General features: G+C 72.3%; 36 protein-coding genes and 1 pseudogene. 23 read left to right on the plus strand and 14 right to left on the minus strand.

What is annotated here, in order from left to right; all coding sequences use genetic code 11:
• On the plus strand, window positions 1-313 hold a 313-nt coding region (locus AB0K65_RS28860), incomplete at its 5' end, for a citrate/2-methylcitrate synthase (RefSeq protein WP_365721598.1).
• Window positions 314-739: 426 nt separating this feature from the next.
• Here AB0K65_RS28860 and AB0K65_RS28865 read toward each other — a convergent pair.
• The 3 genes from AB0K65_RS28865 to AB0K65_RS28875 all read right to left on the minus strand — a co-directional run bounded on the left by AB0K65_RS28865 (window position 740) and on the right by AB0K65_RS28875 (window position 4,390).
• Window positions 740-3,016: a heavy metal translocating P-type ATPase gene (locus tag AB0K65_RS28865; protein ID WP_365721600.1), complete on the minus strand. Its 2,277-nt coding sequence runs from the start codon at window positions 3,014-3,016 to the stop codon at window positions 740-742.
• A gap of 248 nt (window positions 3,017-3,264) precedes the next feature.
• Entirely contained in the window at window positions 3,265-3,576 is a 312-nt protein-coding gene (locus tag AB0K65_RS28870) for a heavy-metal-associated domain-containing protein (RefSeq protein WP_365721602.1), read from the minus strand.
• Between the two features lie 121 nt (window positions 3,577-3,697).
• Window positions 3,698-4,390: a TetR/AcrR family transcriptional regulator gene (locus AB0K65_RS28875; RefSeq protein WP_365721604.1), complete on the minus strand. Its 693-nt coding sequence runs from the start codon at window positions 4,388-4,390 to the stop codon at window positions 3,698-3,700.
• A gap of 164 nt (window positions 4,391-4,554) precedes the next feature.
• Here AB0K65_RS28875 and AB0K65_RS28880 point away from each other — a divergent pair, with 164 nt between their 5' ends.
• The gene (locus AB0K65_RS28880) at window positions 4,555-6,831 is read left to right on the plus strand and encodes an MMPL family transporter (RefSeq protein ID WP_365721606.1); all 2,277 of its coding nucleotides are present in this window, start codon (window positions 4,555-4,557) and stop codon (window positions 6,829-6,831) included.
• 95 nt (window positions 6,832-6,926) lie between these two features.
• Here the strand turns inward: AB0K65_RS28880 and AB0K65_RS28885 are convergent, their stop codons facing one another.
• Both AB0K65_RS28885 and AB0K65_RS28890 read right to left on the minus strand, forming a co-directional pair.
• Window positions 6,927-7,124, minus strand: a complete 198-nt coding sequence (locus AB0K65_RS28885) for a MerR family transcriptional regulator (RefSeq protein WP_362477803.1) — start codon at window positions 7,122-7,124, stop codon at window positions 6,927-6,929.
• 257 nt (window positions 7,125-7,381) lie between these two features.
• Window positions 7,382-8,290 carry a sugar phosphate isomerase/epimerase gene (locus tag AB0K65_RS28890; protein ID WP_365721608.1) on the minus strand — a complete coding sequence of 303 codons (909 nt, stop codon included), beginning with the start codon at window positions 8,288-8,290 and terminating at the stop codon, window positions 7,382-7,384.
• Window positions 8,291-8,416: 126 nt separating this feature from the next.
• On the opposite strand from AB0K65_RS28890, the gene iolC reads away from it, so the two are divergent.
• The 5 genes from iolC (at window position 8,417) to AB0K65_RS28915 (ending at window position 14,686) form a co-directional block, all read left to right on the plus strand.
• Entirely contained in the window at window positions 8,417-9,394 is a 978-nt protein-coding gene (iolC, locus tag AB0K65_RS28895; protein ID WP_365721610.1) for a 5-dehydro-2-deoxygluconokinase, read from the plus strand.
• Between the two features lie 311 nt (window positions 9,395-9,705).
• A complete protein-coding gene (gene iolB / locus AB0K65_RS28900; RefSeq protein WP_365721612.1) occupies window positions 9,706-10,521 on the plus strand; it encodes a 5-deoxy-glucuronate isomerase in 816 nt (271 codons plus the stop codon).
• Window positions 10,467-12,398, plus strand: coding sequence for a 3D-(3,5/4)-trihydroxycyclohexane-1,2-dione acylhydrolase (decyclizing) (gene iolD, locus AB0K65_RS28905; RefSeq protein WP_365721614.1), 1,932 nt, complete (start codon window positions 10,467-10,469; stop codon window positions 12,396-12,398). Before iolB ends, iolD begins: the two co-directional genes overlap by 55 nt.
• 22 nt (window positions 12,399-12,420) lie before the next feature.
• The gene (gene mmsA, locus AB0K65_RS28910; protein WP_365721616.1) at window positions 12,421-13,923 is read left to right on the plus strand and encodes a CoA-acylating methylmalonate-semialdehyde dehydrogenase; all 1,503 of its coding nucleotides are present in this window, start codon (window positions 12,421-12,423) and stop codon (window positions 13,921-13,923) included.
• A gap of 142 nt (window positions 13,924-14,065) precedes the next feature.
• Window positions 14,066-14,686 carry a DUF4291 domain-containing protein gene (locus AB0K65_RS28915; protein WP_365721618.1) on the plus strand — a complete coding sequence of 207 codons (621 nt, stop codon included), beginning with the start codon at window positions 14,066-14,068 and terminating at the stop codon, window positions 14,684-14,686.
• Window positions 14,687-14,714: 28 nt separating this feature from the next.
• Here the strand turns inward: AB0K65_RS28915 and AB0K65_RS28920 are convergent, their stop codons facing one another.
• Both AB0K65_RS28920 and AB0K65_RS28925 read right to left on the minus strand, forming a co-directional pair.
• A complete protein-coding gene (locus AB0K65_RS28920; RefSeq protein ID WP_365721620.1) occupies window positions 14,715-15,902 on the minus strand; it encodes a S8 family peptidase in 1,188 nt (395 codons plus the stop codon).
• Between the two features lie 126 nt (window positions 15,903-16,028).
• Window positions 16,029-16,454 carry a GNAT family N-acetyltransferase gene (locus AB0K65_RS28925; protein ID WP_365721622.1) on the minus strand — a complete coding sequence of 142 codons (426 nt, stop codon included), beginning with the start codon at window positions 16,452-16,454 and terminating at the stop codon, window positions 16,029-16,031.
• 136 nt (window positions 16,455-16,590) lie between these two features.
• Here AB0K65_RS28925 and AB0K65_RS28930 point away from each other — a divergent pair, with 136 nt between their 5' ends.
• Both AB0K65_RS28930 and AB0K65_RS28935 read left to right on the plus strand, forming a co-directional pair.
• The gene (locus AB0K65_RS28930; protein ID WP_365721624.1) at window positions 16,591-19,359 is read left to right on the plus strand and encodes an alpha/beta fold hydrolase; all 2,769 of its coding nucleotides are present in this window, start codon (window positions 16,591-16,593) and stop codon (window positions 19,357-19,359) included.
• A complete protein-coding gene (locus AB0K65_RS28935; RefSeq protein ID WP_365721626.1) occupies window positions 19,356-20,222 on the plus strand; it encodes an ABC transporter permease in 867 nt (288 codons plus the stop codon). The genes AB0K65_RS28930 and AB0K65_RS28935 overlap by 4 nt, the downstream gene beginning before the upstream one ends.
• Window positions 20,223-20,252: 30 nt before the next feature.
• On the opposite strand, the gene AB0K65_RS28940 is transcribed toward AB0K65_RS28935, so the two are convergent.
• A complete protein-coding gene (locus AB0K65_RS28940; protein WP_365721628.1) occupies window positions 20,253-20,963 on the minus strand; it encodes a DNA-binding response regulator in 711 nt (236 codons plus the stop codon).
• 217 nt (window positions 20,964-21,180) lie between these two features.
• Here AB0K65_RS28940 and AB0K65_RS28945 point away from each other — a divergent pair, with 217 nt between their 5' ends.
• On the plus strand, window positions 21,181-22,758 hold the full coding sequence (locus tag AB0K65_RS28945) for a von Willebrand factor type A domain-containing protein (RefSeq protein WP_365721630.1): 1,578 nt from the start codon (window positions 21,181-21,183) through the stop codon (window positions 22,756-22,758).
• Window positions 22,759-22,805: 47 nt separating this feature from the next.
• Window positions 22,806-23,273 carry an anthrone oxygenase family protein gene (locus AB0K65_RS28950; RefSeq protein ID WP_365721632.1) on the plus strand — a complete coding sequence of 156 codons (468 nt, stop codon included), beginning with the start codon at window positions 22,806-22,808 and terminating at the stop codon, window positions 23,271-23,273.
• 20 nt (window positions 23,274-23,293) lie between these two features.
• On the opposite strand, the gene AB0K65_RS28955 is transcribed toward AB0K65_RS28950, so the two are convergent.
• A complete protein-coding gene (locus AB0K65_RS28955) occupies window positions 23,294-24,247 on the minus strand; it encodes a ScbA/BarX family gamma-butyrolactone biosynthesis protein (RefSeq protein ID WP_365721634.1) in 954 nt (317 codons plus the stop codon).
• A 395-nt stretch (window positions 24,248-24,642) separates the two neighbouring features.
• Between AB0K65_RS28955 and AB0K65_RS28960 the strand changes: the two genes are divergently transcribed.
• The 4 genes from AB0K65_RS28960 (at window position 24,643) to AB0K65_RS28975 (ending at window position 28,252) form a co-directional block, all read left to right on the plus strand.
• Window positions 24,643-25,338 carry an HAD family phosphatase gene (locus tag AB0K65_RS28960; RefSeq protein ID WP_365721636.1) on the plus strand — a complete coding sequence of 232 codons (696 nt, stop codon included), beginning with the start codon at window positions 24,643-24,645 and terminating at the stop codon, window positions 25,336-25,338.
• A 117-nt stretch (window positions 25,339-25,455) separates the two neighbouring features.
• Window positions 25,456-26,226 carry a glucose 1-dehydrogenase gene (locus AB0K65_RS28965; protein WP_365721638.1) on the plus strand — a complete coding sequence of 257 codons (771 nt, stop codon included), beginning with the start codon at window positions 25,456-25,458 and terminating at the stop codon, window positions 26,224-26,226.
• Window positions 26,227-26,408: 182 nt separating this feature from the next.
• Window positions 26,409-27,059, plus strand: coding sequence for a ScbR family autoregulator-binding transcription factor (locus tag AB0K65_RS28970; protein ID WP_365721640.1), 651 nt, complete (start codon window positions 26,409-26,411; stop codon window positions 27,057-27,059).
• A 329-nt stretch (window positions 27,060-27,388) separates the two neighbouring features.
• On the plus strand, window positions 27,389-28,252 hold the full coding sequence (locus AB0K65_RS28975) for an AfsR/SARP family transcriptional regulator (RefSeq protein WP_365721642.1): 864 nt from the start codon (window positions 27,389-27,391) through the stop codon (window positions 28,250-28,252).
• Window positions 28,253-28,375: 123 nt separating this feature from the next.
• On the opposite strand, the gene wrbA is transcribed toward AB0K65_RS28975, so the two are convergent.
• From wrbA to AB0K65_RS29000, 5 genes are all read right to left on the minus strand, one after another.
• Window positions 28,376-28,993, minus strand: a complete 618-nt coding sequence (gene wrbA / locus AB0K65_RS28980; RefSeq protein ID WP_365721644.1) for an NAD(P)H:quinone oxidoreductase — start codon at window positions 28,991-28,993, stop codon at window positions 28,376-28,378.
• Between the two features lie 130 nt (window positions 28,994-29,123).
• The gene (locus tag AB0K65_RS28985) at window positions 29,124-29,981 is read right to left on the minus strand and encodes an arylamine N-acetyltransferase (protein ID WP_365721646.1); all 858 of its coding nucleotides are present in this window, start codon (window positions 29,979-29,981) and stop codon (window positions 29,124-29,126) included.
• 125 nt (window positions 29,982-30,106) lie between these two features.
• Window positions 30,107-31,036 carry an aquaporin gene (locus AB0K65_RS28990; protein WP_365721648.1) on the minus strand — a complete coding sequence of 310 codons (930 nt, stop codon included), beginning with the start codon at window positions 31,034-31,036 and terminating at the stop codon, window positions 30,107-30,109.
• Between the two features lie 130 nt (window positions 31,037-31,166).
• Window positions 31,167-33,023, minus strand: a complete 1,857-nt coding sequence (gene asnB / locus AB0K65_RS28995; RefSeq protein WP_365721650.1) for an asparagine synthase (glutamine-hydrolyzing) — start codon at window positions 33,021-33,023, stop codon at window positions 31,167-31,169.
• Window positions 33,024-33,071: 48 nt separating this feature from the next.
• Complete coding sequence (locus tag AB0K65_RS29000; protein WP_365721652.1) at window positions 33,072-34,691, minus strand: carboxylesterase family protein; 1,620 nt, start codon at window positions 34,689-34,691, stop codon at window positions 33,072-33,074.
• A 299-nt stretch (window positions 34,692-34,990) separates the two neighbouring features.
• Between AB0K65_RS29000 and AB0K65_RS29005 the strand changes: the two genes are divergently transcribed.
• From AB0K65_RS29005 to AB0K65_RS29040, 8 genes and pseudogenes are all read left to right on the plus strand, one after another.
• Window positions 34,991-35,533, plus strand: coding sequence for an SRPBCC family protein (locus AB0K65_RS29005; RefSeq protein WP_365721654.1), 543 nt, complete (start codon window positions 34,991-34,993; stop codon window positions 35,531-35,533).
• A gap of 507 nt (window positions 35,534-36,040) precedes the next feature.
• Window positions 36,041-37,480, plus strand: coding sequence for a multicopper oxidase domain-containing protein (locus AB0K65_RS29010; protein ID WP_365721656.1), 1,440 nt, complete (start codon window positions 36,041-36,043; stop codon window positions 37,478-37,480).
• A gap of 337 nt (window positions 37,481-37,817) precedes the next feature.
• Window positions 37,818-38,990 carry a 3-deoxy-7-phosphoheptulonate synthase gene (locus tag AB0K65_RS29015; protein ID WP_365721658.1) on the plus strand — a complete coding sequence of 391 codons (1,173 nt, stop codon included), beginning with the start codon at window positions 37,818-37,820 and terminating at the stop codon, window positions 38,988-38,990.
• A 106-nt stretch (window positions 38,991-39,096) separates the two neighbouring features.
• The gene (locus AB0K65_RS29020; RefSeq protein ID WP_365721660.1) at window positions 39,097-39,867 is read left to right on the plus strand and encodes a 2,3-dihydro-2,3-dihydroxybenzoate dehydrogenase; all 771 of its coding nucleotides are present in this window, start codon (window positions 39,097-39,099) and stop codon (window positions 39,865-39,867) included.
• Between the two features lie 152 nt (window positions 39,868-40,019).
• Window positions 40,020-40,643 carry an isochorismatase family protein gene (locus AB0K65_RS29025; protein WP_365721662.1) on the plus strand — a complete coding sequence of 208 codons (624 nt, stop codon included), beginning with the start codon at window positions 40,020-40,022 and terminating at the stop codon, window positions 40,641-40,643.
• Entirely contained in the window at window positions 40,640-42,559 is a 1,920-nt protein-coding gene (locus AB0K65_RS29030) for an anthranilate synthase family protein (RefSeq protein ID WP_365721664.1), read from the plus strand. The genes AB0K65_RS29025 and AB0K65_RS29030 overlap by 4 nt, the downstream gene beginning before the upstream one ends.
• Entirely contained in the window at window positions 42,556-43,146 is a 591-nt protein-coding gene (locus AB0K65_RS29035) for a shikimate kinase (protein ID WP_365721666.1), read from the plus strand. The genes AB0K65_RS29030 and AB0K65_RS29035 overlap by 4 nt, the downstream gene beginning before the upstream one ends.
• A pseudogene (locus AB0K65_RS29040) lies at window positions 43,143-43,515 on the plus strand (3-dehydroquinate synthase); the annotation flags it as partial. The gene AB0K65_RS29035 and the pseudogene AB0K65_RS29040, both read left to right, overlap by 4 nt.

A 43,515-nucleotide genomic window follows, 5' to 3' on the forward strand; every position in this document is an offset into this window, starting at 1 on the left:
CGTCCTCTCGGCCCTCGGCAAGTCCGACGAGCTGCTGGACATCGCGCTCAAGCTGGAGGAGCACGCGCTCTCGGACGACTACTTCGTCTCGCGCAACCTCTACCCCAACGTGGACTTCTACACGGGTCTGATCTACCGCGCGATGGGCTTCCCGACCGAGATGTTCACCGTGCTCTTCGCGCTCGGCCGTCTTCCGGGCTGGATCGCCCAGTGGCACGAGATGATCAAGGAGCCGGGATCCCGCATCGGCCGCCCGCGCCAGATCTACACCGGCGAGGTCCTGCGCGACTTCGTCCCCGTCGAGGGCCGCTGACCTCAGGGACACACCGCCGAGAGGGCCGGGGGCCATCGCCTTCCGGCCCCCGGCCCGGCCTTCGGGCCGCCGAAGGAAAAGCGCCCCGCCACCGATCCCCCCACGGGTCGGTGCGCGGGGCGCTTCCCATATCCCCGGTGCGGATTCCCCCCACGGGATCCGGGCCGGGCGTCTGCCGGTTCGACAGAAGCTACGCGGGTCTGCGCGGTCTGCCGGGGTACGTACGGGAGGGCCGCTCAAAGCTCCCCGGTGCACGTGCCCCGGCCAACGCTTGCCTGGGACGTCCCCCAAGACATCCCATGAACGTCCCCCAAGACGTTCTCGGCATCGCCCACTTAGACTCGCGAACGGCCCGAATGGTTACCCCCAAATATCTGTGATCTAGGTCTCTTTGTGAAGGTCCTGTGCGGTCACGTGTAGGTGAATTCACGTGAACCTTCGGAGTCGGAGGCTGTTGGTGACGACGAAAACGGATGAAAACGCCATCGCGAGGCCGGCGATCATGGGGTTGAGCAGCCCCGCGGCCGCCAGAGGCAGCGCCGCCACGTTGTAGCCGAAGGCCCAGACCAGGTTGCCCCTGATCGTGGCCAGGGTCCGCCGCGCGAGGCGGATGGCGTCCGCCGCGACCCGCAGGTCGCCGCGCACCAGCGTCAGATCGGCGGCCTCGATGGCCGCGTCCGTGCCCGTGCCCAGGGCGAGGCCCAGATCGGCCACGGCGAGCGCGGCGGCGTCGTTCACCCCGTCGCCGACCATCGCGACCGTCCGCCCCTCGCTCTGCAGGCGGCGGATCACGTCGACCTTGTCCTGCGGCAGCACCTCGGCGTGGACCCGGTCCGCCGGGATCCCGACCTCCGCCGCCACCGTCTCGGCCACCGCGAGGCCGTCACCGGTCAGCAGGACCGGTGAGAGGCCCAGGGCGCGCAGCCGCGCCACCGCCTCGGCGCTGGTCGCCTTGACCTCGTCGGCGACGGTCAGGATCCCGCGGGCCCGGCCGTCCCAGGCGACGTGCACCGCCCCGGGAGCCGTGGGTCCGGACACCTCGATCCCCTCCGCCTCCAGGAGGGCGGCGCGGCCCACGAGGACCCGGTGGCCGTCGACCGAGCCGCGCACGCCCAGACCGGGGACGTTCTCGAACGCCTCCGGCACGGGCAGCCCGGCCCCCGACGCCCCCAGCCGCTCGGCTGCGCCTGCCGCGACGGCCCGGGCGACCGGGTGCTCGGAGGCGTGCTCGACGGCGCCCGCGAGGCGCACCAGCTCGGTCTCGTCCTCCCCCTCGTACGCGTACACCTTGCTCAGCGTCATCCGGCCGGTGGTGACCGTCCCGGTCTTGTCCAGGACGACGGTGTCGACGCGGCGGGTGGACTCCAGGACCTCCGGACCCTTGATCAGGATGCCGAGCTGCGCCCCGCGGCCGGTGCCGACCATCAGGGCCGTCGGAGTGGCGAGGCCCAGTGCGCAGGGGCAGGCGATGATCAGGACGGCGACCGCCGCCGTGAAGGCGGCCGTGGTGTCACCGGTCGCCCCCAGCCAACCGGCCAGGGTTCCGACCGCGATGAGCAGCACCACGGGCACGAAGACGGCGGAGATCCGGTCGGCCAGGCGCTGGACCTGCGCCTTGCCGTTCTGCGCGTCCTCCACCAGCTTGGCCATCCGGGCCAGCTGGGTGTCCGCGCCGACCCGCGTGGCCTCGACGACCAGCCGGCCCGAGGTGTTGACGCAGCCGCCGGTCACGGCGTCCCCGGCCGTCACGTCGACCGGCAGCGACTCACCGGTGAGCAGGGAGGCGTCGACGGCGGAGAGGCCGTCGGTGACGGTGCCGTCGGTGGCGATCTTCTCGCCGGGCCGTACGACGAACCGGTCGCCGGGGCGCAGCGCGGCCACCGGGACGCGTACCTCCGCGCCGTCCCGCAGGAGGCTCACGTCCTTGGCGCCCAGCTCCATCAGCGCGCGCAGCGCCGAGCCGGCCTTCCGTTTGGCGCGGGCCTCCAGGTGGCGGCCGAGCAGGATGAACGTCACGACTCCGGCCGCGACCTCCAGATAGATGGTGGCGGCCCCGTCGGTGCGGCCGGCGACGAGGTCGAAGCCGTGGCGCATGCCGGGCATGCCCGCGGTGCCGAGGAAGAGCGCCCAGAGCGACCAGCCGAAGGCGGCGAGCGTGCCGACCGAGACGAGGGTGTCCATCGTGGCGGCGCCGTGGCGGAGGTTGGTCCAGGCGGCCCGGTGGAAGGGGAGACCGCCCCAGACGACGACGGGGGCGGCGAGGGTGAGCGACAGCCACTGCCAGTTGTCGAACTGCAGGGCCGGGACCATCGCGAGCAGGACCACCGGGGCGGCGAGGGCCGCCGAGACGGTCAGACGCGTGCGTGACGCGGAGAGGTCCGGGTCCGTCGCGCGCTCCCGGGGGGACGGCCCGGTCTGCGGGTCCGCCGTCGGCGGCGCCGGCGGCTCGGGCCGCGGCGGCGGGGGCTCCTCGGCGGTGTATCCGGTCTTCACGACCGTCGCGATCAGATCGGCGACGGCCACCTCGGCCGCGTGCTCGATCCGTGCCTTCTCCGTCGCGTAGTTGACGGTCGCGGTGACCCCGTCCATGCGGTTGAGCTTCTTCTCCACGCGGGCCGCGCAGGAGGCGCAGGTCATTCCGCCGATGGTCAGCTCGGTGCTGCGCAGGGCGGCGGTGGACGGACTGGCGGTGCTGGGAGGCATGCGCGTTTCCAAGGGGAGCAGGGCCGTACCGTTCTCACAGTACGGCCCTGCTCGGACATGCGGGGTGGCCGGTGGGGTCCCGGGACCCGGCCCCGGGGGCGTCCCGGTACGGCGGTACGGCGGTGCGGAAGCCGTCGGGAAGCCGTCGGGGGATCCGTACCGGAGTCCGGTGACGCCGGGGTCTCCGAGCGCGCGCCGGGGGTTCGGCCGGCGGCCGGACGCGGCCTTCGCCGGGGGTGGGCCGGCGGTCAGACGCGGCCGAGCAGTTCGTAGCCGGCCTCGTCGACGGCGGCGCGTACGGCGGCCTCGTCGAGCGGGGCCTCGGAGACCACGGTGACCTTGCCGGTCGCGGCGACGGCCGTCACGGAGGAGACGCCGGGGATCTCGGAGATCTCGCCGGAGACCGCGCCTTCGCAGTGGCCGCAGGTCATGCCCTTGACGTCGTAGACGGTGGTGACGGCGCCCGTGGGCACCTCGTCGGCGCCGTCGTGACACGAGCCGGTCGACGAGCAGCAGCCGCTGGTGACCTGGGGGAGTTCGGTCTTCGTCTCGGCGGTCATGGCGTTCTCCTCTGCGAGCGTGGCGGTACTGGGCCGTACACCCGTCCACCATATACCTACCCCTAGGGGGTATCGATTCCGCCTCGCGCCCCGCTGTCGGGGGAAGTGCCGCGAGTACGGGTCAGGAGGTCGGCGCCGCGGTGAGCGGGTCCCGCAGGTTCGCGTCGCCGATGACCGGGTCGAGATAGCGCAGCAGGACCCGCTTCAGCTCGTCGATCACGGCGTCCCGCTCGGGGCCCTCGGGGGCGGCGAGGACCAGGGCGAGGCCGCCCTTGAAGATGGCGAAGGTCATGTCGGCGATCCGGGCGGCCTCCGCGGCCGGCAGGTCCGGGAGGTAGTGGCCGAGCAGGTCCCCGATCCGGGCGAGCAGTGAGGCGTGCAGGGCGTCGTGCTCCTCGGCGATGCGGCCGGGGATCTCCGAACCGTGCATCAGGGCGAGGAAGACCGGGTTCTGGCAGTTGAACTCGATCAGCGGGTCGACGACCGCGTCGAGCAGCTCGGGCAGGGGCAGCTCGAAGTTCTCCGGGGTGAACGCCTGGCCGTGCGCCTCCCGCATCTGGTGCAGCAGGCGGTCGCCCAGCTCGACGGCGATCGCCTCCTTGTTGGGAAAGTACTGGTAGAGCGTGCCCGGCGAGACGCTCGCCTCGCGGGCGATCGCGTTGGTGCTGGTCGCCGTGTAGCCGTTCGCGCAGAAGACGTTCGCGGCGGCCTGGAGGAGCTGTGCGATGCGGCGCTCGCCGCGTGCCTGGCGGCGGCGCGGCCTGGGTTCGCCGGACTCCTCGGACGTGCCGCTTCCCTGCGGGCTCTCGGACATGGCTGTCCCCAGCTTTCGTGGACCTGTTTGACAAACACGAGTGGTCGCTCGCATTCTTGGGAAACGCGAGCGATGACTCGTGTTTGTCAGTCTATGGCAAAGGGCGACCCATGCGGCCTGCCGGGAAGCGAGCGCATGGGTCACGGTGAAGGGGACACCGCGTGATGGCCGAAGTCAAGAAAGCAGCACCCGTCCGAGGCGGGGGGTGGACGCGGTTCGTCACGGCCCGGCCCCGCCTCTCCCTTGTGGCGGCCCTGGTGATCACCGCCCTCGCGGTCTTCGCGGGCAGCGGCGTCGCAGACCGGATGGGCAGCGGCGGCTGGGAGGACCCGGACGCCGAGTCCACGTACGCCACCGAGGTCCTGGAGCGGGAGTTCCCCGCGTCCCAGGCGAACCTGCTGCTGCTCCTCGACGCGGGCGCGGCAGGGGTCGACGCCCCCGGCGTCGCCGCGGAGGCGCGGAGGATGGACGAACGGCTCGACGCCGAGCCGGGCGTGAGCGGCGTCGGTTCCTATTGGAGGACCGGCTCCCCGGCCCTGCGATCCGAGGACGGGCGCCAGGCGGTGATCGTCGCCCGCATCGACGGCGACGAGAAGGCGGCCGGCGAGATCCTCCAGCGGATCGCCCCCGAGTACCGGGGCGAGCGCGGCCCGGTCGAGGTGTCCGTGGGCGGACCCCTGGCCGTGCGGCACGAGATGCAGGCCATCATCCAGGAGGACCTGCTGCGCGCCGAGTTGATCGCGCTGCCGGTGACGCTCGTCCTGCTGGTCATGGTCTTCGGCAGCGCGGTCGCCGCCCTGCTGCCGCTGGGGATCGGGATCGTCGCCATCCTGGGCACCAACGCCGTGCTCCGCGGGATCACCGAACTCACCGACGTGTCCGTCTTCGCCCAGAACCTCACCACCGCGCTCGGCCTCGGGCTCGCCATCGACTACGCCTTGTTCGTGGTCCGCCGGTTCCGCGAGGAACTGGCCAGCGGGGCCGACCCGCGCACCGCCGTGGGCACCACGCTGCGCACCGCCGGGCGCACCGTGCTCTTCTCCGCGCTGACCGTCGCCGTCTCGCTCGCCGCCATGCTCGTCTTCCCGCAGTACTTCCTGCGCTCCTTCGCCTACGCCGGGATCGCGGTGGTGCTGCTCGCCGCCGCGGCGGCGCTGATCCTGCTTCCCGCCGCCCTGATGCTGCTCGGCGAGCGGGTCAACGCCCTGGACCTGCGGCGCCTGTTCCGGCGCGGCGCGGCCGAGCGGGCCGGTGCCGCGGTGCGGACGGACGGGGGTCCGGGCGGGCGGGCCGGCGCCGGGCGCGGCCCCGGGGCGGGGTGGGGCAGGACCGCCGCGCTGGTGATGCGGCGGGCCCCCGTCTTCGCCGTGGTCACCACCGTCGGGCTCCTCCTCCTCGGACTGCCCTTCCTGGGCGTCCGCTTCGGCACGGCCGACGACCGCCAGCTGCCGGCCACCGCCGAGTCCCGCGTCGTCCAGGACCGGCTGCGGGACGGCTTCCCAGGGGACCCCGGCGGCGGTCTCACGGTGCTCGCCGAGGGCCGGGCCACCCCCGCGCAGTACGCCGAGTACCGCCAGCGGATCGGGGCCCTCGACGGTGTCGCACGGGTGGAGGGCCCGGTGACCTCCGGGACCGGGGAGAAGTCCTACGCCGTCTTCACCGTGCTGCCCGAAGGCGAGAACGTCGGCGAGAACGCCCAGCGGGTCGTCGGCGAACTCCGGGAGCGGGAAGCGCCCTTCGACACGTCCGTGACCGGTGCGGCGGCGGTCCTGGTCGATTCCAAGGACGCCATAGCCGACCGTCTCCCGTGGGCCCTCGCGATCATCGTGGTGGTCACGCTGCTCCTGGTCTTCCTGCTCACCGGAAGCGTGCTCATACCCCTCCAGGCCGTCGTCCTCAACGCCCTCAGCCTGACGGCGATGTTCGGAGCGGTGGTCTGGGTCTTCCAGGAGGGGCATCTGTCCGGGCTGCTCGGATTCACCGCCACCGGCGACATAGAGACGACCCTGCCGGTGCTGATGTTCTGCGTCGCCTTCGGACTCTCCATGGACTACGGCGTCTTCCTCCTCTCCCGGATCAAGGAGGAGTACGACGCGACCGGCGACCACGAGCACTCGGTACGGTTCGGCCTGCGGCACACCGGCGGGCTGATCACGGCGGCCGCCGTCATCCTGGCCGTCGTGATGGTCGCCATCGGGACCTCCCGGGTCACCAACACCAAGATGCTGGGCCTCGGTGTCGCCCTCGCCGTTCTCATGGACGCGATGGTCGTGCGCAGCCTCCTGGTCCCGGCGGTCATGAAGCTGACCGGCCGTCTCACCTGGTGGGCCCCGGGGCCGCTGCGCCGCTTCCACGACCGGTTCGGCATCAGTGAGGGCGGCACACCGGCCCCGGGCCCGCGTGCCGAGCCCGAGCGGGCCATGGAGCCCGCCGGGCGGTAGGCCGTGTCCGGGGACTCTCTCCGGACACGCGGACGGCCCCGCATCGGATCGGGGGGGCGGGGCCGTCTCGTTCGGTCGGAAGGGTGCTGCGGGGGTCAGTCCCGGCGGCTCCGGTTGCCGGGGCGGTTGGCGACCCAGGCGCGGATGGTGTCCGCGTACCAGTAGGGCTTTCCCGACTCCACATGGTCGGGTGGCGGCAGCAGACCGTGCTTCCGATAGGAACGGACCGTGTCCGGCTGCACCTTGATGTGCGCCGCGATGTCCTTGTAGGACCAGAGCCTTCTGTCCGTCATGTATGGCACCTCCCTGCGCGCCTCGCAGCGGCGGCGGGGGTGCCGTTCGGGGGAGCTGCGGGGCCGGCGCTGGCGATCACTGAGCCTGTGCCCCTTGAACGACCCCTTCGGACGAGAGGAGAGCGGCTGTCGTGCGGCTGTGACGGAAAGCCCGCGTAATGGAGATATGTGTGACGACAGGGGGACGGATGTGACGTAAGCGGCGCACGGTCACATCGGCGTGGCGGCGGGCTTTCCGCTCGGCTCCGTGAACGCCCTCAGGCCCCGCAGGAGCGCAGGAAGCGCCGGGTGCGGACCGCGATCGGGTAGGGCCTGTCCGGTTCGCACGGGTACATGTCCTGCTCCACGATGGCGAAGAGGTCCACGTCCAGGGCCTGGGCCGCCGTCAGGACCGGTTCCAGGGCCGGCACTCCGGAGGGCGGCTCGCACATCACGCCGCGGGCCACGGCCGGTCCGAAGGGGACCCCGTCCGCGACGACCCCCGCCAGGACCTCCGGGTCGACCTGCTTGAGGTGGAGGTAGCCGATCCGCTCGCCGTAGGTCTCGATCAGCTTGACGCTGTCGCCGCCGCAGTAGGCGTAATGGCCGGTGTCCAGACAGAGCGAGACGAGGTCGGGGTCGGTGGCGTCCAGGAAACGCGCCACGTTCTCCTCGCTGTCGACATGGGTGTCCGCGTGCGGATGGACGACGATCCGCAGGCCGTAGCGTTCCCGGACCTCGTGGCCGAGGCGCTCGGTCAGGCCGGTCAGCTGCCGCCACTGTTCGGCGGTCAGGGTGCGGTCCTCCAGGACCTCGCCGGTCTTGTCGTCCCGCCAGAAGGAGGGGATGACGACCAGGTGCTCCGCTCCCACCGCCTGGGCGAGAGCCGCGTTGTCGGCGACGTGCGCCCAGGTCCTCTCCCAGACGGACGGACCGTGGTGCAGCCCGGTGAAGACGGTCCCGGCGGAGACCTTCAGGCCCCGGCGGCCGGTCTCGTCGGCCAGGATCGCCGGATCGGTGGGCAGGTAGCCGTAGGGCCCCAGCTCGATCCACTCGTAGCCGGCCCCGGCGACCTCGTCGAGGAAGCGGTGCCAGGGCACCTGCCGGGGATCGTCGGGGAACCAGACGCCCCAGGAGTCGGGGGCGGAGCCGATACGGATACGGGACAGTGGCGACGGCTTCGTCATGAACGTCACCTTGGCCGGGTTCGCGAAGACGCGTCAAGACGGTCGTCCGAATGTCAGGACATAGCGTTGACATGGCTCCGGGCAGGCGGCTAGACCTGGGTGCGGGGCCGAGGCGAGAGGTGGCGCATGCGGACGGAGCCGTACGACCTGATCACGATGGGGCGCATCGGCGTGGACCTGTATCCGCTGCAGATCGGGGTGCCGCTCGCCCGCGTGGAGAGGTTCGGCAAGTTCCTGGGCGGCTCACCCTCGAACGTGGCGGTCGCGGCGGCGCGGCTCGGGAGGCGCACGGCGCTCATCACCCGGACGGGCGCCGACCCCTTCGGCGAGTATCTGCACCTCGCGCTAAGGTCGTTCGGCGTCGACGACCGGTGGGTGACCTCCGTCGAGGCGTATCCGACGCCGGTCACCTTCTGCGAGATCTTCCCGCCCGACGACTTCCCCCTCCACTTCTACCGGCAGCCCAAGGCGCCGGACCTGGAGATCCACCCGTCCGAACTGGATCTCGCGGCGATCCGCTCCGCCCGCGCGTTCTGGGTGACGGGGACGGGCCTGAGCGCCGAGCCGAGCCGGGCGTCGACCCTGGGTGCGCTGCGGGAACGGGGCCGCCGGGACGTGACCGTCCTCGACCTGGACTGGCGCCCGGCGCTCTGGAAGGACCCCGACGAGGCGCCCGCCCTCTACCGCGCCGCCCTGTCCACGGCGACGGTCGCCGTCGGCAACCTCGACGAGTGCGAGGTCGCCACCGGGGAGCGCGAGCCCCATGCCGCCGCCCGCGCCCTGCTGGACGCCGGAGTCCGGGTCGCGGTCGTCAAACAGGGCCCCAAGGGCGTCCTCGCGATGACCGCCGACGGTGAGAGCGCCGAGGCGGAGCCGCTGCCGGTCGACGTCGTCAACGGCCTGGGCGCCGGCGACGCGTTCGGCGGGGCGCTCGCCCACGGCCTGCTGGCCGAATGGGACCTGGACCGCGTGCTCCGCTACGCCAACGCCGCCGGGGCGATCGTCGCCGGCCGGCTCGCCTGCTCGTCCGCCATGCCGTACGACGACGAGATCGCCCGCGCCCTCGCCGCCGGCACCGGTTCGATCCCGGAGCGCACTCCATGACGGCGGTACCCGCGGGGGCCGCCCCCACGCGGGCGAACCACCCGACCACCCCTCCCCACCCGCGAGGCCCCCGGACGACCCGAGCGCGGCGCCACCCACGCCCGCCCGCCCCTCGCGGCGCCGCCCGTGCCCGCCCGCGCCGGTCTCGTCCCCGCGTCCCCGGCCCCCGCGTCCCGAGCGCGGCGCGGCGCCGCCCGTGCCCGCCCACGCCCGTGCCCGCCCACGCCCGCTGTCCGTGGCGACTCGCCCCCGCCGGCGGAAGGTGTCGGCGCCGCGGCGAGTCCGCCGGTGGAAGGGGTAGGCACAGGACCATGAACTCCCTGCATCTGCCCGCCGGGACCGCCTCCCGCGGCCCCTACGCCGTCGACATCGACCCCGCACGGGCCGACTGGCGGTATTCCTCCCTGCGCGTTCTCGAACTCCGCCCCGGACAGAGCCATCTCCTGGACACTGGGGACAGTGAATGGATCGTGCTTCCGCTCGCCGGCGGCTGTACGGTGCGGCTCGACGACGAGACCTTCTCGGTGCACGGCCGCGAGAGCGTGTTCGGCGGAGTCTCCGACTTCGTCTACGTGCCCCGCGACACCCGGGCCCAGATCGCCTCCGGCGCGGGAGGCCGCTTCGCTTTGGCAGGAGCGAAGTGCGAGCGACGACTCCCCGCTCGCTACGGCCCCGCGCCGGAGGTTCCCGTCGAGGCCCGCGGAAGCGGCTCCCAGGCCCGTCAGGTGCGCAACTTCGCCGCGGCCGGGGCCTTCCCCTGCGACCGGCTGATCGCCGTCGAGGTGATCACCCCGGGCGGCAACTGGTCCTCCTACCCGCCGCACAAGCACGACGAGCACCGCCCCGGCACGGAGTCCGAGCTGGAGGAGATCTACTACTACGAGATCCGGCGCGGCGGCCTCGGCTACCAGCGCGTCTCCCCCTCCCGCCCCGGCGGCGCCGACCTCCTCGCCGAGGTCGCCGGCGGTGACGCCGTCCTCGTGCCGGACGGCTGGCACGGCCCGTCGATCGCCCAGCCCGGGCACGACATGTACTACCTCAACGTCATGGCGGGACCGGGCGCCGAGCGGGAATGGAAGATCAGCTTCCACCCCGACCACGCGGAGGGATACACGTGCCCGCACTGACCGTCGCCCAGGCGCTGGTGCGCTTCCTCGCCGCCCAGTACACCGAACGCGACGGTGTGCGAAGCCGGTTGGTCTCCGCCACCTGGGGCATCTTCGGCCACGGCAACGTCGCCGGCGTCGGCCAGGCCCTGCTGGAGTACGCCGATGTCATGCCGTACCACCAGGGCCGCAACGAACAGGCGATGGTGCACGCGGCTGTCGGCTACGCCCGCCAGTCCCACCGGCTCTCCGCCCACGCCGTCACCACCTCCATCGGACCCGGCGCCACCAATCTCGTCACCGGCGCCGCCCTCGCCACCGTCAACCACCTGCCGGTGCTGCTGCTGCCCGGGGACGTCTTCGCCACCCGCCCCGCCGACCCCGTCCTCCAGCAGCTCGAAGTCCCCTACGCCGGTGACGTGTCCGTGAACGACTGTCTGCGGCCGGTCTCGAAGTACTTCGACCGGATCACCCGCCCCGAAGCGCTGATCCCGGCCGCGCTCGCCGCCGCGCGGGTCCTCTCCGACCCCGTCGAGACCGGCGCCGTGACGCTCGCGCTCCCGCAGGACGTGCAGGCGGAGGCGTACGACTGGCCGGAGGAGTTCTTCGCCGAACGGATCTGGAGGGTGCGCCGCCCACGCCCCGACGCGGACGAGCTCGACGCGGCGGCGCGGGCGATCCGGGGCGCCTCCCGGCCGCTCGTCGTCGCCGGCGGCGGGGTGAAGCACAGCGGCGCCGAGGACGCGCTGCGCGCCTTCGCCGAACGGGCCCGGATCCCCGTCGCGACCACCCAGGCGGGCAAGGGCGTCCTGGCGTACGACCACCCCTGTGACGTCGGCGGCATCGGTCACACGGGCACCGCCACCGCCGACGAGCTCGCCGCGGCGAGCGACCTCGTCATCGGCGTCGGCACCCGCTACACCGACTTCACCACCGCCTCCTCCACCCTCTTCGCCCGGCCGGGCGTGCAATTCGTGAACCTCAACATCGCCGGGTTCGACGCCCATAAACTCGGCGCCCTGCCGCTCGTCGCCGACGCCCGCGAGGGCCTCACCGCCCTCACCGAGGCACTCGGCCGCCCCGCCCCCGACGACTCCGGTCACGGCGAGCGTCCCGGCGCCGAGGACGCGTGGGCCGCCGCCAAGGCGGCCTGGGAGCGGCGCGTCGACGCCGCCTACGCCGTGCCGGACGAGGACGCCCGCCCCACCCAGGCCCAGGTCCTCGGCGTCCTCGACACTCTGGTCACCGGGGACGACATCCTGATCAACGCGGCCGGCTCGCTCCCCGGCGACCTGCACAAGCTGTGGCGGGCCCGTTCCGCCGACCAGTACCACGTCGAATACGGCTACTCCTGCATGGGGTACGAGATCCCCGCCGCGATCGGCGTCGCGCTCGCCGCTCCCCGGCGGCCCGTCTGGGCCCTCGTCGGCGACGGGACGTATCTGATGAACCCCACCGAAATCGTCACCGCGGTGCAGGAGGGGCTGGCCATCACGGTGGTGATCCTGCAGAACCACGGCTACGCCTCCATCGGCGGGCTCTCCACGGCGGTCGGCGGCGAGGGGTACGGCACCGCCTACCGCCACCGGGCCCCCGACGGGAGCTTCACCGGCGCGCCCCTCCCCGTCGACCTGGCCGCCAACGCGGCCTCCCTCGGCATGCGGGTGCTGCGCGCCCGCACCGTACGTGACCTGCGAGAAGCCCTCGCCGACGCCCGAGCGTCGGCCGTTCCCACATGTGTCTACACGGAGACCGAAACGCCCGACACAGTGTCGGGCCCGCCCCCCGCCCAGGCGTGGTGGGATGTTCCCGTGGCCGAGACCGCGACCCGCTCGTCGGCGGTCCGGGCACGGGAGGAGTACGACCGGCACGTCACCGCCCGCCGCCGCCACCTGTAACAGCCAGAAGGAGCATTCCGTCATGACGAAGACCGTCAACCACTGGATCGGTGGCAAGACCGTCGAGGGCACGTCGGGCAACTGGGGCCCGGTCACCGACCCGGCCACCGGTGCCGTGACCACACAGGTGGCCCTGGCCTCCGTCGAGGAGGTCGACGCGGCCGTCGCCGCCGCGAAGACCGCGTTCGAGAGCTGGGGCACCGCCTCGCTGGCGCAGCGCACCACGATCCTCTTCCGGTTCCGGGCGCTCCTCGACGCCAACCGTGACGCCATCGCCGAGCTGATCGTCGCCGAGCACGGGAAGGTGCACTCCGACGCGCTCGGCGAGGTCGCCCGCGGCCTGGAGATCGTCGACCTGGCCTGCGGCATCACCACGCAGCTGAAGGGCGAGCTGTCCACCCAGGTGTCGAACCGGGTGGACGTGGCCTCGATCCGGCAGCCCGTCGGCGTGGTCGCCGGCATCACCCCGTTCAACTTCCCGGCCATGGTGCCGATGTGGATGTTCCCGATCGCCATCGCGTGCGGCAACACCTTCATCCTCAAGCCGAGCGAGAAGGACCCCTCCCCGTCGCTGAAGATCGCCGAGCTGCTCGCCGAGGCGGGCCTGCCGGAGGGCGTCTTCAACGTCGTGCACGGCGACAAGGTCGCGGTGGACCGGCTCCTGGAGCACCCCGACGTGTCGGCGGTCTCCTTCGTCGGCTCGACGCCGATCGCCCGCCACATCCACACCACCGCCTCGGCCCACGGCAAGCGCGTGCAGGCGCTCGGCGGCGCGAAGAACCACATGCTGGTGCTGCCGGACGCGGACCTCGACGCGGCGGCGGACGCGGCGGTCTCGGCGGCGTACGGCTCCGCCGGCGAGCGCTGCATGGCGATCTCCGCGGTCGTCGCGGTCGGCGCCATCGCGGACGAGCTGGTGGAGAAGATCCGCGAGCGCGCCGAGAAGATCAAGATCGGCCCCGGCGACGACCCGACCTCCGAGATGGGCCCGCTCATCACGGCCGTCCACCGCGACAAGGTCGCCTCCTACGTCCACGGCGCTGCGGCCGAGGGCTGCGAGGTCGTCCTTGACGGCACGGGCCACACGGTCGAGGGGTATGAGAACGGCCACTGGATCGGCCTCTCGCTCCTGGACAAGGTGCCCACGACGGCGAAGGCGTACCAGGACGAGATCTTCGGCCCGGTGCTGTGCGTGCTGCGCACCGAGACGTACGAGGACGGTGTCGCGCTCATCAACGCCTCGCCGTTCGGCAACGGTACGGCCATCTTCACCCGCGACGGCGGCGCCGCCCGCCGCTTCCAGATGGAGATCCAGGCGGGCATGGTCGGCGTGAACGTGCCGATCCCGGTGCCGGTGGGCTACCACTCCTTCGGTGGCTGGAAGGACTCGCTCTTCGGCGACCACCACATCTACGGCAACGACGGCGTGCACTTCTACACCCGCGGCAAGGTCGTCACCACCCGCTGGCCGGACCCGTCCGAGGCCCCGGCGGGCGTGGACCTGGGCTTCCCGCGCAACCACTGAACCGGGCGCCTGTCGCGCACCCTCCGATGAACCGCGCGTGGACCGCGCACCCCGCGGGCCCGTCCGGAGCCTTCTCCGGCCGGGCCCGTGCACCCCGTTAAGAAGTGGCCCCCGGATGTGCCCCCGCGGCATTCTGGGGGCCATGTCCGTGCCGCCGAAATACCAGATCCGCGCCCGGTACACCGACTCCACGGTGACCGTCCATCAGGCGTACGACCCCTCCATCGGGCTCCCGGCCGCCCGTGACGGTCGTTTCCCCGCCGCGTGGAAGCGGGACCGGATGACGTGGATCAAGCCGTCGTTCCTGTGGATGATGTACCGCTGCGGGTGGGGGCTGAAGGAGGGGCAGCAGACCGTCCTCGCGGTCGAGATCACCCGCGAGGGCTTCGAATGGGCGCTGCGGCACGCCTGCCTGTCGCACTTCGTCCGGGAGATCCACTCCGACCATGACGCCTGGAAGCGGGAGCTGCGGCGGTCCCCGGCCCGGGTCCAGTGGGACCCCGAACGGGATCTGCGCCTGACCGCGCTGCCGTACCGCTCCCTCCAGCTGGGGCTCGCGGGGGAGGCGACCCGGCTCTACGCGGACCGGTGGATCGTGGGCGTACGGGACGTCACGCCGCTGGCGCACGAGATCCACGCGCTCGTGCGGGACGGCCGGCTCGACGACGCCAGGACGAAGCTGCCCGAGGAGCGGCCGTACCCGGTGGGTCCGGACCTCCTCGGGCGGCTCGTCGCGGAGGGGCCGAGCCGGAGCGCCGTCTGAGCGTGCGCGGTGCGCGGGTGCGGGCGGGCTAGAACACCGAGTGGAGCAGCTTGTTCGGGGAGCCGGTCCTCGCGTCCTGGACCTTGCCGCTCGTGGCGTTGGCCACCAGCGCGTCACGGACCTGGGCGGGCGTCGCCGTCGGGTGGCCCGAGAGGTAGAGGGCCGCGACACCCGCCGTGTGCGGGGCCGCCATGGAGGTGCCCGAGATCGTGTTCGTCGCCGTGTCGCTGTCCTTCCACGCCGACGTGATGGACACGCCGGGCGCGAACAGGTCGACGCACGTGCCGTAGTTGGAGAAGGAGGCGCGCTTGTCGGCGGAGTCCGTGGCTCCGACGGTGATCGCCTCGGCCACGCGGGCCGGGGAGTAGTTGCACGCCTTCGCCGGCAGGCCGAGGAAGTTGCCGTTGCCCGCCGCGACGGCGTAGCTGACGCCCGAGGCGATGGAACGCCTCACCGCGTCGTCCAGCGAGGTGGCGGCCCCGCCGCCCAGGCTCATGTTGGCGACCGCCGGCTTGACCGCGTTGGCCGTCACCCAGTCCACGCCCGCGATGACCCCGGCGGTCGTGCCGGAGCCGTTGCAGTCCAGCACCCGTACGGCGACCAGCTTCGCGGCCTTGGCGACGCCGTACTTCGCGCCGCCGACGGTGCCCGCCACGTGCGTGCCGTGGCCCTGGCAGTCCTGGCCGTTCTGCCCGCCGCCGACCGTGTCGGTGCCGACCGTGGCCCGGCCGCCGAACTCGCTGTGCGAGGTGCGGATGCCGGTGTCGATGATGTAGGCGGTGACGTTGGGCGCGGTCGTGGCGTAGGTGTACGTCGTCGACAGCGGGAGGTCCCGCTGGTCGATCCGGTCCAGGCCCCAGGTGGCGGCCGTCTGGGTGTCGGCGAGCCGGACGGTCCGGTTCTGCTCGACGTACGCCACCCGCGGGTCGGCGGCCAGGGACGCGGCCCGTGCCCGGGACATCGTCGTCGAGAAGCCCTTGAGGACGGAGCGGTAGACGTGGCGGGAGGTCACGCCCAGGTCGTCGGCGCGGGTCGAGCCGTCCTTGAGGACGACGATCCAGCTGTTCTCGACGGCCAGGGAGGCGGGGGCGAGCCGCAGATCGCCGAGCGGGGCGGTGGGGGCGCCCTGGGCGGTGGGGGAGGCGAGGAACTGGAGGCCGGCCGCGAGCGCGAGGACGGGGACGAGCGCTCCGACGCGGCGGGATATGGAGGTCATGTGGTGGGGCACCTGGACCTTTCGTGAAGGGGATCGCGGCCGCGCACCCGTACGCGGGGTAGGGGTGCGCGTGACGCGAAGGCGTCCCACAGGGTCTCGTGTTGTCATGTGCCGCACAAGAGCCCGTCAGTGGTCCTTCGGTGCGAACTCCCACGTCAACATGGCGAACACGCCGTCGTCCGCCGCGCCCGTCGACCGGTACGTCGCCAGCGCCGGGTCGTTGTCCGTGTCGACCCCGACCCAGGCGTCGTAACAGCCCCGCTCCCGCGCCACCGCCACCAGCGCCCGCGTCAGCGCCCCGCCGATCCCACGCCGCCGGTACCGCTCGTCAACCGACAGCTCGTACAGACACATCTCCGTCCCCTTGTCCGGGTGCAGCATCTCGATCCCGGAGACCAGACCCGCGGGAAACCCGTCCTCCGCGTACGCGATCAGCATCAGGTGCCCGGGCGCGGCCAGGAAGCGCTCAGCCCATTCCGGCCGCGGCGGGCCGTCGTAGAGGTGCTCCGCCGCCAGCAGCTCGGCCACCGTCGTCGCCTGCCGGATCTCCATGCACGGCCCCTTCGGGTCCACGGCGCGCGTACCGCGTCTGGTGTACGGCGACCGTACTGCGTACGACTCGAGGAGGCCGCCGAATTCCGCCTGCGGGCAGCCGAGCCGCCCAGCGGACCCGCCTAGGCTCACCAGCATGAAGCTCCGACTTCCCCGGTGGGCCGCGGTCACCGCGGCCCTCGCCCTGCTCGCGGGCGCCGGCACATGGACGGCCGTCGCCACCGGCGAACCCCCGCCCGTGGGCCGCGCGGACCAGATGCTCGACGTGCCCGGGGCACGCATCGACACCTCCTACTTCACCGCCGGACCCGCCTCGGAACGCCGGCCGGCGGTCCTGCTCGGGCACGGCTTCGGCGGGTCCAAGGACGACGTCCGGTCCCAGGCCGAGAAGCTCGCCCGCGAGGGATACGCCGTCCTCACCTGGTCCGCGCGCGGATTCGGGGCCTCCACCGGGCAGATCGGCCTCAACGACCCCGACCACGAGGTCCAGGACGTCCGGGGGCTCGTCGACTGGCTCGCGAAGCGGCCCGAGGTACGGCTCGACAAGGACGGCGACCCACGCGTCGGGGTCACCGGCGCCTCCTACGGCGGCGCGATCGCCCTCCTCGCCGCCGGACACGACCCGCGGGTCGACGCGATCGCCCCGCAGATCACCTACTGGAACCTGGCCGACGCGCTCTTCCCGGAAGGGGTCTTCAAGAAGCTCTGGGCGGGGATCTTCTTCTCGTCGGGCAATCAGCCGGGCGGCCTCCAGCCGGGCGGCCCGCGGCAGGGCGAGGACCAGGACGACCGGCAGGGCGGGCAGCCGGCAGGCTCCCGGCCCGGCCCCCGCGCCGCGGCCGCCGGGCCCTCCGCCTGCGGGCGCTTCACCCCCGAAGTCTGCGCCCTCTACGAACGCGTCGCCGTCGCAGGGAAGCCCGACGCCGCCGCCCGCGCCCTCCTCGAAGCCCGCAGCCCGTCGGCCGTCGGCGACCGCATCAAGGTGCCCGCCCTGATCGTGCAGGGCCAGTCCGACTCGCTCTTCCCGCTCTCCCACGCCGACGCCATGGCGAAGACGATCGCCGCCAACGGCGCCCCCGTGGCCGTCGACTGGATCGCAGGCGGCCACGACGGCGGCAACCGCGAGGCGGACCGCGTCGAGGCACGGGTCGCCGGCTGGTTCGACCGCCATCTCAAGGGCGACGAGGGCGCCGACACCGGCCCCGCCTTCCGCGTCAGCCGCACCGGCGGGGTCGACTCCACCGACGGCCGGGCGCTGCTGCGCGGTGCGACCGCCGCCGCCTATCCGGGGCTCTCGGCCGGCGCCGCCTCCCTGCCGCTCGACGGCGACGGGCCGCGGACCTTCCGCAACCCGGCGGGAGCCAACCCGCCCGCCATCTCCGCCGTCCCTGGGATCGGCGGCGGCCTGTCCCAGCTGTCCTCGCTCGGCGTCGGTCTCTCCCTCGACTTCCCCGGCCAGTTCGCCGCCTTCGACGCGCCGCCGCGCTCCACACCCCTGCGGATCACCGGATCGCCCACCGTCCGCGTGAAGGTCGCCTCCGACAGCGCCGACGGCTCCGCCGTCCTCTTCGGCAAGGTGTACGACGTCGGGCCCGACGGACGCCGGCAGGTGCTGCCGGCCCAGCTCGTCGCCCCCGTCCGGGTGGACGACGCCCGCCAGGGCAGGAGCGTCACGCTGACCCTTCCCGCGATCGACCACGAGGTGGAGGCCGGCCACCGGCTGCGGCTCGTGCTCGCCGCCACCGACCTCGGCTACGCCTCCCCGGCCGCCCCCGCCACGTACACGGTCGCGGTCGAGAGCGGACTGACCGTGCCGACCGCGCCCGCCGTCGCCACCCAGGCGGCCGGAACGCCCTGGTGGGTCTGGGGCCTTCCGCTCATCGGACTCGCGGTGGCCGCGGCCCTGCTGCTCACCTCCCCCCTGGCGTTCGGCAAGGGCGGCGCCCGTCGTCGCACCACGGCCGCCGCCCCTGAGCCCGCGTCGGCCGCCGTACCGCTCCAGATCACCGGACTGACGAAGAAGTACGCCAAGTCCTCCGACCGGTACGCCGTACGGGACCTGTCCTTCCGGGTCGAGCAGGGCCAGGTCCTCGGACTCCTCGGGCCCAACGGCGCCGGCAAGACCACCACGCTGCGCATGCTCATGGGCCTCATCACGCCCGACGACGGCGAGATCCGGGTCTTCGGGCAGGCCATCAGCCCCGGCGCCCCGGTCCTCTCGAGGGTCGGCGCCTTCGTGGAGGGCGCGGGCTTCCTGCCGCACCTGTCCGGCCGGGACAACCTGGACCTCTACTGGAAGGCCACCGGCCGCCCCGCCGAGGACGCGCACACCGAGGAGGCGCTGCGGATCGCCGGCCTCGGCGACGCGCTCTCCCGCTCCGTCCGGACGTACTCGCAGGGCATGCGACAGCGGCTCGCCATCGCCCAGGCCATGCTCGGGCTGCCGGATCTGCTGATCCTGGACGAGCCGACGAACGGACTCGACCCGCCGCAGATCCGCGAGATGCGGGACGTGATGATCCGGTACGCGGCCGGCGGCCGGACCGTCATCGTCTCCAGCCACCTCCTGTCGGAGGTCGAGCAGTCCTGCACCCATCTCGTGGTCATGGACCGGGGCAGGCTGGTCCAGGCGGGACCGGTCGCCGAGATCATCGGCGCCGGTGACACGCTCCTCGTGAGCCTCGGTGGGCCCGTCGACGCGCCGCTGGTCGACAAGATCGCCGCGCTGCCCGGGATCGACTCCGTGGTCCGGGCCGACGACGGGCTCCTCGTCCGGCTCGACGGTGCCACCGCCACCGAGCTGATCGGCGAACTCGTCCGGCTCGACGTGCCCGTGACCGGTGTGGGACCGCACCGGCGCCTCGAGGACGCGTTCCTCACCCTGATCGGAGGAGGATCCGCATGAGCGGGACCGCGGAACTGGTGGAGACCGCTCCCGGCTACCGGGCGCGCCGCACCCTGCCGCTGCGCGTCGAGGCCGTACGGCAGCTGAAGCGGCGCCGCACCCTCGTCATGGGCGCGGTACTCGCCGCCCTGCCGTTCGTGCTGATCATCGCCTTCGCGATCGGCGGCACCCCGGACGGCAGCGAGAACGGCCGCATCACGCTGATGGACACGGCGACGGCGTCCGCCGCGAACTTCGCGGCGACCTGTCTCTTCGTCTCGGCGGGCTTCCTCCTCGTCATTCCCGTCGCGCTCTTCTGCGGGGACACGGTGGCCTCCGAGGCCGGCTGGTCCTCGCTGCGCTACCTCCTCGCCGCGCCCGTGCCCCGGGCCCGGCTGCTGTGGTCCAAGCTGGCGGTGGCCCTGGGCTTCAGCGCGGCCGCGATGGTCCTGCTGCCGCTCGTCGCCCTGACCGCGGGCACGGTCGCCTACGGCTGGGGGCCCCTGCGTCTGCCCACCGGCGGCTCGCTGCCGGCCGCGGAGACCCTGCCCCGGCTCGCGCTCGCCGTCGCCTTCATCTTCGTCTCCCAACTGGTCACGGCGGGTCTGGCGTTCTGGCTCTCCACGCGCACCGACGCACCGCTGGGAGCGGTCGGCGGCGCGGTCGGTCTGACGATCGTCGGCAACGTCCTGGACGCGGTGACGGCGCTCGGATCCTGGCGCGACTTCCTCCCGGCGCACTGGCAGTTCGCCTGGGCGGACGCCCTGCAGCCCCAGCTGGAGTGGGCCGGGATGGCGAAGGGGGCGGCGGTCTCGGTGACCTACGCGCTGATCCTCTTCGCCCTTGCCTTCCGGGGCTTCTCACGCAAGGACATCGTGTCCTAGCGACAGGTGCGCCGGGGTCGCGCAGACGGGTCACAGCCACCCCCTTCGAGCCGCTTCCGCTCCCGCGCGGAAGCGGCTCGTCGTACCCAGGGCGTGCATCAGCTCGCCCACCCGGCGGCTGTACGTGCGCGGCGACATGCCGAGGCGGGCGGCGGCGGCCTCGTCCGTGAGGCCGGAGAGGAGCGCCTCCAGGACCGGGCGGAGCTGCGGGGTCAGCTCACGCGAGGGGGCGGTCGCGCCGACCAGCTCCTCGCCCGCGTCCCAACTGAGGTGATGGGCGCGCACGAGGGCCTGGACGACGACCGGGTCGCGGATCAGGAGCAGGCCGTTGTGGAGCAGCTCCAGATCGAGAGGGACAGCCGCGACCGTGCGGTCGACGACGATCATCTTGAAGGGGATCGCGTCCGTCAGCCGGGCCTGACCGGGCGTGTCGACCATGCCCGCCACGTGGGCGAGGGCGTGGCGCGGCACGATCCGTCTGACCTCGCGAGCCTGCTCCGCCGCGGCCCGCATGCACGCTCCCGCCAACTCCAGGAACGGCTCGGGGATCGCTCGGCCCGCGGAAGCGGCGGGGTCGTCGAAGGTCAACAGCTCGTGCCGCGCCGAGGCGGCGAGGCCGGCCAGCGCGGCGCTGATCCGGCGCGTCCCGCGCACCGGGCGCCCCGGCGGCCGCTGCGCCTCGGATGCTGCCCGGCTCATCGCCGTCCGGGCGAGCATCAAGGAGCCCGCTGTCTCTGACACCGCTCACCACCCCCGCCCGATCGGTGTGCCACTCCATGTACGCACGCGACTGCACACGGTGACAACCCCTGTTGAAAAGGATGGCGACTCCATGCCATAGGCATCCTCACCCCTTCGCCGTTGCCGCATCGAGATCCATCCGCAACCCCCTCGACTGCTCTTCCCGGCCCTCTCGGACGTCCCATACACAAGTGCCGAGACACAAGGGGGAGATGAGATGCACCGACGACGGATGCGGATCACCGCGGGGATCCTGGCCGCCGGACTGTGGGCGACCGGGTGCGCGGGCGGGTCCGGCTCGGACGGGACGGCCGCCGACAGGGCCGCGGGCGAGCGGGCGCCGGCCGCTCCGGACGCACGGCCCTCGCCGGCCGCGCCCGGCGCGCCCGCCGCACCGGAGGCGGGGGCGGCCGAGGGCGAGCAGCGGTCGCGGCCGCCCGCCCCCGACTGGCTGTCCACCTTCGCGCTGGACGTGGACACCGCCTCGTACGGATACGCCCGCCGCACCCTGTCCGAAGGCCGGCTGCCGGACCCGGCGACCGTACGGCCCGAGGAGTTCGTCAACAGCTTCCGGCCCGACTACCCCCGGCCGAAGGACGACGGGTTCGGCGTGACGGTCGACGGGGCGCGGACCGGCGCGGAGGGGTGGTCGCTCGTCCGGGTCGGTCTCGCCACCCGGGCGGCCGACCGCAAGGGCGAACGCCCGCCCGCCGCCCTCACCTTCGTCGTGGACATCTCCGGCTCGATGGCGGAGCCGGGCCGGCTGGACCTCGTGAAGGAGTCCCTCGGTCTGCTCGCCGGCGAGCTGCGCGACGACGACTCGGTCGCGCTGGTCACCTTCAGCGACCGCGCGGAGACCCGGCTGGGCATGACGCGGGTGGGTGGGAACCGGCAGCGGATCAAGAGCGCCGTGGCCGAGCTCGCCACCTCGTCCTCCACCAACGTCGAGGCCGGTGTGCGCACCGGGTACGACGTCGCCGTCGCGGGCCGCCGCGAGGGCGCCGTCAACCGGGTGGTGCTGCTCTCCGACGCCCTCGCCAACTCCGGCGACACAGAGGCGCGGTCGATCCTGAACCGGGTCGACGAGGAGCGCCGGGAGTACGGGATCACGCTCTTCGGGGTCGGCGTCGGCAGCGACTACGGCGACGCGTTCATGGAGCAGCTCGCCGACAAGGGCGACGGCCACACGACGTACGTCTCCACCCGCGCCCAGGCCCGCAAGGTCTTCGTGGAGCAGCTGCCCGCCCACGTCGAGCTGCGCGCGCGGGACGCCAAGGCGCAGGTCGCCTTCGACCCGACGACGGTGGAGAGCTTCCGGCTGATCGGGTACGAGAACCGGGAGGTCGCCGACGAGGACTTCCGCGACGACCGGGTCGACGGCGGCGAGGTGGGCGCGGGGCACACCGTCACGGCGCTGTACGCGGTCAGGACCCGGCCCGGCCGGACGGGCCGGCTGGCGACGGCGACGGTCCGCTGGCTCGACCCGGCGTCCCGCGCCCCGCGCGAGCGGTCCGGGTCGGTGGCGACGGACGCGCTCACCTCGTCCGTCTGGGCGTCGGGGCACGACAGCCTGCAACTGACGGCCGTGGCGGCGTACTTCGCCGACGCGCTGCGCGGCGGCGATCTGCCGGGCGCGCCGCCGCTCTCCCGGCTCGCGGCCTACGCGGGCGCGATCGCCGAGCGGGGGGACTCCGCGGTGGTCCGGGAGCTGACGGAGTCGATCCGGCAGGCGGACCGCCTCAGGGGCCCCGACGGCGGGGCGCGACCGGAGTCCGGGGATCCGTACGGCGGTTGATCCACAGGGGCTGCGGACCGGCCGTGGGCACCCCCATGATGGAGCCCATGGCCACCCTGCTGCTCGCCCTCGCCGTCGCCGCCACCGGTCTCTACGCCGGTTTCATGCTGATCTTCCGTACGGGGATCATGCCGGCCCTGGCGCGGCTCGACGACGCCGCCTTCGTGGACGCCATGCGACGGATCAACGAGTACGTTCCCCGGCCTCTGTTCCTCGTCGTGTTCCTGGGGGTCGCGGCCTTGCCCGTCGCGGCCCTCCTCGTCCCCGTCGACGGGCGCACGGAGACCCAGAAGTGGCTGGTCCTCGCCGGGGCGGTGTGCGCCGTGCTCAACCACCTGGTCACGATCGGCGGCAACGTCCCGCTCAACACGGCGCTGGCCGCATCGGAGAGCACCGGCGAGAGCCCGGCTGCCGTGCGGGCGACCTTCGAGAAGCGGTGGAACGGCTTCCATCTGATCCGTACGGCCCTGGTCACCGCGGCGTTCGGGCTGCTGACCGCCGCGGCGGCCGGCTGACCGCCGTGCCTTCCGGCGGGTCAGGAGTGCGCGGGCAGGTTCGCGACCGAGGTGATCGCCGTGAAGAGGACCGCGTCGTCCTGGCGCCCGACGACCCGGAGCAGACGTTCGCTGGTGCCGGGGTAGTCCACGGCCGGCTCGGTCTCGATCCAGCAGGGGCTGCCGAACTCCGCGTACCGGTGGAAGGTGGAGTCCATCGCCATCGGCATCACGACCTGGCCCTCGGGGGCGAGCGAGTGCACCGCCTGGCGGGCCGCCTCCAGCAGGACCATGCCGGGTATGTGGTCGCCCGGGTGGTCGAAGAGGACCGGGTGGCGGGTGTCGACGCGCAGCCGCCACCGCTCGGGGCGGTCGGCAGGGGTGAGCACCACGTCGAAGGCGTCGCGGCGGCCGACCACGCGCGGCTCCACGGGCGGGGTGGGCGGCACGGACGCGTCGAGCGTCGCGTCGATGCGGTCGGCGCGCAGCCGGCGGTAGACCTCGGGGCTGGTGCAGGTGTAGCGGGCGTTGCCGGTGGCGAGGGTGCGGCCGTTCTCGCTGATCACGACCTCGTAGGCGAGCCCGGTCAGGCGTCCGGCGCGGCGGCGGATGTCCGAGCAGGTCACGTCGAGGCGCAGGTCGGCGGGCGCGCCGCCGACGGCCATCATGCCGGGCACGACACGGTAGTTGAGCTCCCACATGAGGAACTGGTGGCCGATCGGCACGCCGAAGCCGACGTGGGCGAGCAGGGCACCGACCTGGCGGATCGTCTCCGCGGCCATCATCGGGTCGTAGTGCGTTCCGCCGAGGGGGCCGAAGAAGGAGTGGGCGCGCGGCCACTGGGCGCTCAGGGTGAAGTGCGCCTCGTCCGAGCGGGACCAGTCGGCGGCCAGGAACACCTCCGCGAGCGCGGCCCGGTGGACGTACTCACGGGGAGCCGTCGTGGTGAGCCGGGGCATGGCTTCGGGGTCCACGATGTCGGTCGCAGCGGGCATCTGCAGCATGAGATCCCTCGATTAGGGGCCTATTAAGAAGATTCGGGCGATCAGCAGGCGGAAGTTACGAACTCGTGGGTCGGTTTGGCAACCATGTGGGTACGGTTCTGTCAGGTCGGTGCACGACCGGTATGGAATTCGCGGGGCGTCCGTGGAGCGCGCCGGGGAGGACGTCAGGCGTCAACGCCGCCTGTCAGGGCGGCGGGTGTCCGCCTCGTGAGACCCCAGGGTTCACGAAGGAGGTTGCTTCGGGTATCTTCCAGGCTGCCGGAAATCTGTACCGCCAGGTTTGTTTCTCGGGCCTCCGAGACACCGGTTCGAGTGGGTGCGTCACGATCCGAGCGATTCGCCCCGGTAAGACCGGCTCGCCGATCGGCTGTCCCTGGGAGACCACCGTGGAACCTCTGCGTCAGATACGCCTTGCCGCCGTCAACATCGACGGCGTCCTGCTGAACGACACCTTCAGCCCGGTCATCCACCACTTCGTCACCAGCCGCGGGGGGCGTTACGACGCCGAGGTGGAGCGGGAGATCTTCTCCCAGCCCCAGCTCACCGCGGCCAAGGCCCTCGGCGCCGCCGCCGGACTCGACGCGAGTCCCGAGGCGGTGCTGGCCGCCTACTTCGAGGAGCGCGCCGACCACCTGGCGGCGCACCCGTTGCGGCTGCTCGACGGAGCCGTCGGCCTGCTGCTGCGGCTGCGCGGCGCGGGGCTCCTGACGGTCTGCTACGGCGGACTCGACAAGAGCCACTTCGACCGGCACCTGGGCGAGTGGGCGCACCTCTTCGACGGCCCCGGCTACGTCTGCACCAACGACTTCCGGCCCGGGCTGCACGAGATCACGACGGAGGTCTTCGGACTCCGCCACGACCAGGCCCTGTTCATCGACGACGTCGCGCGCGTCGCGGAGACCGCCAGGGAGCTGGGTGTCCCCTTCATCGGCCACCCCAGCGACTTCGCGCACGGTTTCCAGGGCGAACTGATGCGCGCGGCGGGCGTCCGGCACCTGGTGCGCTCGCTCGACGAGATCGACGAGCCCTTGCTGCGGACCCTCGACGACGAGGCCGCCGCCGGCCGCCTCTGGAACCACTGAGGCCTCCGTGGCGTATGTACACGAAGCCCCCTGGAGGATCGGCGTCCTGCCGACGGCGGGTCCGGCGCCCCGCCGGCAGCCGCCTCCCCTCCACCTGCCGAGGGAGACCACCGTCCCATGACCGCAGACCATCGCCTGCTGACCGACAAAGTCGCTCTGATCACCGGAGCGAGCAGCGGAATCGGAGCGGCCGCCGCCCGGGTCTTCGCCCGTGAGGGCGCCCGGGTCGTGCTCGCCGCCCGCCGCGAGGACCGACTCAAGACCCTGGTGGCCGCGCTGCGCGACGAGGGCGCCGAGGCCGAGTACGTGGTCGCGGACATCACCCGCCGCGAGGACACCCGGGCCGCCGTCGCGCACGCCGTGCGCACCTACGGGCGGCTGGACCTGGCCTTCAACAACGCCGGCTGGGGCACCCCGCGCGAGCCCCTGCACGAGATGGACGACGACCTCTACGACAGCATCATGGACGTCAACGTGCGCGGGACCTGGAACTGCCTGCGGGACGAGATAGCGGCCATGCTGCCCACCGGCGGCGGCGCGATCGTCAACAACAGCAGCGTCGGCGGTCTGCTCGCCACTCCGGTCGCCGCCCCCTACGTCGCCGCCAAGCACGCCGTCGTCGGGCTGACCAAGGCGGCCGCGGCCGAGTACGCGGCCCAGGGCATCCGTGTCAACGCGGTGGCTCCCGGGACGACGCGGACCGAGGTGGTGAGCGCGTGGTTCGACGCCGTGCCGGGCGTCGAGGCGGCCCTGCACGCCGCCACGCCCCAGGCACGCACCGCCGGGCCCGAGGAGATCGCCGAGGCGGCGGCGTGGCTCTGCAGTGACCGAGCGTCGTTCGTCACCGGTGTCACCATGCCGGTGGACGGCGGCTTCACGATGGTGTGACCGTGATGCCGACCCGTGCTCGGACGGGTTCCGCCCGCGGCCGGACGGCCCGCCCGGGACGGCTTGTGCCCCCTGCACGTATCCGTCCATACTTGCTGTTTTCAACTGTGAAGTGCGTGCAGGCACGGAGCGAGCGCGAGCGCCCCGAGGGGCTCCGGGCTATGAGAGGGACGTGAACCCCGATGGCGAAGCAGGATCGCGCGATTCGGACGCGCCAGGCGATCTTGGAAGCGGCCGCCACCGTCTTCGACGAGCGTGGTTACGAGGCCGCGAAGCTCTCCGACATCCTCCAGCTCGCCCAGGTCACCAAGGGTGCGCTGTACTTCCACTTCGACTCCAAGGAAGACCTCGCTCACGCCGTCATCGACGCCCAGGTGTCGGCGGCTCCGATGCCCATGCCCCAGGTGTCCAAGCTGCAGGAGTTCGTCGACATCGGCATGGTGTTCGCCCACCGGCTCACCCATGACGGCCTGTTGCGCGGCAGTGTGCGCCTCACGCTCGACCAGGGCGGCCACGAGCTCAACCGCGGCGGCCCCTACCGGGAGTGGACCGATCTGAACCTGCGGGTGCTCGAGGAGGCCAAGCAGCGCGGAGAACTGCTGCCGCACGCCGATCCGGAGGAGGTCGCCCCGCTCGTCGTGGGCGCCTACGCGGGCCTGAACCTGATGACCCAGGCGCTGGGGAGCGACCGGTCCGTGATGGACCGGTGGGCCTCGGCGCTCTACCGCCACGTGCTGCCCAGCATCGCCGTGCCCGCCGTCCTGGCGATGCTCGACATGGAGCCGGGCCGGGGCGCACGCGCGCTGCGGGCGGCCGAGGCCGCCGCGGGCTAGCGTCACCCACCGTGCGGGTGTGTGGCGTATCTGTGCCAGCAAACCATACCTACGCGCTGGTTTTCTGAGGATGACACGAACTCGTCATCTTCACGTCGTCACAAATCAACCACGGAAAGCGTACCCGTGAGTCCAGATCTTGGACGCGCGGGTACGTTTCTTCGTCTCATTCACGGAATCTTGATGACGTCACATGCCGACAAATCCGGGCATACTTGACGGAATATCGGGTCCGCGTTTCCGTACCCCACGGTTTCTTATTGACATGCCTCCCGGTCTCTTTTCTAATCGTGCAGGGCCTAGCCGCGCACAGACACTGAGGGGGCAAAGTGGACGTCCGGATCCTGGGGGGACTGTCAGTACGCGAGAACGGGGTGTCGATCACTCCGACGGCTGCCGCACCGAGGCAGCTGCTCGCACTGCTGGCGGCCAAGGCCGACCAGGTCGTGCCCGTGACCGTGCTCATGGAGGAACTCTGGCCGTCCGGCGCGCCGCGCGGCGCGCGCGTCGAACTCCAGTCTCATATCCTCGATCTGCGGGCACTCATCACGACCGCCCTGCGCAGCAACGAGCCACCGGAAGCCGGCACCGCCTGGCTGGAACGGCGGACCGCCGAGGCCGTGCTCGTCTCGCTGCCCGGCGGCTACCGCCTCGACACCGGCGGCGGCTCCAACGACGCCTGGCAGTTCGAACGGGCGGCGGGCGCCGGCTACCGCGCCATGGAGGCGGGCGACCTCCAGCGCGCCGCGCGCCGCCTCGGAGACGCCCTCGCCCTCTGGCGCGGGGAACCGTACGCGGGGGTCGCGGCCGGTCCCCACCTGCGTACGGAGATCGAGCGTCTGGAGGCCTCCCGGCTGAGCGCGCTCGACCAGTGGGTCGAGGCGCAGCTCCGGCTCGGCCGGCACTTCGAGATGATCTCCGACCTCGCCGAACTCGTCGCCCAGTACCGCACCAACGAGCCGCTGCACGGCCAGTTCATGGTCGCGCTGCTGCGCTGCGGCCGCCAGGACGAGGCGCTGGAGGTGTACCAGCGGCTCCGCAACGGACTGAAGAAGGAGACCGGCATGGAGCCCTCCGCGCGGCTGCGCAGGCTCCAGCGCTCGATCCTGACCGTACGGGACGTCGCCCGCCCCGCCTTCGGCCGCCAGACGTCCGCCCGACCCCGTCTCGTACCGGCCGGATCGTTCGTCTAGGTCGTGTCCGGAAGGCCTCCGCCCGGATCGCTTCCGGGTGGCCGGCGGCCAGGGCCCGCGGGGCACGCGAAGAGGGGCGGGACGCACGAAGCGTCCCGCCCCTCCCGTATGCGCGCGCGGCCGTCAGACGGCGGCGAAGCCCTTCTTCAGGGCGGCGGCGATCTCCACGGAGCGACGGGTCTGGAACTCGATCGCGGCCAGGTTCTCGCCCACCACGTTGTTGGCCTCGTTCGCCGAGACGCTGCTCGTGCCGTACGGATTTCCGTTGGCGGGGGCGAACTGCACCGGGTCGGCGTAACCGGGCGCCACGACGACCGCGCCCCAGTGGTAGAAGGTGTTGTTCAGCGCCAGCAGCGTCGACTCCTGGCCGCCGTGCGCGGTCGAGGTCGAGGTGAACGCCGAGGCGACCTTGTTGACGAGCTTGCCCTGCGCCCACAGGCCACCGGTGGTGTCGATGAACTGCTTGATCTGGGCGGCGGGCAGGCCGAAGCGGGTCGGCGAGCCGATCAGCACGACGTCGGCCCACTCCAGGTCCTCCGGCGAGGCGATCTCCACGTCACGGGTGGCCTCGACGTGGTCGGCCCACTCCTGCTTCGTCTCGATCACCGACTGCGGGGCCAGCTCCGCCACCTTGCGCAGCCGTACCTCCGCACCGGCCTTCTCCGCGGCACTCGCGGCGGCGACGGCCAGGGCGTGGACGTTGCCGGTGGACGAGTAGTAGATGACTGCGACGTTGGTCATGACAGACCTGCTCCTTGACTTCGGGTGACGGGCACCGGCTGGACGGAAGGGCCCGTTCGCGACCTTCTCCGAACGGTACGGCGACGATCCACGGGCCCGGGGAAAGTCCGTCAAGTCCCGGTCCCGGATGTCACTTTCCGGCGAGGTAGCGCAGCAGGAGGTCCTTGTCCTCGCCGGTCGTACGGATACCGAACAGCTCGTCCAGCGCCGACACCGTCTCCGCCGGGCTCAGCTCGCTCCGCTCGACGCGCCCGTCCGGGTACTGGAACTCGAGCGCCCTGTCCCGCAGCAAACGGCGCTCCTTCTCCGCCTGCTTCTGGACGACGAGATGACCGACGAAGGGCGAGCCGGGCCGGGTGGAGGAGATGTAGTGCGCGGCCTCGAAGTCGATGCGGAACTGCGGCTCCTGACGGAAGCCGAACATGTCGAACCACCCCTGGGGCTGGGGGATGCTCACCACCCAGTCCGGCCCCTCCGAGGCCAGCCGCCAGGTCCAGTCGCCCACCGTCGAGGTCGCGCCGTCCTCCAGCGGCAGCGCCTCCATCAGGTTGCTGTAGCCGTATCCGGCGTCGACCAGCCAGACCCGCTCGTCGGCGCCGACCAGCAGCACCGTGTGCGTACGGAAGCGGCGCCGGGTCTCGCCCTGCCGGATGCGGGCGAGGAGCCGCGTGACCGGGAAGCCGAGCCGGTCGAGCGCCGCGGCGAGCAGGAGGTTGTTCTCGTAGCAGTAGCCCCCGCGCCCCGCCTGGACCAGCTTCTCCTGGACCCGGTCGAGGTCCAGCGAGACCGGCCGGCCGAGCGCGATGTCGAGGTTCTCGAACGCGATCGCGGCCATGTGCCCGCGCTGGACGCGGTGCAAGGTGTCGGCGGTGGGCGTGCGCGGCCCGGTGAAGCCGATCCGCGCGAGGTACGCGTCGAGGTCGAGCAGCTCGCTCTGCCACTCCGGGTCGGTCTCCACCGCCACGGGCAGCCCGTACGTTCCCAGCATGGTTGTCTCCGTCTTCTCGGGATGTCCCGGGATGGCCCGGGAGGTCAGGGTCGGACGCGGTCTCCCGCGCCTCTCGGTCTCGCGGCCGCGCGGTCTCCGGGCCGCGCGGCCGGGCGGTCTCCCGGTCAGATGCGGTGCGGGTCGTCCCGCAGCAGCTCGGGAGGGATGGTGTCGGGGCAGACCGTCCCCTCGGTGGCGCCGACGGTGGTGCAGGCGACGGCGAGAGGGTCGACGGCCATGGCGGGAGGGGCGGGAGGAGTGGCAGGGGCGGGAGGAGCGGCGGGAACGACGGGGGGATCGACCACCGCGGGGAGGAGCGGTGGCCTGAGCGCCGCCGCCAGCCCGGCCGCGAGCGCCGCGCCCAGCACCGGGCCGATCAGATAGGCGGTCAGGAAGCCGAAGTTCCCCGCCCACAGCGCGGGCCCGAACTGCCGCGCCGGATTGACCGACCCGCCCGACATCGGCCCGAGGATCATGATGAAGCCGGTGATGCACAGCCCCACCACTCCTGGTATCAGCCACTCCCAGCGCGGCCGGATCAGCAGCGCCGCCACCGCCGTCATACAGATCAGCTGCGCCACGGTCTCGGCGGTCAGGACGCCCCAGAACCCCCAGTCGGGCTGCGGCGCGACGGCCGCCCAGCCGACCTGCGGCACCCCCACGTCCGCTCCCCACACCAGCCGGGCGAGCCCGACCCCGGCCACGGCGCCGGTCATCTGCGCGACGCAGAAGGGCAGCACGTCCCGGCCGGGGAAGACACGCAGCAGCCAGAGCCCGATGCTCACCGACGGGTTCATGTGCCCCGCCGTCCTGCGGGACATCGAGTAATGGATGATCACCGTGTTGACGACGCCGAAGAAGACGCCGAGCGCGACGAAGGCCGCGCGTCCTCGCAGTACGGAGCCGAGCGGCGCGTCCGGAGCGAAGATCCAGCGGGCCGTGGTGACGATGAGGAAGAGGATCCCCGCCGTGATCAGGAACTCCAGGACGACGGTGCGGACGCGAGGCGAGAGGATCGACCGGCGGGCGGCGCGGTGACGGCTCCTGTTGGTCATGGTGACCAGCTCCCAGCTGTGATGCGGTTGGAACGGGTGGCGCGCGTGGTGCGGGGCGTACACATGCGTCCGCGGCGCCGCCCACGGCCGGCAGGCCGTGCACGACGCCGCAGCAGGGCGAAAGAGCAGGTCAGAGCTCGATACGGACCTCGTAGGCGAGCGCCCAGGCGTTGAACTCGACCAGCCGCTCCATCACCGCCCGGGTTCCCCAGAGCCCACCGAGCGCCGCGTACTCCTCCAGCGGCTTGTCCAGGAGCTTCTGGATCCCCTCGCGCGGGACCAGCCGCAGCACCGGCGATCCGTCCGCCAGCAGCTCCTCGACCTTGGCGCGCAGAGCGGTGACGTACTCGACGTCCTGCGTGGAGGGGTAGGGGCTCTTCTTGCGCTCCAGCACCGACTGGGGCAGCACGTGCGCGGACGCGGCGCGCAGCAGGCTCTTCTCCCGGCCGTCGAAGTTCTTCATCTCCCACGGCACGTTGTAGACGTACTCGACGAGCCGGTGGTCGGTGAACGGGACGCGGACCTCCAGGCTGGTGGACATCGAGATCCGGTCCTTGCGGTCCAGCAGGAACTTCTCCCAGTGCGTGATGTTGAGCCAGGTCAGCTCCTTCATCCGCTCCTCGTGCCGGGAGTCGCCGGCCAGCCGCGGCACCGCCTCCAGGGACTCGGCGTACCGCCGCTTGACGTACTCCTCCAGGGAGAGCCGGTCCCAGAGGCCGATCTCCTTGATCGTGTCGAGGCCGCCGAGCCGCCGCCAGGCGTCGTACCAGGGGAACGTGTCGCCGTTGACGGCCTCCTCGTCGAAGAACCAGTTGTAACCGCCGAAGATCTCGTCGGCCGCCTCTCCCGAGAGCGCCACCGTGACGCGCTTCTTGAGCGCCTTGCACAGGTGGTAGAGGGAGTGCTCCATGTCGCCGGTCGACACCGGCAGGTCCTGGGCGCGCAGCACCGCGGCCCGGACGCCCTCGTCGAGGATGTCGGTGTTCTCCAGCTCGACGATGACGTGGTCGGCGCCGGAGTGCTCGGCCACGTCGACGGCGTAGGGAGTGTCCGGGTCCATCCAGATGCCGTTGTCGCGGAAGGTCTTGCCGTGGTCCTTGAAGTCGATCGAGAAGGCGGTGATCCGCTCGTCGGAGCCCTGGTCGCGCAGCACCTTGGCGGCGATCGCGGTCACCGCGCTGGAGTCCAGACCGCCGGAGAGCAGGGTGCCGACCTTCACGTCGGCGATCAGCTGCCGCTCGATGATGTCCTCGAGCAGCTCGCGGACCTTCGCGATGGTGGCGTCGAGGTCGTCGGTGTGGGGACGGGCCTGGAGCGTCCAGTACGTACGCGTGGTCGAGCCCGTGCGGGAGAAGCGGACGACGGTGCCGGGGACGACCTCGTGCATGCCCTTGAAGACGGCGTGGCCGGGAGTGTTGATGATGGCGAAGATCTCCGCCAGACCCTCGGCGTCGACCACCGCCTCCGCCTCGGGGTGGGCGAGGATCGCCTTGGGCTCGGAGCCGAAGAGGACGCCGTCGGCGGTGGGGTAGTAGTAGAGCGGCTTGACGCCCATCCGGTCGCGGACCAGGAGGAGCTCCTCGGTGCGCGGGTCCCAGATGGCCAGCGCGTACATGCCGTTGAGGCGCTCGGCGAACTCCTCGCCCCACTCCAGGTACGCGCGCAGCACCACCTCGGTGTCCGAGGAGGTGCGGAACTCGTGACCGAGGCCGGCGAGTTCCTCCTTCAGCTCGCGGAAGTTGTAGACCTCACCGGTGTAGATGAGGACGGGCCGGCTGTCGTCTCCGGGAACGGCGTGCATGGGCTGGCGGCCGTTCTCCAGGTCGATGATGGAGAGACGGCGGTGCCCCAGGGCGGCGTGGCGGGAGAGCCAGACGCCCCCGTCGTCCGGGCCCCGGCACTCCAGGGTCCGGGTCATGGCCTCGGCGGTGTCGCCGCCGAGCGTCAGGTCGCGGTCGTAGGCGACCCAGCCGGTGAGTCCGCACATGGCGCCTCAGGTCCTTTCCTCGAAAAACGGTGAGCGGGATGTACGGAGTCAGGTGCGGGCGGGGCGGGCCGGCGAAGGGACCGGGACCCAGCCCGCGGTGTCCCAGTGGGCCAGCTGGCGCAGCGCGGAGCGCTCGCCGATCTCGGCGACCCGCTCGCCGCCCAGGATCAGCGTGCTGGGCCGGTCCGGGGAGAACACCGGGACGGCGGGCGCGTGCGGGCTGCTCGGCGCCCCGCCGCGGGCGAAGGAGGAGAGCAGGTCGATGAAGGTGTCCGAGACCCGGCGCTCCAGCGGGCCGTCGCCGTAGTCCGGGGCGTTGACCGCCGAGGCGTAGCTGCCGAAGAGGAACTTGGAGGTGGCCTCGTGCGGGGTGCCGGTCAGCGGCGGCGCCACCGGGTGGGCGAACTCCATCAGATAGCTGGGCACCGAGGGCCGCTCCCGGGCCTGGCGCTCGGCGAGCCGGGTGATCTGGAAGCGGAAGAGGCTGTCGCCCCAGATCGCTCCCCAGATCGAGACCGGGTCCTGGGGCAGTCCGTCGATGGACGCGGCCCGGCGGTAGGCGGAGACGACCGCGTCGACCTCGGTGTCGGCGACGTGGACGGCGCCCTTGTGGAGGATGGCCCGGATCGCCGTCCGCAGGCTCTCGTCGTCGGTGGGGTGCGGGCCGGGGAAGGGGTAGCCGGGGCCGGTGGTGAAGAAGGTCCCCTCGGTGCGGCCGTAGATCGCCAGGGTCGGCAGGTCGGGGGTGGGCAGCTCGTAGTCGTGGCCGAGCATCCACCGGCCGTCGACGACGGGCCCCTGGTACTCGCGCCAGGTGGATATCTCCCGCACGGTGGGGTCGCCGGAGAAGATCTGCTCCCAGGTGTCCTTGAGCCGCTCGGCAGGTACCGCGCGCAGGCCCCGCACGGTGGTGCCCAGCTTGCGGGCGACCAGCTCGAAGACCCGGACGGAGTCCTCCGGGCTCATCGAACTGGCGGGCTCCCAGACGTGCTTGGCGCTGATCGGGACGATCCGCTTGATGATGCCGCGCAGCTCCGGAAGAAGGGCGAGCTGCCAGGTCGAGGAGCCGCCCGCGGAGGTGCCGGCGAGGGTGATGTTGTCCGGGTCGCCGCCGAAGGCCGCCGCGTTGCGCCGCACCCAGTGCACCAGCGCCACCTGGTCCTGGAGGCCCCAGTTGGAGCAGCCGCCGGTGCGGGCGTCCGCGAGGTCGGGGTGCAGGCCCCAGCCCAGCGCCCCCAGGCGGTAGTTGAAGGTCACCACGACCATGTCGCCCCGAGCGGCGGGCCGGGCGCCGTCGTAGTCGGGCTCGCTGCCCGCGCCCAGGAACCAGCCGCCGCCGTGGATGTAGACCACGACCGGCCGGGAACCCCGGGTGTCGGGGGTCCAGACGTTGGCGTACAGGCTGTCCTCGCTGGAGCCCGGAAGGTACGACTGGTACGAGACGGGGGCGAACGCGGTCGCGTCCCGCACCCCGCTCCACGGGTCGACCGGCCGCGGCGAGCGGTAGCGCAGCGCGCCGACCGGGGGAGCGGCGTAGGGGACACCGCGGAAGACGGACAGGCCGCCGGACCGCTCGCCCCTGATCAGCCCACCGCCGACCCGGGTGACGACGTCCGTGCTCTGCGCGGCGGACGCGGTGCCGGCCGTGGCGGCGCCCGTCACGGTCATCGCGGTCGCCATTGCTGCGGCGCCCGCGACGACCGTACGTCTGCGCGGACTGTATGGCGGCTCATGTCCAACTCCCGACCGGTCCATAAACAAAACTCCTCGGGTATGCGAATGCCGAAAGACGGCACGTCGAAGAGTGACGACGGTGCGAGGGTGCCGTACGCTCCTGCCTCGGCCAATCGGCGTCGGCGTACTCAGTCAGGTCAGTCGGAGCGCTGCCGCCTGCCGATGTCACGGTGACCTGACGGATTCACTCCCGAAGCTTTGAGCACACTCGTCGGGGTCGGCAGGATCGAGGTATGACAACGTCGATTCTGGACTCGCGCCCCCTTTTCGACCTGGGTGCCGACATTCACATCGCGGCTACCGCCGACAAGATCTACTCGATCGTCAGTGACATGAAGCGGCATTCCGAGTGGAGCTCGGAACTCCAGGACGGAAAGTGGCTGTCCGGGGAGCCGGGTCAGGTCGGTTCGATCTTCGAGGGAGAGAACTTCCGAAGCGACGACATCGTGTCCTGGGCGCCGCTCATCCGCGGAATCTGGCACACGAAGTCGGAAGTCGTGGAGACCACTCCGGGTCGTGCGTTCCGCTGGAAGATCCACTCGAAGACCGGTGCTCCGCAGGAACTCACCTGGTCCTTCCTCATCGAGCCCGACGAGAACGGCGCCACGCTCACCCAGACATTCCGTATGGGATACGCGTCGCCCGGAATCCACGAGATCACCAAGGACATGGACGAGAGCGAGAAGCGGAAGTTCATCGCCGACTGGACCGAGAAGATGACCCGGGACGTCACCGAGACGCTGGGCAGGATCAAGGTCGTCGTCGAGAAGGACTGACGCTCCCGCTCCCTTCCGGAAACGACGCGGTGACGGGCCGGCCCGCCTGGGCCGGCCCCTCGCACGCCCGGGCCCTCGGCCCGGGCCGTCCCGAACCACCGGTCCCGTCCGACCGGTGTCCCGAACCTCCGGTCCCGTCCGACCGGTGTCCCGAACCACCGGTCCCGTCCGACCGGTGTCCCGCCCTCGGCCCCGTCCGGCCGCGGGCGTTCCCCCGGGCCCGTCCGCCCGGGGGCCAAGAACTCGGCCCCGCCTGACCACCGGGGCCGGCAGCCCCGACCCGTGTGACCGCGGGCCGGGAAGTCCCGGCCCCGCCTGACCACCGGGGCCGGCAGCCCCGGCCCGTGTGACCGCCGGCCGAGGGCCTCGGCGCCGGCCGAGGAACCGGCCCCGCACCGCCGGGGCCGTGAACCCCCACACCCCCACGCCCCCCCCACGTCCCCCCACGCCCACAGCACGGAGATACGGGCGCGCGACGGACGCGCGTCCATGACGAGGGGAATCCCCATGCTTTCCAGACGACGGTTCATCGGTACCGCTCTCGCCGCGGGCGGGACGGTGGCCACCGGCGCAGCCCTGACCCCGCTGCTCGGCTCCGCGCCGGCCTCCGCGGCCGGCTCGACATCCGTCGCGTTCTTCACCCAGCCGATGCCCCTGCCGCAGGTCATCGCGCCCAGCTCCACCGCCAACGGCGTGGACACCTACAACATCTCGATCAAGCGGACCAGCAAGGAGATCCTGCCCGGCAAGTTCACCGAGGTCTTCACCTTCAACGGCGGCTTCCCCGGGCTCATCCGGGCCACGTCCGGCCGCCCGGTCGTCATCAACCAGTACAACAAGCTGACCATGCCGGCCTCGATCCACCTGCACGGCGGTCACGTGGCCCCGGAGCACGACGGCGACCCGATGGCGACCATCGCGCCCGGCGGCGTCCGCACGTACCACTACCCCAACCGGCAGGCGCACGCGCCGCTCTGGCTGCACGACCACGCCCACCACATGGAGTCCGAGCACGTCTACCGCGGCCTGTCCGCGTTCTACCTGCTCACGGACGCCGAGGAGAAGGCGCTTCCGCTGCCCTCCGGTCCGTACGACGTGCCGATCATGCTCCGCGAGGGCCACTTCGACGACAAGGGGCAGCTCGTCTACACGATGGACGACTTCCGCAGTCGCTCCACCATCATCGCCAACGGCAAGGCGTGGCCGTACTTCCAGGTCACCGCCCGGAAGTACCGCTTCCGGCTGCTCAACTCCACCAACCTGCGGTTCTTCACGCTCCGGCTCGCGGACGGCTCGCCGTTCATCCAGATAGGCTCCGACGGCGGCCTCCTGGAGAAACCTTTCTCTACCGACGCCGTCGCCCTCTCGCCGGGCGAGCGCGCCGACGTCGTCATCGACTTCTCCCGCTATCCCGTCGGCACCCGGCTGGTCCTGGAGAACACCGAGGGTCCCGGGCCCGCCGAGCTGACGGGCAAGGTGCTCCGCTTCGACGTGGTGAAGACCACGACGGACGCCAGCTCCGTCCCCGCCACCCTGCGCACGCTGCCCCCGCTGCCGGCCGTCACCGGCCACCGGACCGTCGTCATGAGCATGGACGAGGACGGGCGTCCCCAGCCTCAGGGCTATATGGACGGAAAGGTCTACGACCACGACCGCATCGACAACACCGTCCCGTTCGGCAGCTCGGAGATCTGGACGGTGACCAACAGCAACCAGGCCATTCCGCACAACTTCCATATTCACCTCGTGCAGTTCCGCGTATTGGAGCGGAACGGAAATCCGCCCGGTCCGGCCGAGGCGGGACTCAAGGACACGATCCGGGTCATGCCAGGCGAGACGGTGAAGTTCCAGGCGACTTTCGACAGCTATCGCGGAAAGTATCTGTACCACTGCCACATGCTCGACCACGCGGCCATGGGAATGATGGCCCAGATGGAAATCGTGTGAACGGAGCACGAACCGGAACGCGAAACGCCTCCTCACGCTGTGCAGGTGGCCTCGCACACCCGCGAACCGGAACTCCATCGGACCTGATGGATCCTCGGCCCACTTGACGGAGTGCGGTGGCCGGCATTGGCCGCGCCACCGCGCCCGGCACATGATTCGAACGAATTCCGGGCCGGTCGGCCCTGCTTCGGACACCGGTTCGGTGTCCCGCCGGCCGGCCCTTCGCCCGCCCCGCGCGCTCTGCTCGTGCCATGCCCCGCGCCCTTCCCGCCGAGCGGATCTCCGCCACGAAGAATGCCGCCGCACCGTCGCCCTGTCGTCTTAGGAGAGACCCCCAGTGGACAACACTCTGCTCGACATCCGGCAAAGGCCGGCTCTGCAACAGCCCGTCTGGGAAGACGAGTCGCAGGTCGAACGCGTACGGGAGGAGCTGAGCGTCCGGCCCGCGCTGGTCAGCCCGCAGGACGTGCACACCCTGCGCACGCTCCTCGCCCGCGTCGCCGCCGGCGAGGCAGTGATCGTCCAGTCCGGGGACTGCTCCGAGGACCCCGACGAGTCCACCGCCCAGCACGTCGCCCGCAAGGCCGCCGTCCTCGACCTGCTCGCCGGCGCCATGAAGATGATCACCCACAAGCCGGTGATCCGCGTGGGCCGCATGGCGGGCCAGTTCGGCAAGCCGCGCTCCAACAACACCGAGAAGATCGGTGAACTCGAACTCCCCGTCTACCGCGGGCACATGGTGAACGGCCCCGAGCCCGACCCGGAGTCCCGCCGTCCCGACCCGCTGCGTCTGCTCACCGGCTACATGGCCGCCAACGACATCATGGGCCACCTCGGCTGGCGCAAGCCCGTCGGCCGCCCGGTCATCGACCCGCCCGTGTGGACCAGCCACGAGGCGCTCCTCCTCGACTACGAGGTGCCGATGCTCCGCCGCGACGACGAGGGCCGGCTGCTGCTCGCCTCCACCCACTTCCCGTGGATCGGCGAGCGCACCCGCCGGACGGACGGCGCCCATGTCGCCCTCCTCGCCGAGGTCGTCAACCCGGTCGCCTGCAAGGTCGGCCCCAGCATGTCCACCGACGAGCTGCTCACCCTCTGCGAGATCCTCGACCCCGCCCGCGAGCCCGGCAGGCTCACCCTCATCGCCCGGATGGGCGCCGAGAACGTCGCCCGGAAGCTGCCGCCGCTCGTCGAGGCCGTCCGCGCCGCCGGCCACCCGGTCATCTGGCTCACCGACCCGATGCACGGCAACACCGTCAACGCCCCCGGCGGTCTGAAGACCCGCTACACCACGACCATCGAGCGGGAGATCTCCGAGTTCCAGCTCGCCGTGCGCTCCTCCGGAGGCATCGCGGGCGGCGTCCACCTGGAGACCACCCCCGACGACGTCACCGAGTGCGTGCTCGGCGAGCAGTGGGCGGGCCGCTGCGGCGAGTACTACACCAGCTTCTGCGACCCCCGGCTGAACCCCGGCCAGGCCGTCACGGTCCTGTCCGCCTGGCGCGCCTGACGTCCCGCGGCCGGCGGCCCGCGCACGGCGCCCCGCCGTCGCCGCCCACGACCCACGCCACGACCCACGCCACGACCCACGTCCACGACCTACCGGAGGAACCGTCATGCAGGACAAGATCGCCCTTGTCACCGGCGCCGCGGGGGGCATCGGCGCCGCGGTGGTCCACGCACTGGCCGACCGGGGTGTCACGGTCGCCGCCGTCGACCGCGACGAGACCACCCTGAAGCAGCGGGTCGCCGCGTACACCGCCGAAGGGCTGGCCGTCGAGGCGTTCCCCGCCGACGTCACGGACAGCGCCCAGGTCAACGCCCTCGTGGACGAGGTCGAGCGGCGCCTCGGCCCCATCGACTACCTCGTGAACTCGGCCGGCGTCCTGCGACTGGGGCCCGTGCGCACCTTCACCGACGAGGACTGGGCCGCCACCTTCGCCGTCAACGCCACCGGCGTCTTCCAGGTCTCCCGGGCCGTCGTCGACCGCATGATCCCGCGCGGCTCCGGGGCGCTGGTGACGGTCGCCTCCAACGCCGCCAACACCCCGCGCAGCGAGATGGCCGCCTACGCCGCCTCCAAGGCCGCCGCCTCCCTCTTCACCAAGTCGCTGGGTCTCGAGGTCGCGCGGTACGGCATCCGCTGCAACCTGGTCGCGCCCGGCTCCACCGACACCCCGATGCTCTCCTCCATGTGGCACGACGAGTCCGGTCCCAAGGGCACCATCGAGGGCCGCCCGGAGGCGTTCAGGGTCGGCATCCCGCTGAAGAAGCTGGCGCTGCCCACCGACATCGCCGACGCGGTCGTCTTCCTCCTGTCCGACCAGGCGTCCCACATCACGCTCCACGACCTCACGGTCGACGGCGGGGCGTCCCTCGGCGCGTAGACACCTCCGGCGCCGGCCCTCCGGGGCCCGTGCCCGAGACGCCGAGGCCCGGGCGCCAGGTCCCGGGAACCCGTGGCCCCGCGCCGCGCGGCCGGCCGGCCGCGCGGCCGGTGGCGTCACCCCTCATCCGCTCACGTACCGAGAGGACGGTCATGGCCGGGATACCGCCCATCGAGGCCTATCCGTTGCCGACGGCCGGCTCACTGCCGCCCGCCACCCCGCACTGGACCGTGGACCCGGACCGCGCGGTCCTGCTCGTCCACGACATGCAGCGCTACTTCCTGGCGCCGTTCCCCTCGCCGCTGCGCGAGGAGATCATCGCCAACGCAGCGCTGCTCCGCGACCGCTGCGCCGCACACGGCGTCCCGGTGGCGTACACCGCCCAGCCCGGCGGCATGACCCCCGAACAGCGCGGCCTGCTGGCCGACTTCTGGGGGCCCGGCATGCGCGTCGACCCCGTGGACCGCGAGGTCGTGGAGCCCCTCGCGCCGACGTCCGGCGACTGGCTGCTCACCAAGTGGCGCTACAGCGCCTTCTTCAAGACCGACCTGCTGGAGCGGATGCGGGCCCAGGGGCGCGACCAGCTGATCATCTGCGGTGTGTACGCCCATGTCGGCGTCCTCGCCAGCGCCGTCGAGGCGTTCACGAACGACATCGAGACCTTCCTGGTCGCCGACGCGCTGGGCGACTTCACCGAGGACGAGCACCGCCTGGCCCTCACCTACGCGGCCAAGCGCTGCGCCGTCGTCACCACAACGAAGGAGGTGCTGGGATGAGCGCGCCCGTCCCGCAGGATCTGCTCGGCCGCATCCTCGGCCCCAACCCGCCCGCCTTCGCGCTCCTGTACCGGCCCGAGACCACCGGCCCCGGAGCCGTCGACCTGCTCACGGGCGGCATCTCGCTGCCCGCGACCCTGGCCGACATCCCCGTGCGGGAGGACACCGGCGCCGGGCGCCACGACGTGCTCGCCGTCGTCCCGTACCGCCAGATCGGCGAGCGCGGCTACGACCACGCCGACGACGACGCGCCGCTCATCGCCATGACCGTCGACGAGCAGGCCACCCTGCCGCTCGCCACCGTCCTGGCCGCGCTCCCCGACGTCCCGATCACCCTCGGCGACGGCGGCTTCGACGTCGACGACGACGCCTACGCGGAGATCGTGCGCCGCATCGTCGCCGACGAGATCGGCACGGGCGAGGGCGCGAACTTCGTCATCCGCCGCTCCTTCACCGCCGAGATCACCGACTACGGCCCCGGCAGCGCCCTCACCTTCTTCCGCCGCCTGCTCCAGCGCGAGACCGGCGCGTACTGGACCTTCGTCATCCACACCGGCGAGCGCACCTTCGTCGGCGCCTCACCGGAGCGGCACGTCAGCCTCGCCGACGGCACCGCCGTCATGAACCCCATCAGCGGCACGTACCGCTATCCGGCGTCCGGGCCCACCCTCCCCGGCGTGCTCGACTTCCTCGCCGACCGCAAGGAGGTCGACGAGCTGTACATGGTCGTCGACGAGGAACTGAAGATGATGGCCCGGATCTGCGAGGACGGCGGCCGGGTCGTCGGCCCGTACCTCAAGGAGATGGCCCGCCTCGCCCACACCGAGTACTTCATCGAGGGGCAGACCGACCGCGACCCGCGCGAGATCCTGCGCGAGACGCTGTTCGCGCCGACGGTGACCGGCTCGCCGCTGGAGAGCGCGGCCCGCGTCATCGCCAAGTACGAGCCGCACGGCCGGGGTTACTACAGCGGCATCGTCGCCCTCATCGGCCGCGACGCCCTCGGCGGCCGCGCCATGGACTCCGCCATCCTCATCCGTACCGCCGACATCGACGCGGCCGGCCGCGTCTCCATCGGCGTCGGCGCCACCCTGGTGCGCCACTCCGACCCCGAGTCGGAGGTCGCCGAGACCCGCGCCAAGGCCGCCGGGCTGCTCTCCGCCCTCCAGGAGGACGGCGTCGCGCGCTTCCGCGCGCATCCGCGGGTGCGCGAGGCCCTGGAGCAGCGCAACGCGACCATCGCCGGCTTCTGGCTGGCGGGCGAGGCGGGCCGCGGGAACCCGGACCCGGTGCTCGCCGGACAGCGCGTCCTGATCGTCGACGCCGAGGACACCTTCACCTCGATGATCGGGCAGCAGGTGCGGGCCCTGGGACCGGAGGTGACGGTCCGACGCTTCGACGAGGAGTACGCCTTCGACGGCTACGACCTCGTCATCATGGGCCCCGGCCCCGGCGACCCGCGCGAGGCAGGACACCCCAAGATCGCCCACCTGCGGGAGGCGGTCTCCACCCTGCTGCGCGAACGCCGGCCGTTCCTCGCGGTCTGCCTCAGCCACCAGGTCCTCAGCCTGCGCCTCGGCCTGGACCTCGCCCGCCGTGACGTGCCCAACCAGGGCGTCCAGAAGGAGATCGACCTCTTCGGCAGCCGCGAGCGGGTCGGCTTCTACAACACCTTCGCCGCCCGCAGCGACACCGACCGGTTCCACAGCGCGGGCGTCGGGGACATCGAGGTCAGCCGGGACCCGGACACCGGGGAGGTGCACGCCCTGCGCGGACCGCACTTCGCGTCCATGCAGTTCCACGCCGAGTCCGTGCTCACCCAGCGCGGCCCGCGGATCGTCGCCGCCATGCTCGGCGGCCTCGTGAAGAACGCCGCGGTCGGCGGTGCCGTGGCCGCCGGCGTGCCCGTCGCATGACCGGCCCCCTCGTCGTCCTCGTCGGGCCCATGGGATCGGGCAAGTCCACGGTGGGCGCGCTCCTCGCGGAACGCCTGGGCACCGCCCACCGGGACACCGACGACGACATCGTCGCCGCCCAGGGCCGCCGGATCAGCGAGATCTTCGCGACCGACGGCGAGGCGCGCTTCCGCGCCCTGGAACACCGGGCGGTGAGGGCGGCCATGGCCGAACACGACGGGGTGCTGTCCCTCGGCGGTGGCGCCGTCACCGACGCCGCCACCCGGGCCCTGCTCGCCGGACGGCCCGTCGTCCATCTCGCGCTCGACGCCGAGGAGGCCGTACGGCGGGTGGGCGGCGGCGCCGGCCGGCCCCTGCTCGGCGGCCGGGGCGCCCCCGGCGGCAGCGGCGCGGACGACCGCGCGGACGGGGGCGCGGACGGGGGCGCGGACGGCGAAGCCGAGGCCGCCGCACGGTGGCGGACGCTGATGGAAGCGCGCCGCCCCCTGTACGCACAGGTCGCCCGCACGGTCGTGGACACCTCGGGCCGCACCCCCGACGAGGTCGCCACCGCCGTGCTCCACGCCTTGGAGCTGACCCCCTCATGACATCGCCCCCACGGGACGTGACCACCCTTCCGGTCGGCGGATCGGCGGGCTCGGAGCCGTACGAGGTGCTGGTCGGACAGCGGCTGTACGGCGAGCTCCCCGCCCTCGTCGGCGACAGGGCCGTGCGGGTGGGCCTGATCCACCCGGCCGCGCTCGCCCCGCTCGCCGACCGGATCGCCGACGTGCTCACCGCCCCCGACCGGACCGTCGTGCCGGTCCGGGTGCCGGACGCCGAGGAGGCCAAGACCGCCGGGGTGGCCGCCGCGTGCTGGGAGACACTCGGCCGCCACGGCTTCACCCGCACCGACGTCGTGGTGGGCGTGGGCGGCGGCGCGACCACCGACCTGGCCGGTTTCGTGGCGGCGAGCT

Origin of the sequence: Streptomyces sp. NPDC053755, assembly GCF_040677675.1 — a bacterium.
Taxonomy (GTDB): domain Bacteria; phylum Actinomycetota; class Actinomycetes; order Streptomycetales; family Streptomycetaceae; genus Streptomyces.

What these genes read in the sequence shown, in the direction of transcription:
- mmsA (WP_365721616.1), top strand. Translation starts at nt 12,421, where the DNA reads ATGACGAAGACCGTCAACCACTGGATCGGTGGCAAGACCGTCGAGGGC.
- AB0K65_RS28965 (WP_365721638.1), top strand. Translation starts at nt 25,456, where the DNA reads ATGACCGCAGACCATCGCCTGCTGACCGACAAAGTCGCTCTGATCACC.
- AB0K65_RS28935 (WP_365721626.1), top strand. Translation starts at nt 19,356, where the DNA reads ATGAGCGGGACCGCGGAACTGGTGGAGACCGCTCCCGGCTACCGGGCG.
- wrbA (WP_365721644.1), bottom strand. Translation starts at nt 28,993, where the DNA reads ATGACCAACGTCGCAGTCATCTACTACTCGTCCACCGGCAACGTCCAC.
- AB0K65_RS28870 (WP_365721602.1), bottom strand. Translation starts at nt 3,576, where the DNA reads ATGACCGCCGAGACGAAGACCGAACTCCCCCAGGTCACCAGCGGCTGC.
- AB0K65_RS28885 (WP_362477803.1), bottom strand. Translation starts at nt 7,124, where the DNA reads ATGACGGACAGAAGGCTCTGGTCCTACAAGGACATCGCGGCGCACATC.
- AB0K65_RS28955 (WP_365721634.1), bottom strand. Translation starts at nt 24,247, where the DNA reads ATGCCCGCTGCGACCGACATCGTGGACCCCGAAGCCATGCCCCGGCTC.
- AB0K65_RS28950 (WP_365721632.1), top strand. Translation starts at nt 22,806, where the DNA reads ATGGCCACCCTGCTGCTCGCCCTCGCCGTCGCCGCCACCGGTCTCTAC.
- AB0K65_RS28875 (WP_365721604.1), bottom strand. Translation starts at nt 4,390, where the DNA reads ATGTCCGAGAGCCCGCAGGGAAGCGGCACGTCCGAGGAGTCCGGCGAA.
- asnB (WP_365721650.1), bottom strand. Translation starts at nt 33,023, where the DNA reads ATGTGCGGACTCACCGGCTGGGTCGCCTACGACCGCGACCTGACGCTC.
- AB0K65_RS28865 (WP_365721600.1), bottom strand. Translation starts at nt 3,016, where the DNA reads ATGCCTCCCAGCACCGCCAGTCCGTCCACCGCCGCCCTGCGCAGCACC.
- AB0K65_RS29035 (WP_365721666.1), top strand. Translation starts at nt 42,556, where the DNA reads ATGACCGGCCCCCTCGTCGTCCTCGTCGGGCCCATGGGATCGGGCAAG.
- AB0K65_RS29030 (WP_365721664.1), top strand. Translation starts at nt 40,640, where the DNA reads ATGAGCGCGCCCGTCCCGCAGGATCTGCTCGGCCGCATCCTCGGCCCC.
- AB0K65_RS28990 (WP_365721648.1), bottom strand. Translation starts at nt 31,036, where the DNA reads ATGACCAACAGGAGCCGTCACCGCGCCGCCCGCCGGTCGATCCTCTCG.
- AB0K65_RS29020 (WP_365721660.1), top strand. Translation starts at nt 39,097, where the DNA reads ATGCAGGACAAGATCGCCCTTGTCACCGGCGCCGCGGGGGGCATCGGC.
- AB0K65_RS29025 (WP_365721662.1), top strand. Translation starts at nt 40,020, where the DNA reads ATGGCCGGGATACCGCCCATCGAGGCCTATCCGTTGCCGACGGCCGGC.
- AB0K65_RS28930 (WP_365721624.1), top strand. Translation starts at nt 16,591, where the DNA reads ATGAAGCTCCGACTTCCCCGGTGGGCCGCGGTCACCGCGGCCCTCGCC.
- AB0K65_RS28985 (WP_365721646.1), bottom strand. Translation starts at nt 29,981, where the DNA reads ATGCTGGGAACGTACGGGCTGCCCGTGGCGGTGGAGACCGACCCGGAG.
- AB0K65_RS28970 (WP_365721640.1), top strand. Translation starts at nt 26,409, where the DNA reads ATGGCGAAGCAGGATCGCGCGATTCGGACGCGCCAGGCGATCTTGGAA.
- AB0K65_RS28880 (WP_365721606.1), top strand. Translation starts at nt 4,555, where the DNA reads ATGGCCGAAGTCAAGAAAGCAGCACCCGTCCGAGGCGGGGGGTGGACG.
- AB0K65_RS28925 (WP_365721622.1), bottom strand. Translation starts at nt 16,454, where the DNA reads ATGGAGATCCGGCAGGCGACGACGGTGGCCGAGCTGCTGGCGGCGGAG.
- AB0K65_RS29010 (WP_365721656.1), top strand. Translation starts at nt 36,041, where the DNA reads ATGCTTTCCAGACGACGGTTCATCGGTACCGCTCTCGCCGCGGGCGGG.
- iolB (WP_365721612.1), top strand. Translation starts at nt 9,706, where the DNA reads ATGAACTCCCTGCATCTGCCCGCCGGGACCGCCTCCCGCGGCCCCTAC.
- AB0K65_RS28945 (WP_365721630.1), top strand. Translation starts at nt 21,181, where the DNA reads ATGCACCGACGACGGATGCGGATCACCGCGGGGATCCTGGCCGCCGGA.
- AB0K65_RS29005 (WP_365721654.1), top strand. Translation starts at nt 34,991, where the DNA reads ATGACAACGTCGATTCTGGACTCGCGCCCCCTTTTCGACCTGGGTGCC.
- AB0K65_RS28915 (WP_365721618.1), top strand. Translation starts at nt 14,066, where the DNA reads ATGTCCGTGCCGCCGAAATACCAGATCCGCGCCCGGTACACCGACTCC.
- iolD (WP_365721614.1), top strand. Translation starts at nt 10,467, where the DNA reads ATGGAAGATCAGCTTCCACCCCGACCACGCGGAGGGATACACGTGCCC.
- AB0K65_RS28890 (WP_365721608.1), bottom strand. Translation starts at nt 8,290, where the DNA reads ATGACGAAGCCGTCGCCACTGTCCCGTATCCGTATCGGCTCCGCCCCC.
- AB0K65_RS29000 (WP_365721652.1), bottom strand. Translation starts at nt 34,691, where the DNA reads ATGACCGTGACGGGCGCCGCCACGGCCGGCACCGCGTCCGCCGCGCAG.
- AB0K65_RS28920 (WP_365721620.1), bottom strand. Translation starts at nt 15,902, where the DNA reads ATGACCTCCATATCCCGCCGCGTCGGAGCGCTCGTCCCCGTCCTCGCG.
- iolC (WP_365721610.1), top strand. Translation starts at nt 8,417, where the DNA reads ATGCGGACGGAGCCGTACGACCTGATCACGATGGGGCGCATCGGCGTG.